This window comes from Caldimonas taiwanensis NBRC 104434 (assembly GCF_001592165.1).
Classification (GTDB): Bacteria; Pseudomonadota; Gammaproteobacteria; order Burkholderiales; family Burkholderiaceae_C; genus Caldimonas; species Caldimonas manganoxidans.
Map to the genome: position 1 here is coordinate 108,304 of NZ_BCWK01000001.1, position 55,329 is coordinate 163,632.

Sequence of the window (55,329 nt, forward strand, 5' to 3'; positions counted from 1 at the left end):
GCGCTTCGACCGCTGCACCCCGAAGGAAAGGCGCTACCTGCGCGCCATGGCCGAACTGGGCGCCGGGCCGCATCGATCCGGCGACATTGCCGATACCCTGGGTGAGAAAGTCACGACGCTCGCGCCCGTGCGCACTTCCCTCATCAAGAAGGGCATGATCTGGAGCCCCAACCATGGCGACACGGCCTTCACCGTGCCGATGTTCGATCAGTTCATGAAGCGCATCATGCCGGAGGACGGCTGGCGCTGAGCGCCCGCCCTGCAAAACGGGGCCGCGAGGCCCCGGGGGCTTGGCGGGGCGCCGCGCTTACTTGCTGCTCAGTTCGCGCAGGGTCACCTGCCGGATCTTGCCGCCTTCGACCACGGCCACGTAGGTGTTGGCCAGCGCGCCGCCTTTGTCGTCCACGCCTTCGATGTCGTTGGGGTTGTACTTCTTCGGCAGCGTTTTGAAGGCTTCGTTCAGCTTGGCGCGGATGGCCTTGGCATCGCTGACCGTGCCGGCCAGGCGCATCGCTTGGGCAAGCGCATGCACCGCCGTGTAGTTCAGCGAAACCTCGGAGCTCGGGTCGCGGCCCGGGTGGAGCTTGCGGAAGCGTTCGACGAAGTCCCGCGCGTGCGCTCGCGTGTCTTCCACCAGGGGCAGCACGCCGATCGAGCCTTCCAGCGGGCCGTAGCCGCCGGTCACTTTCGCGATCTCGTCCATCTTGGCCTGATCGATGATCACGAAGCCGCCCTTGAAGCCCAGCTCGCGCGCTTGCTTGACCACCAGGCCGGTGGGCTCGGAGGCGCCACCGATGAACATCACGTCGGGCTTGGAGGCCAGCACCCGGCTCACGCCGCTGTAGAAATCGGTCGAGCGGTTGTACGACATCGGGTTCTCGGCCACGATCTTGCCGCCGGCGGCTTCCCAGGCCGGTTTGAAGGCCGCCGTCCAGGCCTTGGCGTAGTCATGGTCGGCATTGGCAATGGCCAGGTTCTTGCCGTACTTGCCCATCGCGTAGCGTGTGAAGGGCTCGACGTAACCGGTGAACTCCGGCGGAATGCGCAGGGTGAGGGTGTTGCCGCGTGCGGTGATGGTGGGCACACTGGTGTAGGACAGCAGCAGCACACCCAGGCGCTCGTTGGTGGTCTGCACCGCGAAGCTGCCGCCCGAGTGCGGGATCAAGACCGCCGGTGTTTTGTGCTCTTGCACCAGGCGCTGCGTGTTGATCGCGCTTTCGCTCGGGTTGTACTTGTCGTCCAGGGCCACGAGTTCCAGCTTGACCTTCTTGCCGGCCACCTCCAGGCCATCGGCGTTGATCTCGGCGATGGCCATCTCCATGCCGGACAGCACGTTCTTGCCGTACAGCGCGGCGCCGCCGCTCAAGGGGCCCGAAAAACCGATCTTGACGACCTCCTGGGCGACCGCGGCGCTGCCGATGCCCGCCAGGGCCAAGGCGGCCGCACTGCGCAGCACGAGGCGGCGCGATGAGGATGGGTATGACATGTCTTTGCTCTCCTGAGTGAAGCCGGACCGCGGGGGCCGGCATGGGGTGGGAACGGAAGGAAACCGACATCAAGCGCCGATGTAGGCCCGCCGGATGGCGTCGTGGCCCAGCAGCTCCTCGCGGCGGCCTTCCATCACGATGCGCCCACCTTCCAGCACGTAGGCGCGGTGGGCGATCTGCAGCGCGGCGTACGCGTTTTGCTCGGCCAACAGCACCGTGGTGCCGGCGCGGTTGATGCGCTGGATCACTTCCAGCACCTGCTTGACCACCAGCGGCGCCAGCCCCAGCGACGGCTCGTCCAGCAGCAAGGCTTGGGGTCGGCCCATCAGCGCGCGGCCGATGGCCACCATTTGCTGCTGCCCGCCCGACAGCGAGCCGGCCGCTTGGTCCTTCTTCTCGCGCAGGATGGGGAACAGGTCGAAGACCTCCTCGAGCAGCTTGGCGTTGCCCTTGCGGTCGCGCCGGTGCACATAGGCGCCCAGCATCAGGTTCTTCAGCACCGACATGCCGGGAAAGAGCTTGCGGCCTTCGGGGCACAGCACCAGGCCCTGCTGGACCCAGCGGGCCGGTTTGGCACTCGTCATGTCTTTGCCACGCAGCCGAATGCGCCCGCCAGACGGCTTGAGCAGACCGCTGGCGGTCAGGAAGATCGAACTCTTGCCGGCCCCATTGGCACCGAGCAACACCACCAGCTCGCCCTCGTCGGCATGCAGCGACACGCCGTGCAGCGCGCGGAACGCGCCGTAGTGCAGGCTCACGTTCTCAAGCTGCAGCATCGGCGACCTCCTGGATGCCATGGGTGTCGTCGCGGCCCAAGTAGGCTTCGATCACTTGCGGATGGCGGCGGATCTCGGCCGGGCGGCCCTCGGCGATCTTTTCGCCGTAGTTCAGCACCACGATCTTGTCGGCCAGGCGCATGATCATGTCCATCTTGTGTTCGATCAGGCACACCGTCAGGCCGCTGTCGCGCATCTTGCGGATGAGCGCGGCCAGCCCCGCGGTCTCCTCGGGGTTCACACCGCCGGCGGGTTCGTCCAGCAGCACCAGCTTGGGCTGGGTGGCCAGCGCCAGCGCGAAGGCCACGCGCTTGCGCTCTTCCTGCGAGAGGTCGCCGGCCATGCGGTGGGCCGCATGGCTCAGGCCCACGAAATCCAGCGCCTGCTCTGCCTGGTGCCGGCAGCGCTTCTCCTCTTCGCGCAGGCGGCGTGTGCGCAACAGCGCGTCCCACAGCCCTGAGCGGGTGCGCAAGCGGTGACCCACGATGAGGTTGTCCAGCACCGTGGCGCGGTCGAACAGCGCGGTGGTTTGGAACGTGCGGGCCACGCCCAGCGCCGCCATCTGGTCGGCGCGCAGGCCAGCGACGTCGCGGCCTTCGTAGACGATGCGTCCGCTGGTGGGCCTCAGGGCGCCGCTGATCAGATTGAACAACGTGGTTTTGCCCGCGCCGTTGGGGCCGATGATCGCGTGGATCGAGCCGGGCTCGATCGTGGTGCTCACCTCGCGCACGGCCGCCAGGCCGCCAAAGCGCTTGGTCAGTCGATGGATCTCAAGCATGGCCATCCTCCTGAGGGGACCAGGCTGCGGCAGGGCGCTGTCGGGCCGCGGCGTGGGCCGCCGCGGCCTGCCGCGACTGGCGCCGCGCGCGCCACTGCAGCCCACTGCCCACCACACCGTGCGGCAGGAAGATGATCAGCACGATGAGCAGGGGGCCGAACACCACGAAGCGGTATTCCTGCAGGAACTGCAGGTACTGGGTGAGCCAGGGCATGGCCACAGCGCCCAGCAAAGGACCCAACATCGTGCCGATGCCGCCCACGAGCATGTACATCGTCATGTCGAAGGTGTGCTCCACCCCGGCCACGCCGGGGCCCAGAAAGCGCACGAAGCCCGCGTACAGGCCACCGGCCCACCCGGCATAGACGACCGACAGCACGAAAGCCGTCAGTTTGGTGCGCATCAGGTGGAGGCCCAGCGCCTCGGCCAAATCCTCGCTGTTGCGCACGGCCACGAAGCTGCGCCCGACCAGCGAGTGGACGATGCGGTGCATGGCCCACAGGCCCACGGCCAGGAAGAACAGCACCAGGTAGTACAGCTCGCGCGGCGACTCGAACTGCAGCGGGCCGATGGGCGAGGGCGACGGGATGCCGATGATGCCCACCGTGCCGTGGGTGAGGCTCTCCCACTTTTCGATCACGAGGTACAGGATGTAGCCCACGCACAGCGTGAAGATCGAGAAGTAGTGGCCCTTGAGCCGCAGCGAGACGATGCCGACGAAAAAGCCCAGCACGGCCGCCACCGCGCCCGACAGCGCAAACGCCACCCAGAAGGGCAGGCCATGGTCCACCGTGAGAATGCCCACCGTGTAGGCACCCACGGCCATGAAGCCGGCGTGCGCGAGGTTGAATTGGCCGGTGTAGCCGGTGATGAGGTTCAGCCCCAGGGTGGCCAGCGCATAGATGTAGGCGGTGGACATCACCGTGAGGTGGTAGTCGTTGCCGGCCACGAAGGGAAACGCGATGCCGGCAGCCAGCAGCAGGCTCCAGCCGAGCTTGCCGTGCAAAAGGTCCAAGAGGCGGTCCATGTCAGCGCACTCCCTTGGTGAGCAGCCCCTCGGGGCGCAGCGACAGGATCACCACCAGCAGTGCAAAGGCGATGATGTCCTTGTAGTCGGGCGAGATGTAGAAGGCGCCGAAGCTCTCGGCAAAGCCGATGATCAAGCCACCGACGATCGCGCCGGGCACGCTGCCCATGCCGCCCAGGATGATGATCACGAAGGCCTTGGTGATGACCAGGTGGCCCATGGCGGGGTAGATGAGGTTGATCGGCGCATACAGCGTGGCGGCCACCGCGGCCAGCGCGCCCGAGATCGCAAAGGTCAGCATCGCCACGCGGTTGGGGTCGATGCCCACCAGGGCCGCGCCCTGCCGGTTTTGCGCCATCGCGATGATGGTCGAGCCGATCACCGTCTTTGTCAGGAACAGGTGCAAGGCCACCATCAACGCAAAGGCCGCGCCGACGATCATCAAGCGTTGCACCGGGGCGGTGGCGCCGCCGATGTCGACGATGCCGGTGTAGGGCGTGGGCAGGCGGTGGAAGTCGGCGCCCCACACGGCCTGCGCGCCGGCTTCCAAGAACAGCAGCAGGCCGATGGCCGCGATCATGTGGTGCAGGGCCGGGGCCTCACGCAGCGGGTGGAACACCAGCCGCTCGGCCGCAACGGCGATCAGCGCCACCGCCACTGCGGCACCGGCCATGCCCACCCAGTAGTGGAAGCCTTGCTCGGTGATCAGCCAGAACGCCGCATAAGCACCGGCCATGTAGAACGCCCCGTGCGCGAAATTGGGCACGTGCAAGATGCCGTAGACCAGGGTCAGACCCAGGGCCACCAAGCTGTAAATGCCCCCGAGCGTCAGCCCGTTGAGCACTTGCTGGAAGAACGAGTCCAAGGGGAGAACTCCGTGTGGAAGGGAAGGGCGCAGGCTCAGCGGATCATGTAGCCGCCATCGGCCACGATCGTCTGCCCGGTGATGTAGCGTCCAGCGGCCGAGGCCAGCATCACTGCGATGCCGCCGATGTCATCGGGCTCGCCGAAGCGGCGCAGCGGCAGCTGCGTTTCGATCAGCGCGCGCACCCGCGGGTCGTCGACCAAGGCCTTGGCGAAATCGGTGCGAATCACGCCCGGGGCGATGCAATTGACGCGGATGTTGTCCGGCCCCCATTCCACGGCCAGGTTGCGCGCCAGCTGCATGTCGGCCGCCTTGGAGATGTTGTAGGCGCCGATGGTGGTCGAGCCGTGCAAGCCGCCGATGGACGAAACGATGATGATGGCCCCGTCCTTTTTGGCCGCCATGTCTTCGCGCACCATCTGGCACAGCCAATGGTTGCTCAGCACGTTGTTGCGCATGATCTTGTCGAAGACCTCATCGCTCATCCCGGTGCTGGGGCCGTAGTAGGGATTGCTGGCGGCATTGCACACCAAGATGTCGATCGGCCCCCAGTGCTCGCGGGTTTGCGCCACCAAGGCTTGGAGCTGCTCTTTGGACGAGATGTTGGCGGGGATGGCCATGGCCTGGCCGCCTTCGTCGCGGATGGCCTGGGCCACGGCTTCGCAGGCCTCGGCCTTGCGGCTGGAGATCACCACCCGCGCGCCGCAGCGCGCCAGGTTCTCGGCGATCGAGCGGCCGATGCCCCGGCTGGAGCCGGTCACGATCGCCACCTTGTGGTCCAGGCGAAAAAGCTGCATCCGCTGTCTCCTTCTTTCCTTCTCGATAATGCGTGGGCACAAGGTAGGGGAAGGGTCCCGAGGGCCGCAGTCACCCATGAGACAACCCCAGGGTCTGCCCTAGGTTTGTGGACGGCCGTCCACTTCTTCAGGGCGTATTCAGCAAGGTGAGGCGTCATGCCCAAGGACGATGAACGCATGGAATGGTCCAATCGCAGCGAATGTGTGGACCTGCGGTCGTTGTGCGACCTTTCGCGCCGCCGCGTGCTGCAAGGCGGCACGGCCGTGGCCCTCGCCTCGCTGGGTCTGGCGTCGGCTTCGGCGTCGTCGTCGCGCCTGCTGGGCTTTCGCGGTGTGCCGCCATCGACGGCCGACACCGTGGTCGTGCCCGAGGGCTACGAGGCCCAGGTGATCGCGCGCTGGGGCGAGCCCGTGGGCTTGCCCGGGCACATGCCGCCGTGGCGCGCCGACGCAAGCCACAGCGCGGCCGACCAGGCGGCGCAACTGGGCATGCATCACGACGGGCTGCAGTTCTTTCCGCTGGAGGGCCGCAGCGACCGGGGGCTGCTGGTGATGAACCATGAATACACCGATGAGGGCTTGCTGCATCCCGACGGCATGGCCCACTGGTCGGCCGAGAAAGTGCGCAAGAGCCAGGCCGCGCATGGCATCTCGGTGGTGGAGGTGACCCTGCGCGACGGTCGCTGGGCGCTGGTGCGCCCCTCACGTCATGCGCGCCGCCTCACGGCCTTCACACCGTGTGCGTTGCGCGGCCCTGCCGCCGGCCATCCGCTGATGCGCACCGCGGCCGACCCGGCGGGCCGCACCGTGCTGGGCACCTTGAACAACTGCGCCGCCGGCCTCACCCCTTGGGGCACCTATCTCAGCGGGGAAGAGAACTTCATCGGCTACTTTGCCGCCCCGACACTGCTCGATGCCCACCAGCGCCGCTGGGGGATGGGGGCCGATTGGGGCTACCGCTGGCATGAGTTCGACGAACGTTTCGATGCCGCGCGCCACCCGCATGAGCCGAACCGCTTCGGTTGGATCGTCGAGGTCGATCCTTTCGATCCGCAGTCCATGCCGGTCAAGCGCACCGCCTTGGGCCGTGCGGCCCATGAGGGCGCCACCGTGGCCGTCACCCGCAACGGCCGTGCGGTCGTGTACAGCGGCGAGGATGCCCGCTTCGAGTACCTCTACAAATTCGTCTCGCGCGATGCCATCCGCCCCGGTGGTGCGAAGGCCAATGCCGAGCTGCTGGACCACGGCACGCTCTACGTCGCGCGCTTCGACGCCGATGGCCGTGGCCGCTGGCTGCCCTTGGTGCATGGCCGCGGGCCGTTGACGGCAGCCCATGGCTTTGCCGACCAGGGCCAGGTGCTCATCCAGGCCCGCCAGGCCAGCGATGCGTTGCGGGCCACGCCGATGGACCGTCCCGAATGGGTGGCGGTCAACGCGGTCACGCGCGAGGTGTTTTGCTCACTGACCAACAACAGCCGCCGCGGCACCGAAGGCTTCCCGGGTGTGGACGCGGCCCACCCGCGCGCACGCAACCACATGGGTCACATCATTCGCTGGCGCGAGGAGGGCGACTTCGACGGTGAAACCTTCACCTGGGAGGTGTTCCTTTTGGCTGGCGACCCGATGAATGCGCGTACCGAAGCGCAAGGCAACATCCGCGGCGATGCGTTCGCCAACCCCGATGGCCTGTGGGTCGATCCGCGCGGTGTGTTGTGGATCCAGACCGACATGAGCGCCAGCGTCATGGGCCGCGGCGAGTTCGCGCGGCTGGGCAACAACCAAATGCTGGCTTGTGATCCGGCCACGGGTGAAGTGCGCCGCTTCCTCACCGGCCCCTGCGGCGCCGAGATCACCGGCGCCACCATGACCCCTGACGGCACCACGATGTTCGTCAACATTCAGCACCCGGGCGAGCCGGAGAACGACCGCAGCGACCCGGCGCAGCCCACCCAACACTCCCGCTGGCCTGACGGCGGCCGGCCCCGATCGGCCACGGTGGCCATCCGCAAGCGTGATGGCGGCGTGGTGGGCACGTGAGCGGTGGGCTCGACTTTCGGTCTGGATGGCCCGATACTGCCGCTCTTCGACCCCTGGCATGCCGCCCATGACGCCTCATCCTCTGGACACCTGGCACCGACTGGTGCGCGAGCAAGATGCCGCAGGGCTGCATGCCCTGTTGGCCGAAGACGCCGTCTTCCACTCCCCCGTGGTGCACACACCGCAGCGGGGGCGGGCGCTGGCAGCGGCCTATCTCGGTGCGGCCTTCCAGGTGTTTGGCCACCCGAGTTTCCGCTATGTGCGCGAGATCGTCGGCCCGTCCGATGCGATGCTGGAGTTCGAGCTCGAGCTCGACGGTCTGTACATCAACGGCGTGGACATCCTGCGCTGGAACCAGGCCGGCCAGATCACCGACTTCAAGGTCATGTTGCGGCCTTTGAAGGCGGTGCACCTGATCCACGAGCGCATGGCGGCGATGCTGCAAGCGCGGCGCTGAGTGCTGCGGCCAGGCGCGCCTTCAGCCGTGCACCCCGGCATAGCCGGGCTCGCCGTCGAAGTGGTAGAGGTTTTCGGTCTTGATGACCTCATAGCCGGCTTGGTGCAGCCGGGCCTGCAAATCGAGCACCTCGTCGAAGCGCAGGCCGTCGTTGGCGGCCTTGAAGCGACAGCGCCAATGGTCCACGCAAAAGGTTTGCGGCAGGCCGTGCGGCCACACCTTCACGCCACGGTTGGTGATGAGCTGCAGGCCGAGCAAGCCCGGGGTCAGGCGTCGTAGCGCTTGGGCGAGCGGCTCGGGCGACGAGCCGCTCCAGTGCAGGAACACATCGACACCGACGAGCTGCTTGCGAGCCGGTGCACGACGCGCCGGCGCTGGCAGTTGCAGCGGGCCTTGCGCATCGAAGCGAGCGGGGCGCAGGATTTGCGGCTCGCGCCCCAGGCGTTGCACCACGGCCTGCGCGAAGGCTTGCGTGCCCAGCCGCTGGCGGCTGTGACCCTCGCGAAAGATGTCGGCCGTGTGCAGGCCCTCTTCCAGCGTGCGCAGCCAGGCATTGTGCACCCGCTGCGCCACCTCGGCCTGTCCCAGATGCAGCAGCATCAGCACTGCCGCATTCAGCAATCCGGAGGGATTGGCCACATCGCGGCCGGCCAGCTGCGGTGCCGAGCCGTGGATGGCCTCGAACATCGCGCAGTGCTCGCCGATGTTGGCCGAACCGGCCATGCCCACCGACCCGGCGATCTGCGCAGCCACGTCCGAGACGATGTCGCCGTAGAGATTGGGCGTGACGATGACATCGAAATCCTGCGGCGCATCGGCCAGGCGTGCGGTGCCGATGTCCACGATCAGGCTGTCGCGTTGCAGCTCGGGGTACTGCGCGCCAATCTCCTCGAAGACGCGATGGAAGAGCCCATCGGTCATCTTCATGATGTTGTCCTTGATGAAGCAGGTGACGCGACGCCGCCCGTGGCGGCGTGCGTACTCGAAGGCATAGCGCACGATGCGCTCGCAGCCCGGCCGTGTGATGAGCTTGAGGCATTGGACGACCTCGTCGGTCTGACGGTGCTCGATGCCGGCGTAGAGGTCTTCCTCGTTCTCGCGCACGATCACCACGTCCATGCCGGGGTACCGGGTGGGCACCACCGGGTGGTAGGCCACGCAGGGCCGCACGTTCGCATACAGGCCCAGCGCCTTGCGCAGGCTCACGTTCAGGCTCTTGTAGCCCCCGCCTTGCGGCGTGGTGATGGGGCCCTTGAGCAGCACGTGGCTGTCGCGCAGCACGTCCCAGGACTGCGGGGCGATGCCTGACGCGTGGCCGGCTCGATAGACCGCTTCGCCCAGTTCGATCGTGCGGATGTCCAAGCGCGCACCCGCGGCGTCCAGGATGCGCAAAGTGGCCTCCATCAACGACGGGCCGATTCCGTCGCCAGGCGCGACGGTCACAAGGGGCAGGGATGGGCTCATGGCGTGTTCTCCGTTCATGCGGCCGGGTGGGCCGCGCCGGCATTCTTGAAGAACACGAAGATTTTGAAAAATAGATTATCTATGCCAGTAATATCTATGAATATCGATTGATGGAGCCCGGCCATGAAAACCCGCCTGCACACCCGTCAGACCACCTTTCGGCAGCTCGAAATCTTCAAGGCCGTGGCCGAGCGCCTGAGCGTGACCGAGGCGGCGCACGCGCTGCACTTGGCCCAGCCCACGGTGTCCACGCAATTGGCCAAACTTTCCGAGGCCCTGGGCGTGCAGCCCTTCGAGCAGATTGGCAAGCGGCTGTACCTCACCGACGTCGGCGAAGAGGTGTTGGCCGCCACACGCGAGCTCTTCGAGGTGCTGGACCGGCTGGAGATGCGGCTGGCCCAACGAGCCGGCCTGTCCATCGGCCGCCTGCGGCTGGGCGTGGTCACCACGGCCAAGTACCTGGTGCCGGCGCTGCTGGGCCCGTTCTGCAAGGCGCATCCGCAGGTGGAGGTGGAGCTGCAGGTGGGCAACCGCGCCGACATCCGGCAGCGCTTGCAAGCCAACCTCGACGATCTTTACGTGTTCAGCCATCCGCCGCGCGAACTGGACATCGAGGCCCAGTGGCTGACCGACAACCCGTTGGTGCTGATCGCCCCGCAGGATCACCCACTGGTGCGCCGTCGTCGGCTGCGCTGGCAGGATCTGTCCGGTGAGCGGCTGCTGATGCGCGAGCCCGGCTCGGGCACGCGCCATGCGATCGAAACCTATTTGGCCCAGCAGGGCTGGACGCTGGGCCGCACGCTGACCATCGCCAGCAACGAGGCCATCAAGGAAGCGGTCTTGTCCGGCTTGGGGGTGGCCATCCTCAGTCGCCATGCGCTCACCCACATGGCCCCGGGCAATCTGGTGGAGCTGCCGGTGCAGGGTTTTCCGATTCCGAACAGCTGGTACCTCGTCACCCCGCGCGGCAAGCAGCTGTCGCCGATCGCGCAGGCGTTTCGCCAGCACATGCTGCAGGCGCTGCGCCCTCGCCCGGCGCGGCGCGGCTGAGGGCGCGGTCGATCAGTGCGCGGTCCGTCAGTGCGCGGTTAGTCAGTGCGCGGTGGGCATCACGAACTGGGCTCCTTGGGGCGTGTTTTGCGGCCAGCGCTGCATCACCGACTTCTGCCGGGTGTAGAAGCGCACGCCTTCCTCGCCATAGGCGTGCATGTCGCCAAAGAGCGAGCGTTTCCAGCCCCCGAAGCCATGCCAGGCCATGGGCACGGGAATGGGCACATTGATGCCGACCATGCCCACCTCGATGCGCCGCGCGAATTCACGCGCGACGTGGCCATCGCGGGTAAAGCAGGCCACGCCATTGCCATACTCGTGTGCATTGACCAGCGCCACGGCTTCGGCAAAGTCGCGCACCCGCACGCAGCACAGCACCGGGCCGAAGATTTCCTCGCGGTAAATGCGCATCGAGGGGGTCACATGGTCGAACAGCGTGCCGCCCAGCCAAAAGCCGTGCTCGTGACCGCTCACCGTATGGCCGCGACCATCGACCACGAGGTGCGCGCCTTCGCGCACGCCTTCGGCGATGTAGGCTTCGATGCGCTGCAGCGCCTGCTTCGTGACGATGGGGCCCATTTCGGCATCGGGTTCCATGCCGTTCTTGATCTTGAGCTGCCGGGTCCGTTCGGCCAGCCGCGGCACGATCTGGTCGGCCACCTCGCCCACCAGCACCGCCACGGAAATCGCCATGCAGCGCTCGCCGGCGGAACCATAGGCCGCGCCGATCAACGCGTCCACCGCCTGGTCCAGATCGGCATCGGGCATCACCACCATGTGGTTCTTGGCCCCGCCCAGCGCCTGCACGCGCTTGCCGTGGTGGGCGCCGGTCTCGTAGATGTATTGCGCAATCGGCGTGGAGCCCACGAAGCTCAGCGCCTTGACCTGCGGATGCGCCAGCAGCGCATCGACGGCGACTTTGTCGCCTTGCACCACGTTGAACACGCCATCGGGCAGGCCGGCCTGTTGCAGCAGCTCGGCCATGAAGATCGAGGGCGAGGGATCGCGCTCGCTGGGCTTGAGCACGAAGCTGTTGCCGCAGGCCAGGGCCACCGGGAACATCCAGCACGGCACCATGCACGGGAAGTTGAAGGGCGTGATGCCGGCCACCACGCCCAGCGGCTGGCGCAGCGTCCAGTTGTCGATGCCGGTGGAGACCTGCTCGGTGTAGTCGCCCTTGAGCAACTGCGGAATGCCGCAGGCGAATTCCACGATCTCGATGCCGCGCGTGACCTCGCCCTGCGCATCGGAATACACCTTGCCGTGCTCGGCGGTGATCATTTCCGCCAGCGTGTCACGATGCTGGTGGAGCAGTTCGAGGAACTTGAACAACACGCGGGCGCGGCGGATCGGCGGGGTGTCGGCCCAGGCCGGGAAGGCGGCCTGCGCGGCGGCCACCGCGGCATTGACGTCCTCGACGCCGCCCAGCACCACTTCCCGCGCCACCGCACCGGTGGCCGGCTGATACACCGGCTGGGCGCGGCCGCTCGCACCGGCCGTGTGACGTCCGGCGATCCAGTGGGCCACGGTGGCGTGAAATGCGGCCGTAGAGGTTCCCATCTCGTTGCTCCTGCGAAGACTTGGCGATGCACCCAGTCTAGGCCGCCGCTGCGGCCCTTCCAAGCGCCGGCGGCTGACCATGTCGTTCAGAATGATGAACAATCGTGACCCAGAAATTGGAACCAATCATGGTGGGCGAGCGCATCGAGAGCCTGTGGGGCCATGTCCATGCCTTGGGCGAGTTGGCCGCGCAAGGCAGTTACACCGCGGCCGCACGCCGCTTGGGCATCTCCAAGGCGGCGATGAGCCAGCGCATCGTCGAACTCGAGCGCGCCGCCGGCGTGCCGTTGGTGCAGCGCACCACCCGTTCGGTGCGGCTGACCGAGGCAGGCCAACAGCTGGTGGACGCCACGCGCGAGGCCTATGCGCAGATCGAGCGCGGTTTCGCCCAGGTGCGCGACCTGGCCGCCCAGCCGCGCGGCCTGGTGCGCCTGAGTGCGCCGGTGGCGCTGGGGCGGCAGCAGATCGTGCCGCGGCTGCCGGAGTTCTTGCGCCGTCATCCGCAGGTGCGCATCGAGATGGATCTTTCCGACCGCCTGGTCTCCTTGGCCCAGGAGGGCTTCGACCTGGCGGTGCGCCACACCGCTGCCCCCCCGGACACCCATGTGGCCTGGACCCTGTGCGAGACCCGCTCCTGGCTGGTGGCCAGCCGGGCCTACCTGCGCCGACGTGGTGTGCCCGAGCATCCTCAGGAGCTGGTGGCGCACGACTGCCTGAGCTATCCGCGGCCCGGCGAGAGCGCGACCTGGTCCTTCGAGTCGGCCCAAGGCCAGCGCGTCACCGTGCCCGTGCGTGGGCCCTTTGCGGCCAACAACAGCGAGGTGTTGCGCGAGGCGGTGCTCGGCGGGCTGGGCTTGGCGGTGCTGCCAGACTTCAGCGCCCAGGCCGCGCTGCAAGCCGGCCGCTTGGTGGCGGTGTTGCCGCGCTGGCGGCCGGTGGGCGCTTTCGGTGAGCGCATCTATGCGATCCGCCCGTACAGCCCGGTGGTGCCGCGCGCGGTGCAGGCCCTGGTGGCCTACTTGCGCGAAACCTTGGCCGCAGGCTTTAGTCCCTGAGGGCCGCACGGCTCGTGCGCCGCCACGCTTTGCGGGGCCCTGCGGTGAAAAAAATCGCCCACCGCGAAGGTGGGCGAGAAAGTCCTAAAAAGGACGTCGTTGGGAGACTGTGATCGTGGTGTGATCATGGGCCTATCGCGCGATGCCTGGCGCGGCATCGGTGCGAGGCCGGCGACTGTCGAGTCCGCCCCGTGTGACAGCACGATTCCACTGTAGCCTGCCCGCTGTGCAGAACCCATCCCTCTGAAGGGGGATGCCTGCGAACGTGCGGCATCGCCTGGGGTCCGAGACAGCCTGCGTATGATCTTGACGCACATCAAGCCCGGCCCCTCGCGGTGATGACAAGCTGTGGGCCATACCCCCTTTCAGGAGCGTTTCCATGAAGATCCTCGTCGCCGTCGATGGCAGCGTCTACACCAAGCGCATGTTGGGTTATCTGGCAGCCCATGATGAACTGTTCGGCAGCGCCCATGACTACACCGTGCTGACGGCCGTGCCGGCCGTGCCGCCGCGGGCGGCGGCCGTGATCGACAAGGAAACGCTGGCCGAGTACTACGCCGACGAGGCCGAAAAGGTGCTCAAGCCCGTGCGCACCTTCTTCGACAAGCAAGGGTTGAAGTGCAAGACGGCGCACAAAGTCGGCCACCCCGGGGAGATCATTGCCAAGGCGGCAGCCAGCGGCAAGTTCGACCTGGTGGTCATGGGCTCGCATGGCCACAGCGCCTTGGGCAATCTGGTCATGGGGTCGGTGGCGACCCATGTGATCGCCCATTGCAAGACGCCGGTCTTGCTGGTGCGCTGAACGGGCTCAGCGTGGCGGCCCGCGCAGGCCGTCGAAGCAGGTCGACAGCAAGGTGTCGATGATCTGTGCATCGCTGTACTGACCGCCGGCCTTCAGAAAGCTCAGCACCGGATCGCAGGCCCGGGCGTACAGGGTGTAAAGCACCACTTCCGGCGGCAGGGCCGGGTTGATCTGCCCGCCGGCTTGGGCCGCGACGATCCAGGCGCCCAGCCGCTCACTCAGCGCCATCAGCCGGTCCATGTACTGCCGGTTGGCGATCAGCGCCTGGCGCAGACTGGAGTTCTGCGAGGGCAGGGAAGGCATCTCGCCGGCGAGCTGAACCTCCATCGTCCAGCGTGCGGTGGCGCGCAGCTTGTCGATCGGCGCCAAATGCGCGTCGGCCTCCAGCGTCGCGGTGAAGTCCAGCGCCCGCTGCAGCACGCGGATCATGGCCGCGGCGGCCAGCTCTTCCTTGGACGTGAAGTGCTTGTACAGGCTCGCCTTGGCGATGCCCACATCGGCGGCCACCTCGTCCACGGTCATCATCTCGAAGCCTTTTTCGGCCAGCAGCCGGTTGACCGACGAGACGATGGCGTCTTCGCGGGCGCGAAGCACCTGTTCCTTGAACGACATGCGGGCCATGGGCTGCATTGTAGACCCGCCGTCAGCAAAGCATACGAATCCGTCGAAGCGCAACCATCGGGTCACACAAAATACCAATCGGTTGAAAATGGAACTGATGGGTAATTTTGCTCGGCGGGTCCCGAAGCGGTCCCTGGACGACTTCGGATCCGGCGGGAGAGGCTTTGGGGGACACCGATACAGGGTCAGGCGTATGGCCATGAAGAAATGGTCGACGGCCACCGCGTTGGGCTTTGGACAGCTCGCACCGGCTTGGGACCTGATCGACACGGAGCCGCGGCCCAGCTCAGCGTCTGGATCCCTCAGCGCGGGATCCACCACCGCGCAGCGCGCCACCGCGGCCCGTGGCGCCGTGGGCCGTGAGCCCTTCAAACGTCGTCCTGGCCGAAGCGGTCTTCGTGCGGGGCGTGCGCGTCTTGGGCGCTGCGGTCATGGTGGGTCGGGGCGGGCACCTCGCCGCCCAGGCGGGCTTCCAAGCCGAGCTCGGTGCCCAGATCGGCCGGGTCGGGTTCATAGGCGGGCGCCGCTGGCGCGGGCGCGCGGTTCCAGGGGGGCAATGCAAAGCGGGCCATGGTGCACCTTCCGTGGGGGGCACGGCCTGGGGGGGCGGTGCCTTGTCTCATCTCATGTGTCGGCAGTGTGCGCCCGGCCTGAAGGGGGCGATATCCCGAATTGGAGGGGGATGTGGCGACATTTGCACAGCCCGGCCCCCTCGACTGCGGGGCGGGCGCAGCCTGTGGGGCGCTGCGTTCAGCGACGGGCCAGCGCGGCCGCGTGCTCGGCCTGCACGCCGGCGCGTCCCGCGGCGACGACATAGACCGCCTGCGTGGCCAGCCGGGCGTCGGCGAGCACGGGGTGCGCGGTGGCGCGGAATTCGGCGCGCGCATGGCGGGCGTCCAGGCTCAGCAGCACATAGCCTCGTTCGTCCGAACGCGCATGCTGCAGGTCCGGGTTGCTCGATCGCATCAGCCCCATGGCATAGTCCGGCAGCCCCGCGCTGGTGATCGAGCTGGTGACGAACTCGCTGGCCACCACTGGCGAGCGCGCATCGTTGGGGACCACGCGCAGGTCGGCGGCGACATGGCGGTGTACGTCGCCGCCCAAGACCACCACATCGCGCACCCGGGCTTGCGCGATGCCCCTCAGCAGGCGCTCGCGGGCGGCGGGGTAGCCGTCCCAGCCATCGGTGTAGAGACGGCGTCCCCACGGAGTGTCCACGCCCCACGGGCTCATTTGGGTGGACTGGCCCAGCAGCTTCCACTGTCGGGGGCAGGTGCTCAGGCCGTCGTGCAGCCAGCGTTCCTGATCGCCGCCCAGCATGCTGCGCTGCGCGTCCCCCAGCAGCGCACAGGGCGCGGCCAAGCGTCCGCCCAAGGGGCGCTGTGCACTGGCGCAGGCTTGGGGCGAGCGATACTGCCGAGCATCGAGGGTCCACAGCTCGGCCAGCCGGCCCCAGGGGTAGCGATCGTGGATGCGCATGTGCGGGCCTTGCGGGGCCATCCATGGGGCCAGCGGCAGGTGTTCGAAGTAGGCCTGATAGGCGGCCGCACGCACGGCGAGAAAGGCTTGCGGGTCGGGCAGCAAGGGGCTGCGATCGCCGGCATAGTCGTTTTCGACCTCGTGGTCGTCCCAGGTCAGCACCCAGGGATGGGCAGCATGGGCGGCACGCAGATCGGGGTCGAGCTTGTACCAGGCATGCTGGCGCCGAAAATCGGCCAAGGTGATCGGCCGCGGCCCATGGCGGCGCAGGCGCCGCTGCGGATGGCTGGTTTCGTACAGATAGTCCCCCACGAACAGCACGAAGTCCAGGTCTTGCCGCGCGATCTCGCGGTGCACGGTGAAGTAGCCTTGCTCGTAATGCTGGCAGGACGCCAGCGCCACACGCAGCAGGCCGACTTCGGCGTCCTCGGCCGGCGCCGTGCGGGTGCGGCCCACCGGGCTGCTGGCGCCTGCGCAGTGAAAGCGGTAGTGGTAAGTGCGCCCGCTGGGCAGCCCCTTCACGTCCACATGCACGGCATGGGCCCGTTGCGGGCCGGTCCAGACCTCGCCACGCTGACGCACCTTGCGGAAGTGCTCGTCGTCGGCCACTTCCCACTGCAGCTTCATGGCCACGGGGGGCAGGCCACCGTCAGGCTCCAAAGGGCGTGGTGCCAGCCGGGTCCACAGCACCACGCCATCGGGCCGCGGCATGCCACTGGCCACGCCCAGCGTGAAAGGATCGTCGGTGATGCGAGCGCCGTCGGGCTGGGCTGCCACCGGGGCGGCCAGGCGGGCCAGCGCCACGGCCGCGGCCGTGCGCGAGAGCTGGGTCAGGAAGGCGCGACGGTCGGGCGGGGCAGGCATCGTGCGCAGAATGGTCGCGGAATCGAATGAGTGGAATGAGTGCAGCGGCTCAAGCCACGGGCTCCAAGGCGTGTCGTGCTCCGGCCGCCAAAGCCAGGCCGACGCGATCGAGCAAACTGGCCCGGGCCTGCGGGCCAGAATCATCGCCCAGCTTCCATTGGTGCCAGTGCAAAGCCACCGGCAAACGCACCTCGGGGTGCAAGACTTGCAACTCGCCGCGTTCGACATGGGGGCGCACCTGGAGTTCCGGGGCCACGCCCACGCCCCAGCCCATCACGGCTGCGCGCACATAGGCGTCCGACGAGGGCACGAAGCGTTCGCGCAGGCGGGGTTGTCGCACCCCGAACGCGCGGCTGACCCATTGCGCCTGCATGTCGTCCTTGCGGTTGAAGACGAGGAAGGGCACCTGCGAGAAGTTGCGTCGGTGCAAGCCCTGGGGCAGCTCGCGCGCGACGAAGGCCGGACTGGCCACGGCCACATAAGGCATCACGCCCAGCGGGGTGACGCGGCAGCCCCGCAGGGCTTGGCGCACCGTGCTCACGCAGCCCAACACGGCCCCTTGGCGCAACCAGTCGTGGGTGAAATCCTGGTCGTCCACCACCAGTTCCAGGAAGACGCCGGCTTGCACCAGCGCATCCAAGGCCGGCAGCACCCAAGTGGCCAGGCTGTCGGCATTGACGGCGATCGGCAGCCGATCGTCCGCTCGGCCGGCGGCCTCCAGTTCGCGGGCCACGTCGGCGCGCAGCGCTTGCCACTGACGCGCAAAGCGCAGCAACACCTTGCCGGCCTCGGTCAGTCGCAGCGGACGCGAGCGCACCACCACCGGCTGGCCCAGGCGGGCCTCCAGCGCCCGCAAGCGCTGCGAGACGGCCGACTGCGTGAGGCTCAGCCGCGCCGCGGCGCGCTCGAAGCTGCCTTCGTCCACCAGCGCGGCCAAACATTCCAAGGCGGCAGGGTCCAGATCGTGCATAAGTGGTTCTAATGTAATCGGAACTTTATTCATCTTGCTTCACTGAAGCGCGCCGCCTGCCGACAATGCCCGGATGGTGGCCCCCGATCCGACCCACGCCGTTGTCGTGTCGAACTCGCCTGCCGTGGTGGCAGCCGGGCTGCAAGGCTGGGTCGCGATGGCCGGCTTGATCGTGGCCATCGGCGCGCAAAACGCCTTGGTCTTGCGCCAAGGCTTGGCGCGCCGGCACGTGGGCGCCGTGGTGGCCCTGTGCATCGTGTCGGATTGGATGTTGACCACGCTGGGCGTGATGGGCTTGGGCCGTTGGCTGGCCACCTCGCCGACCTGGTTGGCCGCCATGCGCTATGGCGGGGCCGCTTTCCTGATCGCCTACGGGGCGTTGGCAGCGCGGCGCGCTTGGTCAGGCGCTACGGCCGGCTTGGTGGCCCAAGGGGCCGACCGCGGCCTGGCGCCCACGCTGGCGACGGCGCTGGCGCTGACCTATCTGAACCCCCATGTCTACCTGGACACGGTGGTGCTGATGGGGGCGCTGGGCGCGCAGCATCCGCCGGCGGCGCGCTGGGCCTTCGTGGCCGGCGCGGGGGCGGCCTCGGCCGTGTGGTTTGGCCTGCTGGGCTACGGGGCGCGCCTGGCCTCGGGCTGGCTGCGCCGCCCCGAGGTGTGGCGGGCCTTGGATGCGGCCATCGCCGCGGTGATGTTTTGGATTGCGGCGCAACTGCTGCTGCAACCCCTGGGGGCCTCGGGGGTCTGACCCCCGGGAGGCCCCGTTCCTTCGAAGGAGTCGATCATGCGAGTCATCGTCCTAGGCGCCGGCATCGTCGGCATCAGCACGGCCTGGTACCTGCTGGAGGAAGGTCACGAGGTCACCGTGGTCGACCGTCAGCCCGATGCCGCGCTGGAGACCAGTTTTGCCAATGGCGCCCAGATCTCGGTGAGTTTTTGCGAACCCTGGGCCAGCGCCGGCGCGCCGCTGAAAGTCTTGAAATGGCTGGCCCGCGACGACTCGCCGCTGTTGTTCCGCCCCCGGCTGGACCCGCAGCAGTGGCTGTGGGGTTTGCGCTTCCTCGCCCAGTGCCATGATGCGGCCTTCGAGCGCAATGTGCGCCAGCTCGTGGCCCTGGGCCGCTACAGCCATGAGTCGCTGCAGGAGTTGGTGCAGCGCACCGGCATCGAGTACCAGCGTCTGCAGCGCGGCATCTTGCATTTCTTCTCCACGCCCAAGGACTTCGAGGAAGGCGCCGCCGCCGCCGAGCTGATGCGCAAGTACGGCGTGGACCGCCGCGTGCTCAGCCGGGAAGACGTGCTCAAGGTGGAGCCCGCGCTGGCGGCGTTCGGTTCGCACATTGCGGGCGGCACCTACACGCCCACCGACGAGTCGGGCGATGCCCGCGTCTTCACCCAGCAGTTGGCGCGCCGGTGTGCGCAGCGCGGCGCTCGTTTTCTGTACGAGCATGACATCCTCGGCATCGAGGCCGGTGGGGGCGAGGTGCTCGGCGTGCGCGTGGCCGAGCGCCGCAGCGGTCGGCCGCACACCCTGGTGGCCGATGCCTATGTGGCTGCCTTGGGCTCGTACACCGCGCCATTGCTGCGCCCGCTGGGCGTCGGGCTGGCCATTTACCCGGCCAAGGGCTATTCGGCCACCTTGCGGCTGAAGCATCCCGAACGCGCCAGCGTCGTGAGCCTGCTGGACGACAGCCGCAAGATCGCCATTTCCCGCCTGGGCGAGTTCGTGCGCATTGCGGGCACGGCCGAGCTGGCCGGCTACGACACCGGCCTGGACACGCCCACGGCGCGGGTGCGTTGTCAGGCCTTGCTTGCGCGCTACGAGCAGCTCTTCCCCGGCGTGGCCGACCTGTCCGAGCCCCACTTCTGGGCCGGCCTGCGTCCCAGCACGCCCTCGAACATCCCCTACATCGGCCGCACGCGGGTGGGCCGCCTGTGGGTGAATGCCGGCCACGGCACGCTGGGCTGGACGCACGGCGCCGGCTCGGGGCGCGCCTTGGCCGCGCTGATGAGCGGCCAGCGGCCGGCGCTGGACTTCGGCTTCTACGGGTTCCCGACGGCCGCGGCGTCGGCCCGCCCTTGGCGCCGCGCCGCGGCCTGATCACCCCCGAGACGCCTGGCGGCGCTGGTGCGCCTGACCGGCCGCCACGATGTGCTCGCGCATCCAGACATGGGCCGGATGCCGGTCGTGCCGTTGGTGCCACAGCACCTCCACATGCACGCCTTGCAGGGCCAGTGGGATGGGCTGGATGGCCAGCTCGTCCTCGAAACCGGTGGCCGGTAAAAACTCGTAGGGCAAGACGGTCAACAGGTCCGACCCGGTCACCACGCGCCCGGCGGTGAAAAACTGGTTGACCGTGAGCACCACCCGCCGGCTGCGGCCCAGCGCGGCCAAGGCTTCGTCCACGAAGCCATGCGGGCGCCCGGAAAAGCTCACCAACAAATGGTGGGCCTCACAGAACCGATCGAGCGTGAGTTCGCCTTGCGCCAGGGGGTGGCCTTTGCGCATCACGCACACATAGTGCCCATCGTACAGCCGCTGGTGGTGAATGGTGGCTTGAGCGCCCTCGGCCTCCAGCGCCGCCACGGCCTGCGGGAAGTAGCCAATCGCGAAATCGGCCTCACCGCGCTCCAGCCAGGGACGCGGGTCGCGGGTGGTCAGCGGGACGACCCGCACGTTGGTGAGGGCTTGGGCGGATTCGATGGCCTGCACCAGCGCAGGCAGCAAGGTGGCCGCGGTGGCGTCGGCCATGGCCAGGCGGAAGCTCGCCTCCTGGGTGCGCGGGTCGAAGTGGCGCGGCTCGATGGCCTCGCGCAGACGCTCCAGCGCGGCTCTGACCTCCGGCCACAAGGCCTCGGCCTTGGGCGTGGGCTTCACGCCGAAGGCCGTGCGGGTGAACAGCTCATCGCCCAAGGCCTCACGCAGCCGACGCAAGGCATTGCTGACCGCCGGTTGGGTCATGGCCAGACGCTGCGCGGCCCGCGTCAGGTTTTGTTCGGCCATCACCTGGTCGAACACCCGTAGCAAATTGAGGTCCAGGGTGCGGAAGCTCATGCGGCGATCATGACATAAAGAATGTGAATATCAGTGATTTCAACAATCCATTGGCAACATACCTAGGGTTTACCCTAGACTTCCTTCCGTCACGTCGCAACAGGCGTGTACGGAAAGGAGATCACCATGTCTGCCACGACCATCAAGCTCCCGTCGGCCCCGGTCAAGACCGCTCCTCCGCGCGGTGCGGCTTGGGCAGCTCGTCTCTTCGCGGGCCTGCTGCAGGGCTTGCGCACCGTGGGTCGCCACCTCATCGAGCAGCGTCAGCGCTGGGCACAGGCGCGCGCCATCCAGGAGATGCTGCGTCTGGCCGACAGCTACAGCGTCTCGCAGCCGGGCTTTGCCGCCGAACTGCGCGCCGCGGCCGCGCGTTTGCAGTCCGAAGACGACGAGTCCGCGCGGACATGAGCGCTGCGGCCTTCGCCATCGGCGTGGGCGCATGAAAAAAGCCGCCCTCGGGCGGCTTTTTGCTTGGAAGGCAAGGCTTGCTCAGGCAGCCAGACGCTGCGCCAAGCGCTCCTTGGTGTCGATCAGTTCACGGGGCAGGCCGTGCGCGAGCTGCTGGAACAGCTCTTCATGCAGTTTCAGCTCCTCTTGCCAGGCTTGCAGGTCCAGACTGGTGACCTGGGCATATTGCTCACGGCTGAACTCCAGCCCCGCCCAGTGCAGATCGCCGTAGCGAGGCGTGACCCCGAAGACATGCTCCTGGCCTTGGCCGTGGCCTTCGATGCGGTCGATCATCCACTTCAGCACGCGCATGTTTTCGCCGAAGCCCGGCCACACGAAGCGGCCGGCTTCGTCTTTGCGGAACCAGTTGACGGTGTAGATCTTCGGCAGGCGGGCGCCGCTGCGTTGGAGCTGTTCGCCCAGGTCGAGCCAGTGCCGGAAGTACTCGGCCATGTTGTAGCCGGCAAAGGGCAGCATCGCGAAGGGGTCGCGGCGCACCACGCCTTGTTGGCCGAAGGCCGCGGCGGTGGTTTCCGAGCCCATGGTGGCGGCCATGTAGACGCCTTCGACCCAGTTGCGCGCCTCGGTCACCAGCGGCACGGTCGTGCTGCGGCGGCCGCCGAAGATGAAGGCATCGATGGGCACGCCGGCGGGGTCGTCCCAGGCCGGGTCGAGGGCCGGGTTGTTGGTGGCTGCCACGGTGAAGCGGGCATTGGGGTGGGCGGCTTTGCGGCCGGTCTCCTTGGCGATTTGCGGCGTCCAGTCCTGGCCTTGCCAGTCCAGCGCGTGCTCAGGCGCCGGGCCCATGCCTTCCCACCACACGTCACCGTCGTCGGTGAGCGCCACGTTGGTGAAGATCACGTTCTCGCGCAGCGAGGCCATGCAGTTCGGGTTGGTCTGCTCGTTCGTGCCCGGGGCCACGCCGAAGTAGCCGGCTTCGGGGTTGATCGCATACAGGCGGCCGTCGGGGCCGGGCTTGATCCAGGCGATGTCGTCGCCGATGGTCGTGACCTTCCAACCCTCGAAGCCCTTGGGCGGGATCAGCATCGCGAAATTGGTCTTGCCGCAGGCGCTCGGGAAGGCCGCGGCAATGTGGTACTTCTTGCCCTGCGGGTTGGTCACGCCCAGGATGAGCATGTGCTCGGCCAGCCAGCCTTGCGCACGGCCCATCGTGGAGGCAATACGCAGCGCAAAGCATTTCTTGCCCAGCAAGGCGTTGCCGCCGTAGCCTGAGCCGTAGCTCCAAATCTCGCGGGTTTCCGGATAGTGGACGATGTATTTGGTGGTCGGGTTGCACGGCCAGGCCACGTCCTTCTGGCCGGGCGCCAGCGGCGCGCCCACGCTGTGCACGCAAGGCACGAAGTCGCCATCGGTGCCCAGCACGTCGAAGACGGCCCGACCCATGCGGGTCATCAGGCGCATGTTCACCGCCACATAGGGGCTGTCCGACAGCTCGATGCCGATGTGGGCGATCGGCGAGCCCAACGGGCCCATCGAGAACGGCACCACGTACATCGTGCGTCCGCGCATGCAGCCTTTGAACAAGGCGTTGGGCCCCGTCTGCAAGATGGCACGCATCTCCTCGGGAGCCACCCAGTTGTTCGTCGGACCGGCGTCTTCCTTGCGGCGGCTGCAGATGAAGGTGCGGTCTTCCACCCGTGCCACGTCGCTGGGGTCACTCCAGGCCAGATAGCTGCCCGGCCGTTTGGCCGGATTGAGCCGCCGGAAGGTGCCCGATTGCACCAATTGCTCGCACAGCTGGTCGTATTCGGCCTGGCTGCCATCGCACCAGTGGATGGCCGCCGGCTCGGTCAGCGCAGCCATCTCAGCCACCCAGGCCAAGACCTTGGCGTTTTTGACATAAGCCGGCGCCTGCAAGCGCAGGCCCTGCATGACGGGTTGGTTCATGGTCGCTCCAAACTCAAAAAGCCCACAACGGAATTTGGACAACCTCGAACGGGAACCCGCCGTAAAAACACGGGCACGGGGAAGCAGGCACGGGGGGCCGGCGCTCGGGGTTCGCCAAATGCCGCAGGGCGACGCCTCGATCTCGGGCGCATCGCAGGGCTTGCCGTGGCCCGGTGGGGGGCCGTCCGGCAAGGCGGTTTGCTCAGTGTAATCCGGTGGTAACTCCGGGGCGACCTGGGGTTATGCAATTTCGGTATGGGAACATGCCGGGCGCATCGGTCGGTGTGCGAAAGCAGGCCGGCGGTGGTCCATTCAGCACATTCAGTAAGATGCGGGGGCGTCCCGATCCGTGCCGTGCGCCCATGGTCTGCGCTTCCTGTTCGCGTCGCCGTCTGCTGCATGCCGCCAGTGCGATGTCGCTGGCGGCCTGGTTGGGGCCGACCCAGGCCCAGCAGCGGCGCCCCCAAACGCAGGCCTTGCTGGTGGGGGTGGCCACCGCATTGCATGACAGCGGCTTTGCGCTGCACATTCGCCGTGCCATGGCCCGCGACACCGGCCTGGCCGTGGACACCATCCCCGGCCCCAGCGAGCGCATGCTGGCCTGGCTGGAACAAGGAGAAATCGACGTGGCCATCACCCATGCGCCGCAGGCCGAGGAGGCCTTGCTGAAGCAGGGCCTGGTGCACGATCGGCGTTTCGTGGCATCCAATCGGTTCGTGCTGGCCGGGCCGATGCAGCCCCAGGCTGCACCGGCCCAGGGGCGCAAGGCCCTGCCCTCGCGCGACCCACTGGGCCTGGCCGGCAGCACCGACGTGGCCGCGGCCTTGGCGCGGCTGGCCGAGGCCGGCGCGCAGGGGCAGGCGCTGTTCGTGGCGCCGGCCGAGCGTACCGGTGCGCGGGCCAAGGAGCGCCAGCTGTGGCAGGCCGCCGGCCTGGAGCCCCAGGGGCCCTGGTATCAACAGGCCGTCGGCGGCATGGGCGAGACGCTCGCCCAGGCCAATGAACGGGGAGCCTATGTGCTGGTGGAGCGCGGCGTTTGGCTGGCCTCGCGCCAGCGCGAGCGGCTGGGCGTCGTCATCGACGGTGACGTGCGCCTGATCGACCTGTACCACGCGATGCGCTCGTTTCGCGTGAACCATCCGGCCGGCAAGCTCTTCCTCGACTGGCTGACCGGGCCCATCGGGCGGCGGGCCGTGGCCTCGGCGCCCGGGGGCTATCAGGCCGTGCGGCCAGGCCGCTGAGGTGCGGATGCCGCGGTCTGGTCGAGTGTTGTCGGTCCAGGTGGGGGTGGCGCAGCCGCTGCACATCCAGGGCCGCGAGGTGCTCAGCGCCTACGCCAAACGGCCGGTCCAGGCGCCGGTGGCGGTGCGGCGCCTGGGGCTGCAAGGCGACGAGCAGGCCGACCCCAGTGTGCATGGCGGGTTGTCCAAGGCGGTGTACGCCTATCCTGTCGAACACTATGCGTTCTGGCGCACGGTGCGCGCCCAGGCCCGTGTGGCGGCCTGGGACGCCGAGCTGCCCTTCGGCGCCCTGGGCGAGAACCTCACGCTCAGCGGTCTGACCGAAACCGAGGCCTGGATCGGTGACGTGCTGCGTTTTCCACACTGCGCGCTGGCCATCAGCGAGCCCCGTTACCCGTGTTTCAAGTTCGAGCATGCGATGGGCTTTCGCCAGTCGGCGCGGCTGATGGTCCAGTCGGGTTACTGCGGCTTTTATCTCGCCGTGCGCGAGGAAGGACACGTGAGCCCCGGCGACCCCTTCGAGCTGGTGCCCGGCCCGCGCGAGGTGAGCATCGCCGAACTCTTCGCGGCGCGGATGCGGCGCTGAGCCCTCAGCCCAGCCAGCCACGGCGCCGCAGCCACCCGAACAGCGGGCCGGCCAGCAGCACCACGGCGGCCATGCGCGTGACATGGAAGGCGGTGACGATGGGCACGCCCAGCTGCAACACCTTGGCGGTGATGCACATTTCCGCTATGCCGCCCGGCGAGGTGCCCAGCATCACCGTGGCCGGGTGCAGCCCCATCCAGCGGGCCAGCACCCAGGCGAAGCCTGCGCACGACACGATCATCGCCAGCGTGCCGGCCGCCACCGTGGCCAGCCAACGCGGGGCGGTGTGCAGGAAGGCCGGCGTGAAGCGCGTGCCCAGCGCCACACCGATGAAGACTTGCCCCAGGTGCGTCATCCATGCCGGCAGAGCCGACAGCTCGATGCCACACGCCGTGAGCGTGGCCGCCACGGCCAGGGAGCCCAAGATCCACGGGGTGGGTTTGCCCAGGTGCTGCAACACCAGGGCGCCGGCGCAGGTCAGCGCGATCAGTAACACCAGCCCACCGCCATGCACCTGCGCCGGGCCGGGGATGAAGGGGTCCAGGCCGCGCAGCCCCAGCGCCTGGAAGCCAAACGGGATGAGCAGCACCACCAGCAGGATGCGCACACTGTGGGCCGAGGCGACCAGGTCCACCCGGCCGCCGTGGCGCTCGGCCAGCAGGGCCATCTCCGAGGCGCCGCCGATGGCGCTGGCGAAATAGGTGGTGGCCGCATCCAAGCCCGGCGTGCCGCGGTTCAGGCGCGCCAGCACCAGGCTGAAAACCAGCCCCAAGCTCAACGCCCAGGCGATGCCGGCCAGGATGCCGCCTGCATGGCGAACCACCACGCTGACCACCTGCGGGGTGAAATACAAGCCCAAGGCCGTGCCGATCGCCCAGTGGCCGGCACTGCGCAGCGTGCGGCTGCTTTGCAAGGGCCATCCGGCCATGCTGCCGGCGGCCGTGACGAGCAAGGGCCCAAGCATCCAGGGCAAGGGAGTGTGCAGGCGCTCACAAACAATGCCGGCCAGCAGGGCCAGACCCAGCGTGAAGGCCAAGCGCGCCGGCCGTGGCCAGGAGGACAAATGACGGGCAGGGCTCAAAGGTGCGGAGGGTTCGAGACGACATCCAACGCCGGCGCGGCCGGGGCGGCCAGCCACCATGTTCCAAGGCCGTGGGCAGCGGCCTAGGAGGCAACGACCCTCGTGACGCGCTTTGCTCGTTCCCCGGAGGGGGGTGGTCAGTGCCTTCGGGCGGCCGTGCGAAACCGACATGCTAGACCAACAGCCCGCAGTCCGCTGGGTTTCACCGGCCGGCGTGCGCGTCTGGGTTGACAATGGGTGCGGTGCTCGCGCATGGGGGCCGCAAGCTTGCTGGAAAACCCTATAATGCGAATCGTTCTCATTACAGATGGATGACGTGACTTCTGCCTCTCCTACGGCCGCGCAGACTTGGGCCGACCTGGACGTGCGGCATTTGCCCGGCGCGGGCGAGCCGGGTCTGGGCCGTCGTGAGCGCGTGCTTGCTTTGGCTGCGGTGGTTGCGGCCCATGTGGGGGCTGGTTGGGGCTTGATGCAGATCGAGGCGGTGCGCACCGTCGTGGGCCAGGCCGCGCCGATCTTCGTGGAATTCGTGACCGCCGCGCCGCCGCCACCGGCCCCGGTGCCGCCGCCCCCGCCGCCGCCCCCGCCGCGGCCCGTGGTGCGCAAGCCGCCCCCGCCGGCGCCAGTGATTGCCGCGCCGGCCCCGCCGCAGCCGGCGCCAGCGCCGTTCGTGGTGCCCGAGCCGCCCGCCGAGCCCGCCCCGCCACCGGAGCCGGCCGTGGCCTTGACGCCGCCGGCCCCGCCAGCGCCGCCGGCGCCCCCGGCCCCGCAGCCCAAGACCGTGTCGGCCAGTGCGGTGCAGTACCTCACGCCGCCGCGGGTGCAGTACCCGATGTTGTCGCGGCGTCTGGGAGAAAAGGGCCGCGTCGTGCTGCTGGTGCTGGTGGATGAGCAGGGCCGGCCTGTGCAAGCGCGTGTGCAGACGTCTTCGGGCTACCAGCGGCTGGATGATGCCGCCGTTGCCGCCATGCGCGGCGCGCGCTTCCGTCCCTATACCGAGAACGGCGTGCCCCAGGCGGTTTGGGTGCCCGCTCCCATCGTTTTTGATTTGGAGAGTTGATCGTGAATTCCGAAACCACCTTGGGCTTTGGCCATTTCATCGCCCAGGCCGATGCCGTGGGCAAGACCTTGCTGGTCGTGTTGCTGCTGATGTCGGCGCTGTCGTGGTATCTGATTCTGATGAAGGGCATCACGGCCTACCTGCGCAAGCGCCGCAGCGAGGCTTTCTTGAACTTCTTCTGGAATGCCAGTTCGCTGGAGCAGGTGCAAAACGAAATCGCCACCCATGGCGTGCGTGATCCCTTCTCGCATCTGACGGCCCACGCGATGCATGCGCAGGCTCACCATGCCAAGTACGGCGCGGCCAAACTGGAAGAAGCCGGCAGCGCGCAAGACTTTCTCACCCGCACGATGAAGAAGGTGCTGGACGAGGAAAACACGCGCTTGGAAAACGGCTTGACCGTGCTGGCCACCATTGGATCGACCGCGCCTTTCGTCGGCTTGTTCGGCACGGTCTGGGGCGTGTACCACGCGCTGGTGGCCATCGGCATGAGCGGAGCGGGCACCTTGGACAAAGTCGCAGGCCCGGTGGGCGAGGCTCTGATCATGACGGGCTTGGGGCTGGCCGTGGCCATTCCCGCGGTGATGGGCTACAACTGGCTGACCCGCAGCAACCGGGTGCTGGCCGCCAAGCTCGATTCCTTCGCGTTCGATCTGTTCGCGTTCTTGTCCACCGGGCAGGCGCTCGGCGGTGGCGCGAAGGCCGAGAACGTGCGCTCGCTCAAGCCGGCGGCCAAAGCCTGAGAGCGGCGGTCAGGAGTTTTGCAATGGCGTTCGGCAGTTTTGACAACAAGTCCTCCGGCTCGGTGATGTCGGAGATCAACATGGTGCCGCTCATCGACGTGATGCTGGTGCTGTTGGTGATCTTCATCGTCACCGCCCCGCTGCTCACGCATTCGGTCAAGCTCGACTTGCCGCAAGTGAATGCGCATGAAAACCAGCTCAAGCCCGAGAAGGTCGAGTTCGCGATCGACGCGGCCGGCACGCGATACTGGAACGGCGAGGTGGTCACGCGCGAGCAAGCCATCGAGCGCTTCAAGATCGAAGGCGCGCGGCCGCAGGAGCAGCGACCCGAAGTGCATTTGCGTGCCGATCAGGCCGTGCCCTATCGTTTCGTGGCCGAAACCTTGGCCGATGCCTCGAAGGCCGGGTTGACCAAGATCGGTTTCATCAGCGAACCCGAGGATCGCTGAACATCCCGCCCCACCGGCCGCAAGTCCAGGACCCAGGCCCCCGTGCGTGTCACGTCACGGCCCCAGGCAAGCCCCTCGAATCCGCACCAGCCTTGCTGTGGAGCTTCGCCATGCCTGAGTCTTTTCTCGTCCCCGTGCAGCGACTCTTTCGGGTGCGCGTGGCGTCTTGCGCCAGCTTGCTCGCGCGGGGCGCCAGCGCCGGCCGGCGGCATGCACCCGATGGTGTGGACGACCGGGGCGACGGCTTGCACCTACCCCTGACGGGCGGGTACGGCGTGGTCGGTCCTCAGCGCCAGCCTGCGCTTCTGACCCGTCACCGCCAGCTTTGCAGAAAGAGAGCCAGCCATGCCCCGACATTTCTGGGTACTTGCCCATCGTTACGCCGGCCTGGCGATCGCGGGTTTTCTCGTGATCGCCGGTCTGACCGGCAGCCTGCTTGCCTTCCATGACGAGATCGACACCGCGCTGAACCCCGAGCTGATGCTCGTGCAGGAGCGCACCGACCAGCCGCCGCTGGATCCGCTGGTGCTGCGCGAGCGTGTGGAACAGGCGCTGCCGGGCAACGCCCACCTGGACTACCACCCACTGCACCGCGAGCCGGGCCGCTCGCACAAGCTCTACGCCTGGCGCTTGGTCGGCCCCGAGGGTGCGCAGACCCTGCGCTTTTACGAGGTGTTCGCCGACCCCTACACCGCCGAGGTGCTGGGCGAGCGCGAACGTGGCGCCTGGATCTTCGACCGCGTCCACTTCATGCCGCTGGTCTATCAGTTGCACTACGCGCTGACCATTCCCTACCCCTGGGGCATGTGGCTCTTTGGGGTGATCTCCTTCGTGTGGTTGTTCGACAGCTTCGTGGGCTTCTACCTCACCTTGCCCCGTCGCCGCCAGGGCTTCTGGCGCGGCTGGAAGCCGGCCTGGATGGTGAAGTGGTCTGCCAGCGCCTACCGCATCAACTTCGACCTGCACCGCGCGCTGAGCCTGTGGCTGTGGGGCATGTTGATCGTCTATGCGGTCTCCAGCGTGAGCCTGAACCTCAAAGACGAGCTGTACCTGCCGGTGCTCAAGCGCATCGTGCCGACGGTGGATGCGCATGAACACTTGCCCGATCTGCACCATGCCCCGCTGATGCAGGCCAACATGAGCTGGGAGCAAGCGCGCGAGCGCGGGCGCGAACTGATGGCCGCGCGGGCGGCGCGTCATGGTTTCGTGATCCAGCAAGAAGATGCATTGATGTTTGCCCGCGAACACGGCGCTTGGTACTACTCGGTGATCAGCGATCAGGACTTCGCCGACGACCATGGGCACACCGTCGTCTACTTCTCGGCGCAAGACCCGCATGGCGCCGAACTCGCCTTCGAGCATCCCAAGATCGCGCCGGGCAATACCTTCACGAGCTGGCTGGCCGCCTTGCACATGGGCAAGGTGTTCGGCCTGCCCTACCGCATCCTCGTGGTGGTCATGGGGCTGGTGATCACCGTCTTGAGCATCACTGGCGTGGTGATTTGGTGGCGCAAACGCCGTGGCCGCCGAGCCGTGCCGGCCGAGGCCCCGGTTGCCGCCACGGCGGCGCCGCGCATGCGTGAAGACCCGACCTGAGACGCAAGTCTTCCCTCGACCCTCCCGCAGGATGCCTGTCCGCCCCCCGGCCGCAGCGCCGGTGCGCCCGGCGTTTCCCCTTGAGACGCCGGGGTTCGCAACACCCTTGCTTTAGATCAGGATGTTATTTATGTATGGGTGACTCATAGCCTGAGCGAATGTATGATCCAGCCTCGTTCTGCTGCATTGCAGCAGGACCCGGCCCGCGTCAGCCGCCCGTCTGGCGCTCGCTTGAAGTCTGCGCTGTCTCGCTGTCTTTCCCATCTTCTCGACCATGAGTGCCTTCAACGAAGAACGTGTGCTGAGCGTGCGTCATTGGACCGACCGTCTGTTCAGCTTCAAGACCACTCGCGACCAGGCTTTCCGCTTCCAGAACGGCCATTTCACGATGATCGGTCTGAAAGTCGATGGCAAGCCGCTGCTGCGGGCCTACAGCGTGGCCAGCGCCAATTACGAGGATCACCTCGAGTTTTTCAGCATCAAAGTGCCCAATGGGCCGCTGACCTCACGCTTGCAGCATTTGAAGGAAGGCGACACGATTCTCGTGGGTCGCAAGCCCACCGGCACCTTGCTGCTGGACTATTTGCTGCCCGGCAAGCGCCTGTACCTGTTGGCCACGGGCACGGGGCTGGCGCCGTTCCTCAGCGTGATTCGCGACCCGCACACCTACGAGCGCTTCGAGCAAGTGGTGCTGGTGCATGGCTGCCGTTATGCGGCCGAGCTGGCCTATCAGGATCTCATCACCGAAGAGCTGCCCAAACATGAATTCCTGGGCGAACTGGCTTCCGAGCAGTTGTTGTACTACCCCACGGTCACGCGTGAGCCCTACCGCAACCAGGGCCGCATCACCACGTTGATCGAAACCGGCAAGCTCTTCGAGGACCTCGGCCTGCCCTTGCTCGACCGCGAGCACGACCGCGTGATGATCTGCGGCAGCCCGGCCATGCTGCGGGACCTCAAAGGCATGCTGGATGCGCGCGGCTTCCATGAGGGCAACACCTCGCGGCCCGGCGACTATGTGATCGAGCGAGCCTTCGCCGATCAGTGAGCGGCCCCGCGGCGCACCCGGCCCCTGCGGCCCCTGCCAGAGGCAGGGGCCGCCGTCCATGGGCCCGCCGATCCCGCCGCAAGGGCGGGGCCCTGAGGGCCTTGCCGGGGCGGCTTGAGCCCGCGCGGGTCCACACGGGACGGAAATCCTGGCGAATCGGTCGAGATCGGTAATACGAATAATTCCCAAATACAATGACGGACTCGATCAAGGAGTCCGTGCATGAAGTCCCTGCTGTTGAGCTTGGTGTGGCTCGTGGCCGTGCCGGCGGCGTTCGCCCAGGCGGCGTCGGCCGCATCGGCCTCGGTGAACCCTGCGGCCGTGACGGCTGCGGCGGTCGTTCGTCATCATGCCGCCCTGGTGCACGCGAGCTACGAGGACACCTTGACGGCGGCTCGGGCGATGCAAAAGGCCATCACGGCGTTCCTGGCGGCGCCCTCGCCGCAGACCCTGGCAGCCGCCCGCCGGGCCTGGCTGGATGCTCGCGAGTTCTATGGCCAAACCGAGGCCTATCGCTTCTATGGCGGCCCGATCGACGACGACCATGGCCTCGAGGGGCGGCTCAACGCCTGGCCGATGGATGAGTCCTATGTGGATTATGTCGAGGGGCGCCCCGATGCCGGCTTGATCAATGATCGCAAGCAGCCTTTGACGAAAAAGGCGCTCATCGAGCTCAACGAGCGCGGCGGAGAGGAAAACATCGCCACCGGCTGGCATGCGATCGAGTTCATGCTCTGGGGGCAGGATCTGTCCGAGACCGGACCGGGCGATCGCAGTTTCGAAGATTTCATCGACGGCAAAAGGCCCAACGCCGACCGCCGGCGCACGTATTTGCGCCTCATCACCGAGATCCTGATCGAGGATCTGACCTCCCTGGTGCGGGCCTGGGCGCCTGGTGTGAAGAACAACTACCGCGCCGCGTTCGAGCGCGGGGGCCAAGAATCGCTGCGCAAGATGTTCGTGGGCCTGGGTTCGCTGTCGCGCGGCGAGCTGGCCGGCGAACGGCTGGAGGTGGCTTTGGCCAGCCAGGATCAGGAAGACGAGCATTCTTGCTTTTCCGACAACACGCACCGGGACGCGGTGGCCAATGCCTTGGGCATCGAAAATGTCTGGCTCGGCCGTTACCGGCGGGCCGATGGTCGGGTGTTGCAAGGCCCCGGCCTGCGTGATCTGGTGGCCGCCCACGATGCCGCCCTGGCCGAGCGCACCACGGCGCAGATTCGTCGCTCGGTGCTGGCCACCGAAGCGATCCAAGCGCCCTTCGACCGTGAAATCATCGGTGGGGCCGATGCACCGGGTCGGCGCCGCATCCAGGCGGCCATCGACAGCTTGACGCAGCAGAGCAAAGACTTGGTCGATGCCGCCGCGGCCATTGGCATCACGCAGCTGACCCTCGTGCAGCCGTGAACGCCCGTGCGTGCCTGTGGCTGGGGCTGGCGTTGTGGGTCAGCCCGGCGGTCCGCTCCGATGTCGTGCCGGACCCTGCCGATCCGCTGGGCGAGCGCACCGGGGGGGCGACCACCGTGTGGGCCACCGGCAAGAACGCGTTTTCGTTTCCGGCGGCCAATCTGAGCGATGCCGAGCGCACGCGCTTCGTGATCGGCAACTCGTTTTTCAAGCGCAACTGGGTGATCGCTCCGGCGTCCACCACTGCGCGCGACGGCCTGGGTCCGCATTTCATCGCCCGCTCCTGCGGCGCCTGCCACGCCATGGATGGCCGCGGTGCGCCGCCGCAGCTGCGCCGAGGGCTCAACGATGAGCAGCCGGTGGCGCTGTTGTTGCGCTTGTCGGTGCCGGGTCGGGATGCGCACGGCGGCCCCCTGCCCGAGCCGGTCTACGGCGATCAGTTCACCAATGCCGCGGTGCCGGGCGTCAAGCCCGAAGGGGAGGTGACGATCCGCTGGAAGCCGGTGCATGGGCGCTTCGCCGACGGCACGCCGTACACCTTGCAGCAACCGATCTATGGCTTTCGCAAGCTGGGTTACGGGCCGATGGCGCGCGACGTGATGCTCAGCCCGCGCATCGCGCCGCAGGTCATCGGCATGGGCTTGCTCGAAGCCATCCCCGAAGCCGAGATCGAGCGCAACGCCGCCGAGCAGGCCGCGATGCCCGGGCCCATCAAGGGCCAGCCGAACCGGGTGTGGGACGTGGTGACCGGCCGCGAAATGATCGGCCGCTTCGGCTGGAAGGCCAATGTGGCCACCGTCGCTCACCAAACGGCCGCAGCGTTTCTCGGGGACATGGGCATCACGTCCTCGTACTTCCCGCAAGAGGCGTGCACGCCTGCGCAAGCCGATTGCTTGGCCGCGCCCCGAGGGGCGCGAGGTCAGGCGCCGGAAATCGACGACAAGACGTTGCAGGACGTGATTTTCTACACCGCTACGCTGGCCCCGCCGGCGCGCCGCCACGCGCGCGATCCGCAGGTGCTGCGCGGCCAGCAGTTGTTTGCGCAAGCGCAGTGCGCGGTGTGTCACCGTCCCAGCTATCGCACGGCGCAGGCGCCGTTTCCGCCGCTGAGCAGCCCGGCGCTGCAAGATCAAACCATCTGGCCCTACACGGATTTGCTGCTGCACGACATGGGCGAGGCGCTGGCCGACGGTCGGCCCGACTTTCGAGCCCATGGCCGTCAGTGGCGCACGCCACCGCTGTGGGGCATCGGGCTGCTGCGCGATGTCAACGGCCACCAGCGTTTGCTGCACGATGGCCGGGCGCGTGGGGTGCTGGAAGCGATCTTGTGGCATGGCGGCGAGGCCGAGGACAGCAAACAACAGGTGCTGCGCATGAGCCGCGAGGATCGGGAGGCCTTGGTGAAGTTCGTGGAGTCGCTGTGAACCGTCGACATGTGTTGGGGGCCCTCGCGCTGGGCATGGCCGGCGGTGCGCAAGCCCAAGCCTCTTGGCAGGTGGTGGCCGTGCCGTTCTATACCCCGGCGGATGTGCTGGTGGGGTGGTATCGGTGGTTTGCGGTCCCTCAGGCGCGTGCCGCCCATGAAGCCGCGCTCGTGCTGGCGCAGACCCTGGGGGCCACGTGCCGCGGCGAGCTCGGCATGGAGCAGGCGCGCCGGCGCTGGGGCGAGGCCGTGGCGGCCTGGGAGCGGCTGTCGGCCGTGGCCACTGGGCCCGTGCTGTGGCGACGCAGCCTGCGGCAGATCGATTTTGCGCCGACCCGGCCGAATCTGATCGAGCGGGCCGTGCGTGCGCAACCGCGCGGGGCCGAGGCGCTGGAACGCATCGGCACGCCGGCCAAGGGCTGGCCCGCGCTGGAGTGGCTGCTGTGGCGTCAGCCCATGGCTGCGGCCAGCCCGGCTTGTGCGTATGCGCAGGAACTGGGGCAGGATCTGGCGCGCCACATGCAGGCCCTGCGTGACGACTTCGAGCGCTTGGCGCAGCGCACCCCGCAGGACTGGTCCGAGGCCGAGGTGGCCGCCGGCATGGACGAACTGGTCAATCAATGGGTGGGGGCCGTGGAGCGGCTGCGTTGGGCCGCGATGGAAAAACCCCTGCGTTCCGGCGCCTTGCAGACCCTGCCGCGGCAAACCAGCGGCCGCACGGTCCAGAGCTGGCGCCACCATTGGGAAGCGATCGCGGCCTTGGCGCGTGCCGGCGCGCAGGTGCCGACGCCGGGCGAGGGGCTGGTGTCTTTCGAATCGTATTTGCGCGGTCGCGGGTGGAACGAGCTGGCCGACCGTTGGCGCGCAGCCGTCGAGGGGGCCGAACGTGGTGTGCTGGCGGCCACGCCGCAGCAGCCGGAGACGGTCACCGGGGCTGCGCAGGCGCTGGCGGCCCTCAAACGGCTGGCGGAGTCCGAACTGGCGCCGGCCTTCGATGTGAGGATGGGGTTTTCCGATGCCGATGGCGATTGAGCTCACGCGCCGACGTTTCGGCCTGTGGCTGGGGGCGGCCCTGGGTGGGGCCAGCGCCTGGGCCTGGGCCGAGCCGGGGCCGCGCCTGTTGGCCAGTTGGCGGTTGGCCGACGGGCGCTACCAAGTGGGCTGGCTGCTGGCCGACAGGGCGCAAGGCGCCTGGCGTGTCCACACGGCCGTGGACCTACCCACCCGGGCGCACGGGGTGTGGATCGGCCCGGACGGCAGCGTGTATGCCGCGGCCCGCCGCCCGGGGGATTGGCTGCTGCGCTGGGCGCCGGCCACATCACCGCGATGGGCCTGGTTGGACCCTGGCCGCAGCCTCAATGGCCATGTGTTGCCCCATCCCGAGGGCCGCGTGGTGTTGACCACCGAAACCGACCTGGACAGCGGCATGGGCCTCGTGGCCGTGCGGGATGCAAGGACCTTGGAGGTGATGCAGGAATGGCCCAGCCATGGCCGTGATCCGCATCAGCTGCTGTGGGATCGGCAGCACCCGGACCGCTTGTATGTGGCCAATGGCGGCATCGAGACCCGTCCCGAGACCGGGCGCCGCAAGTGGGGCTTGGACCGCATGGACGCCTCGCTGGTGTGTCTGGACTGGCGTGCCGGGCAGCTGTTGGGGCAATGGCGGTTGCGCGATGAGCGGCTGAGCGTGCGCCACCTGGCATGGAGCGGATCGCGGTTGGGCGTGGCCTTGCAAGCCGAGCACGATGAGGCCACACAGCGCGAGCACGCCCCGGTGCTGGCACTGCTGGAGCCCGAGGGCTTGCGCGCGGTGCCTTTCGATCGGCCGCTGGCCGGCTACGGTGGCGACATCGCCGGCACGGCCGAGGGTTTTGCGGTGGCTTGTCCGCGCGCCGGGGGAGTGGCGCTGTACCACCCCGATGGGCGGGCGCGCGGCTGGGTGCCGCTGAGCGAGGCCTGCGCGTTGGCCGTCGATCCCCAGGGGCGGTTGTGGATGGGCGGGCATCCGGAGGCCGGCTTGGCCACCGAGCGCCTGCGCGTGCCGGCATTGCAGCTGGACAATCACTGGCGGGTCTGAACGACACGCGGCGCCGGAGCCGATGCCGCTTGCCGGTAAGCTTGAGGCTGAGACTCGCCCCCCCCCCCCGGTTCACATGATCACCGTCCATCATCTCAACAACTCGCGCTCGCAGCGCGTGCTGTGGATGCTCGAAGAGCTGCAGCTGCCTTACGAGATCCGTCACTATCAGCGTCATCCCCAGACCATGCTGGCGCCGCCGCAGTTGCGCCAGGTGCATCCGCTGGGCAAGTCGCCGGTGATCACCGATGGCGAGCTGGTGCTGGCCGAATCCGGCGCCATCTTGGAATACCTGGTGGACCGCTACGGCCAAGGCCGCTTCAAGCCCGCGCCAGGCACGCCCGAGGCGCTGCGCTACACCTTTTGGATGCACTTTGCCGAAGGCTCGGCGATGCCGCCACTGGTGATGAAGCTGGTGTTCGACATGGTGGAGCGCAAGTCGCCGTGGCTGGTGCGTCCGGTGGCTGCGGGCATTGCGCGCAAGGTCAAAGACCTGGTCGTCAGGCCCAACATCGAGCGCCATCTCGAGTTCATGGAGTCCGAACTTGCCGATCGCCCTTGGTTTGCGGGCGATGAGTTCACGGCGGCCGATGTCCAGATGAGCTTCGTGCTGGAGGCGTCGGCCGCACGGGGCGGACTGGACGATCGTTACCCGCTGCTGCGCCATCTGTTGCAGCGCATGCAGGCCCGGCCGGCGTATCAGCGCGCGTTGGCCAAGGGGGGGCCCTATCAGCTCGGCTGAGTCGGGCGGGCGACGCCCGCCCGCGCGCGGCCGGGCGTCGCTCAAGACGGCATGAAGCGCTTGCTGCGTGCGATCGACATCAGCATGCCCAGGCCCAGACCGAGCGTGACCATGGCGGTGCCGCCATAGCTGATGAAGGGCAGCGGCACGCCCACCACGGGCAGAATGCCACTGACCATGCCCATGTTGACGAAGGCATAGGTGAAGAAGATCAAGGTCACCGCCCCGGCCATCAGGCGCGCGAACAGGGTGGGCGCCTCGCTGGCGATCATCAAGCCGCGCAAGATGAGAAAGACAAAGCCCAGGATGAGCGCCAGATTGCCCACCAGCCCGAACTCTTCGGAATAAGCGGCGAAGATGAAGTCGGTGGTCCGCTCGGGAATGAATTCCAGATGGGTTTGGGTGCCTTTCATGAAGCCTTTGCCGGTCCATCCCCCCGAGCCGATGGCGATCATGCCTTGAATGGTGTGGAAGCCCTTGCCCAGCGGGTCTTTGGTCGGATCCAGCAAAGTGCAGATGCGCTGGCGCTGGTATTCGTGCAGCACTTTCAGATCCACCCCGGGCGCGCAGATGCGCTCTTCCAGGCTCACCAAGGCCACCACGCCGATCACCGCGGCGGTCACCGCTGGGATCACCAGCTTCCAGGACAGCCCGGCCAGGAAGATCACGGCCAAACCGGCGGCCAGCACCAGCAGCGAGGTGCCCAAATCGGGCTGGCGCAGGATCAGGCCCACCGGCACGGCCAAAATCACCGCAGCCACCAGAAAGTCGGGCACGCGCAGCTGACCCTCGCGGCGCTGGAACCACCAGGCCAGCATCAGCGGCACGGCGATCTTCATGATTTCGCTGGGCTGGATCACGGTCAGGCCGATGTTCAACCAGCGGGTGGCCCCTTTGCGTGTGATGCCGAAGAACTCCACCCCCAGCAGCAGCACCACGCCGACGGTATACAGCGGCACGGCGATGGCCATCAGCCGATGTGGCGGCACCTGCGCCACCAGGAAGACCACGGCGGCGGCAATGAGCATGTTGCGGGCATGGTCGACGAAGCGGGTGCCGTGGTCGTAGCCGGCCGAGTACATGATCAGCAGTCCCGCGCCGCACAGCAGCAGCACCGCGGCCGACAGCGCCGGATCGAAGCCGAACAGCATCGGCTTGAGCCGCTGCCACAGCGAGGGACGTTCGAAGGTCACGTTCATGGCACACGCGCCGCGCGGGGGGCCGGCGACAAGGGGGTGGCCGACGCCGGGTCGTCGGCGGGCAGGGCGATGGCCGGGCCGCTCAAGCGGCTGCCCTCCAGCGCCGAAGAGACCGGCTGCACGGTGACCGTGGCGGCCAGGCGAGGGGTGCCGATGGGGGCGGCGGCCTCGCCGCGCTGCACGGCGGCAATGTCTTGCTCGCTGGGGTACAGGCCCGCGAGCCAGTAGTCGAACACCCGCCGCACAATCGGCGCGGCCGACTGCGCGCCGAAGCCAGCGTTTTCCACGATCACCGCCACGGCGATGCGGGGATCTTCCAGCGGCGCGAAAGCCACGTACAGCGCATGGTCGCGCAGATACTCGGCCAGCTTGGCGGCGTCGTAGCGCTCGTTCTGGCGGATGGAGACAGCCTGCGCCGTGCCGGTCTTGCCGCCGCTGCGGTACGGCGCGCCGACGAAGCTGCGCGTGGAGGTGCCTTCCTGCGTGACCGCGTACATCGCTTCGAGCACCACTTTGACGTGTTCGGGCTTGAGCGCCAACGGGGGCAACGGCTCGTGGTTCACCGCACGGGCTTCATGGGTCACGGGGTCGCGGATCTCGCGCACCACATGCGGCCTGTGGCGCTGGCCGCCGGAGGTCAACGTGGCCATGGCATGCGCCAATTGCAACATCGTGAAGCTGTTGTAGCCCTGGCCGATGCCCAACGAGATGGTCTCCCCGGCATACCAGCGTTGCTGCTCGGGCCGCCGGTAGGTGCGGCGCTTCCAATCGGTGGACGGCAGCACACCGCGCGCCTCGCCGGGCAAGTCGATGCCTGTGAGCTGGCCGAAGCCGAAGGGGGCCATTTGGTCGTGGATGAGGTCCACGCCCATTTCGTTGGCCAGGGTGTAGTAGTACACGTTGCTGGACTTGATGATCGAACGGCGCATATCCACCGGACCCAGCCCGGTATCGCCGTGGCTGCGGAAGCGGTGGTTGCCGAACACGAACACGCCGTTGTCCATGATCGTCTGGCTGGCCGTGCGGGTGCCGGTGTTGAGCGCGGCCAGCGCCATGAAAGGTTTGTAGGTCGAGCCTGGCGGATAGGTGCCACGCAGCGCACGGTTCAGCAGCGGCCGGTCGATCGATTCGTTCAGCGCGCGCCAGTTCTCCACGTCGATGCCTTCGACGAAGAGATTGGGGTCGAAGGTCGGTTTGCTCACCAGGGCCAACACCTCACCGCTGCGAGGGTCGATGGCCACCAGTGCGCCGCGCCGATCCCCGAAGAGCTGCTCGACCAAGGCTTGCAACTTGATGTCGATCGACAGCACCACGGTGTGGCCCGGTGTGGCCGGGCTGGAGCGCAGTCGGCGCACCGCGCGCCCGCCGGCGCTGGTCTCCACTTCCTCGAAGCCGGTGGTGCCGTGCAGCTCGCGCTCGTAGGCTTGCTCCACGCCGAGCTTGCCGATGTACTCGGTGCCGCGGTAGTTGGCCAGCTCCTCCTCGGGCCAGTCTTCCATGGCCTTTTTTTCGGCCTGGTTGATGCGGCCGATGTAGCCCACCACGTGGCTGCCCACGTCGCCCAGCGGATAGTGGCGGAACAGCCGCGCTTTGACCTCCACACCGGGGAAGCGGTAGCGCTGCGCCGCAAAGCGCGCCACTTCTTCATCGCTGAGCCGGGTGCGCACCGGCAGCGAATCCAGGCCCTTGGTTTCTTCCATCAGGCGCCGAAAGCGCCGGCGGTCGGCCGCACTGATGGTCACCAGCTCCGACAAGGCGTCGATCGTGGCGTCCAGGTCGTCCACTTTCGAGGGGGTGATTTCCAGCGTATAGGCGGCGTAATTGCGGGCCAGGACGATGCCATGGCGGTCCAGGATCAACCCGCGGTTGGGCGGGATCGGCAGCACGGCGATGCGGTTGTTCTCGGCCCGCGCGCTGAGCTCGTCGTGTTGGAGCACTTGCAAGTACACCAGCCGCGCCACCACCAGGCCAAAGCATGCCAGCACCATGGCGGCGGCAAACAACAGCCGGGCGCGAAAGCGCGACAGCTCGCGTTCGACGTCCTTCAGCTCGGTCATGTCTGGATCACAGCGGACGGTTCTCGTCCGGATCGGGCGCACGCCGCTGTGGCGCCAACAGCACCCAACTGGCCAGCGGCCATAGCGCGGCCTCCAGCACCGGAGCCAGCAGCAGCTCCCATCCCGGGAAGATGCCACCGGCGGCCAGCCGGATCAAGACGAGCGCCGCATGGGCGGTAAAAAACAGCGGCAGGATCTGCACCGCTTGCTCCAGCAGCGAGAACCACAGCAAGCGGCGGTGGATGGTGATTGCGAAATAGCTCAACAGCGTGTAGGCCAAGGCATGCTGCCCCAGCAGCGCGCCTTCATGCACGTCCATGACCAGGCCGAAGACGAAGGCCGCCCCGATGCCGATGCGCCGCGGCTGATGCACGTTCCAGAACACCAGCGTCAGCGCCAGCCAGTCGGGCATCGCCAGGGAGCGCCCCAAGGGCAGCATGTTCAAGGCCAGGGCCACGGCCAGCGACGCCCAGATGAACACCGGGCTGGCCGGCAGCAAGAGTTGGTCGGATCCGCGCGGCATCATGGCTGAGACCTGCGTTCAGCGGCCGTTGGCGCTGCGGCGCTGCGAGCGCGGCAGGGCTTCGGAGGCGGGCTCCGGCGGTGGCGGCAATGCATGGCCCACGGGTTCGAGCACCAACACATGACGCGCACTGTCCAGTTGTCCGACCGGCTCCAGCAGGATGCGGGCGAAGGCGCTGTCGGCGCGGCGTTCGACGCGGCTGACCACGGCCACCGGCAAGCCCGCGGGATAGACGCCGTCCACGCCCGAGGTGGCCAGGGTGTCGCCCTCGCGCACATCCGCGTTGGTGGGCATGAAGCGCAACTCCAAGCCGGCGCGCTGGGGGTCGCCATAGGCCAGCCCGCGCACCTGGGTGCGGGTGTTGAGCACGGGAATGACGGCATCCTTGTCCACCAGCAGCGTCACCTCCGAGGTGAGCGGATACACCCGGGTCACTTGGCCGATCACCCCGGTGGGATCGATCACGGGCGAGCCCGGCACCACGCCTTGGGTGAGTCCGCGGTCGATCACCACTTTGCGGGTGTAAGGGTCGGGCCGGTCATAGAGCACCTCGGCCGCCAGCGTGCGGGTGGACACCGTGCTGCGCAGCTGCAGCAGCTCGCGCAGCCGGGCGTTTTCTTGTTCGAGCAGGTCCAGGCGGCTCAGACGCACGGCCTGATCGGCCAGCTGACGACGGGCCTGCGCTTCGGCGGCGCGCGCTGCGGCCAGCCCCTGCAGGTACTGGCCGGCGGCGCTGATGGCTTGGACCGGCATCAGCAAGACTTGTTGCACCGGATGCAGCGCCGTGGCGATGACCGCGCGCAAGGGCTCGGTGACGCTCAGCCGGCGGTCGGCCACCATCAGGAACAGGGCCAGCGCCGAAAAGACGATCAGCCGCGTGAAGGCCGACGGGCCTTGGCGGAAGAACGGCGGAGGGGTGCGGTCCAGCGTACCCAGGGGCATGGCGCGTGCGCAGGTCAGACACTCGGGGACGACGGCCGGCCCATCGGCGGCAGGGCCTTCATTCCGAGGTGAAGATCGAGCCCAGGCGCTCCATGCGTTCCAGGGCCGTGCCGCAGCCGCGCACCACGCAGGTCAGCGGGTCCTCGGCCACCAGCACCGGCAGGCCGGTTTCTTCGGCCAGCAGCCGATCCAAGTCGCGCAGCAAGGCGCCGCCGCCGGTGAGCATCATGCCGCGCTCGGCAATGTCGGCACCGAGTTCGGGCGGTGTTTGCTCCAGCGCGTTCTTCACCGAGGAGACGATCTGGTTGAGCGGATCGGTCAAGGCCTCCAGGATTTCGTTGGAGCTGATCGTGAAGCTGCGCGGCACCCCTTCGGAAAGATTGCGGCCCTTGACCTCCATTTCCTTGACCTCGGAGCCGGGAAAGGCCGAGCCGATTTCCTTCTTGATGGCCTCGGCCGTGGGCTCACCGATGAGCATGCCGTAGTTGCGGCGGATGTAGTTGATGATGGCCTCGTCGAACTTGTCGCCGCCCACGCGCACGCTGCCCTTGTAGACCATGCCGCCCAGGCTGATGACCCCCACCTCGGTGGTGCCGCCGCCGATGTCCACCACCATCGAGCCCGAGGCTTCCGACACCGGCAGCCCCGCACCGATGGCCGCGGCCATCGGCTCCTCGATCAGGTAGACCTCGGAAGCGCCGGCCCCCAGGGCCGATTCGCGGATGGCGCGGCGCTCGACCTGGGTGGAGCCGCAGGGCACGCAGATGATGATGCGTGGGCTGGGCTTCATCATCGAGCGCGGATGGACCATCTTGATGAACTGCTTGAGCATCTGCTCGGTGACGGTGAAGTCGGCGATCACCCCGTCCTTCATCGGCCGGATGGCCTCGATGTTGCCAGGCACCTTGCCCAGCATGGCCTTGGCTTCGGCACCCACGGCCTGGATGGTCTTCTTGCCGTTGGGGCCGCCTTCGTGGCGGATGGCCACCACCGAGGGCTCGTCCAGGACGATGCCCTTGCCGCGCACGTAGATCAGGGTGTTGGCCGTGCCCAGGTCGATGGCGAGGTCCGTCGAAAAATAGCGACGAATGGATTCAAACATGTGTCAGGGTTCCCGGGCGGCCGACCAGGCAGCCCTGGGCGGCCGCAGGCGTTGGTTTTGTATCGGGCCGCCCGCTGCGACGGTGGACCCGGCTTCTTGCACGAAACCGGCTCCGGATCCAGCGCTCGTTCGGGGGGAGAGCCCCGACGAAATCGCTGCGTCCAGGCCGGTTGTGGATAACCGAAGATAATACCTGAATGACCCTGCACCGATGCGTGCGGGACGCCCCAAACGCAAACGATTTCCCATGGCTTTGACACTTCAGGACGTGGGCCGCATCGCCCACCTGGCTCGGCTGGCGCTGAGCGAGGACGAGCAGGCCCAGATGCTCGAACAGCTCAACGGCTTTTTCGCCATCGTCGAACGCATGCGCGCGGTGGACACCACTGGCGTCGAACCCCTGTACACCCCGCTGTCGGCCGTGCAAGACGTGGTCTTGCGCTTGCGTGAGGACGTGGTGACCGAGACCGACCAGCGCGAGGCTCATCAGCGCAGCGCCCCGGCCGTCGAAGACGGGCTGTACCTCGTGCCCAAAGTCATCGAGTGAGGGCCCGATGAGCACCGAACTGCACCACTTGGGCGTGGCCGAACTGGCCCGCCGACTCCAGGCCAAGACCCTCTCCAGCGTCGAAATCACGAAACATCTGCTTGCGCGCGTTGCCGCCCACGAACAATTGGGCGCCTTCGTCTGCACCGACGAGGCCGTGGCGATGGCCCAGGCGCAGGCCGCCGACGAGCGTCGCGCCCGAGGCGAGACGGGCCCGCTGCTGGGCGTGCCGCTGGCGCACAAGGACATCTTCGTGACGGTCGACTTCCCCAGCACGGCGGCCTCCAAGATGCTCGAAGGCTACCGCAGCCCCTTCGATGCCACCGTCGTGGCGCGACTCAAACAGGCCGGTGCGGTCACGTTGGGCAAGCTCAATTGCGACGAGTTCGCCATGGGCGGCAGCAACGAGCATTCCGCCTTCGGCCCGGCGCGCAACCCCTGGAATCCTCAGCGCATTGCCGGAGGCTCCTCGGGCGGGTCGGCCGTGGCGGTGGCCGCGCGCTTGATTCCGGCGGCCACCGGCACCGACACCGGGGGCTCGGTGCGCCAGCCCGCGGCCTTGACCGGCATCACCGGCATCAAGCCCACCTATGGCCGCTGCTCGCGCTACGGGATGATCGCCTTTGCCTCCAGCCTGGATCAAGCCGGTGTGTTGGCACGCAGCGCCGAAGACTGCGCCTTGCTGCTGGGGGCCATGAGCGGCTTCGACGAGCGCGACGCCACTTCGGCGCAGCAGCCCGTGGAAGACTATGCCGCGGCCCTGCGCGCCGTGCGCGAAGGGGCCACGGCGGCCCAGCCGCTCAAGGGCTTGCGCATCGGCATGCCGCGCGAGTTCTTCGGCGAGGGCGTGGCCGCTGGCGTGCTTGCGGCGGTGCGCGCGGCGCTGGCCGAGTTCGAAAAGCTCGGTGCCACGCTGGTGGAGGTGAGCCTGCCGCGCACCGAGCTGTCCATCCCGGTCTACTACATCATCGCCCCGGCCGAGGCCAGCTCCAACCTCAGCCGCTATGACGGCGTGCGCTACGGGCACCGCGCCAAGCACTATGCCGACTTGCTCGACATGTACAAGAAAAGCCGCTCCGAAGGCTTCGGGGCCGAGGTCAAGCGCCGCATCATGATCGGCACGTATGTGCTCAGTCATGGTTACTACGATGCCTACTACCTGCAAGCCCAGAAGCTGCGTCGCATGATTGCCGAAGACTTCCAGGCGGCCTTTGCCCACTGCGACCTGATCGCCGGCCCGGTGTCGCCCACCGTGGCGCGCGCCTTGGGCAGCCAGACCGACCCGCTGCAGGAATATCTCGCCGACATCTTCACCTTGCCGGCCAGTCTGGCCGGCCTGCCGGGCATGAGCGTGCCGGCGGGCTTTGGCGAAGAGAGCCTGCCCGTGGGCTTGCAACTGATCGGCAACTACTGGAAGGAAAGCCAGCTGCTGCATGCCGCGCATGCCTTCCAACAAGCCACCGACTTTCACCTCCGTGCGCCGGAGGGCTGCTGAGATGACCCACACCGCATCCGAACTCGTGCGGGGCTACGAGGTGGTGATTGGCCTCGAGACGCACGTGCAACTGTCCACGCAATCGAAGATCTTTTCCGGCGCGAGCACCGCCTTCGGGGCCGCGCCCAACACCCAGGCCTGCGCGGTGGACCTGGCCCTGCCGGGCACGCTGCCGGTGCTCAACCGGGCCGCGGTCGAACGCGCCATCCGTTTCGGCCTGGCCGTCCAGGGCACGGTGGCGCCGCGCTCCATCTTTGCGCGCAAAAACTACTTCTACCCCGACCTGCCCAAGGGCTACCAGATCAGCCAATATGAAATTCCCGTGGTCCAGGGCGGGCAGATCGAGTTCTACGTGGGTGAGGTCAAGCACCGCGTGCGCCTGACCCGCGCCCATCTGGAAGAAGACGCCGGCAAGTCGCTGCACGAGGACTATCACGGCCACACCGGCATCGACCTCAACCGCGCCGGCACGCCGCTGTTGGAGATCGTCTCCGAGCCCGACATGCGTTCTTCGGCGCAGGCCGTGGGCTATGCCAAGGCCCTGCATGCGCTGGTGGTGTGGCTGGGCATTTGCGATGGCAACATGCAAGAAGGCAGCTTCCGTTGCGATGCCAACGTCTCGGTGCGCAAGCCTGGCCAGCCCCTGGGCACGCGCCGCGAGATCAAAAACCTCAACAGTTTTCGCTTCCTGCAGCAAGCCATCGACTACGAAGTCCACTGGCAGATCGACCAGCTCGAAGACGGCCTGCCCATCGAACAGGCCACCGTGCTGTTCAACCCCGACACCGGCCAGACGCGGGCCATGCGCAGCAAGGAAGACGCGCACGACTACCGCTACTTCCCCGACCCCGACCTGCCCCCGCTGGTGATCGCGCCCGAGTGGGTCGAGCAGGTGAAGGCCGACATGCCCGAGCTGCCCAGCGTGATGGCCGAGCGTTTTCAACGCGAAGACGGCCTGCCGGCCTACGACGCGACCATGATGACGCAAAGTCTCGCCCTGGCGCGCTACTACGAGGCCGCGCGCGATGCCTGTCAGCAACCCAAGCTCGTGGCCAATTGGCTGATGGGCGAGCTGTCGCGCCGGCTCAATGCCGAAGGCAAGGACATTGCCCAAGCGCCCGTGCCGCCGGCCACATTGGCGGCGCTCATCCTGCGCATCCAAGACGGCACCGTCTCCAACAACGGCGCCAAGCAAGTCTTCGAAGCACTCTGGAGCGGCGAAGGCAGCGATGTCGATGCCCTGATCGAGGCCAAAGGCCTCAAGCAGATGAACGACACCGGTGCGCTGGAAGCCATCGTCCAAGAGGTGCTGGCAGCCCACCCCAAGTCGGTGGAAGAATTCCGCGCCGGCAAGGAAAAAGCCTTCAATGCCTTGGTCGGGCAGGTCATGAAAGCCACCAAAGGCAAAGCCAATCCGGCCCAAGTCAACGAGTTGCTGCGGCAAAAACTCGGCGCTTGAGGCTCATCGCCGCAGCCAGCGCCGCCACCAGGGACGGCGGCGCAGCGCGGTGCTGGGGCCCACTGGGCCGGGGCGGCCGCCGAACAGGGCCTCGATGTCCAGCGACGAACGCCGCCCCAGGTCGGCGCGATGGGCAGCCAGCCAACGGTCGGCCGCGGCGCGGCCCAGCCCGAACAACTGTTCCAAAAATGCCGGATCGGTGTTGAGCTTGCTCGAGGCATTGAAGGGCGCCAGCCCCTCGTCGTCGGCCACCATGTGCAGGCGCAGGTCCTTGTGGTGCCGCGGGTCGAGCGCGTGCTCTCGCAGCAGCCGCGACACGAAGGCGATGGCGCGCAGCTCGGCGATCAGGCTGGCATTGAAGGTGATTTCGTTCACCCGGTCCATGATCTCCACACTGCGGGTGGGCGTGCCTTCGCGCCTCAGCGGGTTGATTCTCACCAGCAGGATGTCGAGCGCGTCGCTGCGGTCGATCAACGGATACAGCGCCGGGTTGCCGGTGTAGCCGCCGTCCCAGTAGGGCTGGCCGTCGATCTGCACCGCTTGGAACAAAAACGGCAGGCAGGCCGAGGCCAGCAGCGCATCGATGCTGAGGTCTTCGCCCGTGAACACGCGCGCCTGGCCGGTGTGCACCGAGGTGGCCGTCACGAACAGGCTCAGGCCCGGCACCCTGGCATGGGCGTGGCGCAGCGCGGCTTCGTCCACATGCCGGCGCACCACGTCGCGCAGCGGGTTGAGGTTGAGCGGGTTGAACTCGTACGGGCTGAAGCTGCGCCAGAAGCTGGTCACCCACTGGTAGTTGGGCAGCGCGTCGAAGTTGAAGCTGTTGTGCTGCGCCGCGGCCGCCTGCGTCAGCGAAAACGGCGAGAACACCTGGCCGCTGCGCCCCACGTCTTCCCAAAACGCCCGCAAGGCCGCCCGCGCACCCTCAGGCCCGCCGCGCACCAGCCCGGTGACCAGCACCGCACCATTCAAGGCCCCGGCACTGGTGCCGGAGATGCCCTGGACCGCCAGGCCCTCGTCTTCCAGCAGCCGATCGAGCACCCCCCAGGTGAACGCGCCATGGGAGCCGCCGCCTTGCAGCGCGAGGTCGAGGGGGAGGGGGGTGGAGGCCGAAGGCATGGGAGCTCAGGGTTTGCCCGAGTGTAGGACCAGAGGCCGAACCTGGCGTTGCACAGATGCGCTGATCGCGCGCGGTTTTGTCGTCAGGAATCTCCCCCTTACGGGCAGTAACGCACCGGCACACACGGATACAGCGTGTACCGATTCCGTTCCTGAGGCTCTGTTGACGATGTGCGCACGGCCTCACAGCAGGCTTCACAACCACAACGGCAGGGAGAGCAGGTCACTCAAAAAAAGCCCGCCGAGAGGGCCGATTGATCGTCTTCATCGACGAGTCCGGCCTGAGCGAGCGGCCGACCCGGGTGCGCACCTGGGCCAAGAAGGGCCACACGCCGGTCATCCAGTTCCACTTCAACTGGGCCCACATCTCCGTCATCGCCGGCCTGACGCGCACGAACTGCATGTTCCGGCTGCACGAGTGCAGCATCAAGAAGGAACAGCACGTCGAGTTCCTGTGGGCCTGGCTCAAGCGCCACGCCTTGGCGAACTTCTGCCCCAACGACCTGGGCGAGCTCACCGCCACAGCACGCAGCAAGCTCAAGAGCGCTCAACAGCACCCTTCGATCATCGCTGCCTGCTGGGCTCAGGCTGAGCTTTGGTGATGTCGTCATTTACGGAAAGCTCAATAGGTGGGCGAGGTCGAGGCGGGCTAGTTCAATGCGCCTGCGCCCAGCGTGCGATCCACCCGCTCGCGCAGCGCCGTTCGCAAGGCGACTTGCACGCCCTGGCGCATGGTCTCCAGCGCCATGCTGGCTGCCGGTGGACTCTGGCGCGCGGCCTGCTCGGGCAGCAGCGGCACATGCATGAAGCCGCCGCGTGCGTCGGGATGCCGCGTGGCCAGGGCATGCATCAGGCCGTAGAACACATGGTTGCACACGAAGGTGCCGGCCGTCTGTGACACCGAGGCGGGCAGGCCCGCGGCGCGCAGCTCGGCCACGATGGCCTTGATCGGCAGGGTGCTGAAGTAGGCGGCCGGGCCGCCGGGCACCACCGGCGTGTCGATGGGCTGGCGGCCGGCGTTGTCGGGGATGCGGGCGTCATCGATGTTGATCGCCACCCGCTCCAGGCTGAGGTCGGCACGACCGCCGGCCTGACCGAGCGCCAACACGAGGTCCGGCCGGTGCTGCTCGAGTGCGTGGTGCAGCCTGTCCAGCGCCTCACCGAAGACGCAGGGCAGCACCACGCCGGTGATCGGGGCCCCGTCCACGGACTGGCCGTGCAGCGCCTGGGCCAGCGCCTGCGAGGGGTTCAGGGCGTCGCCGTCGAAGGGCTCGAAGCCGGTGAGCAGGATGTTCATGGCGTGCGTCACTCGGTCATACTTGGTAGATTCGATGTTTGGGCAGGCCCCCGTGCGGGGGTGTTGCAGCGGTTGGGGAATCGCTTCGATCCGTCTCCTCTCGGCGGGCCTGCCACCCGTTCAGCCGACCGGTGCCCCCCAGCCGCCGCCGCCAGGGGTTTCGATCACGAAGACATCGCCTGCGCCCATCTCGGTGCTGCCGATGTGGGCCAGCACCTCCACCGTGCCGTCGCTGCGCTCGACCCGGTTGACGCCCAGCGCCCCGGGCTTTCCGCCGGCCAGTCCGAAGGCGGGCACGGTGCGGCCGTTGGACAGGATGGAGGCCGTCATCGGCTCCAAGAAGCGGATGCGGCGCACGCCGCCGTCACCGCCGCGCCAGCGGCCCGCCCCTCCCGAGCCGTGGCGGATCTCGTAGCTGTCCAAGCGCACCGGGTAGCGAAATTCCAGCACTTCCGGATCGGTCAGGCGCGAATTGGTCATATGGGTCTGGACCACGCTGGTGCCATCGAAGCCGCCGATCACGTCGCCATGCTCGTCGGTGTACACACCGGCGCCCGAGCCGCCCGAGATGGTTTCGTAGTACTGGTAGCGTTCGTTGCCGAAGGTGAAGTTGTTCATCGTGCACTGGCTGGCTGCCAGCACGCCCAGTGCGCCGTACAGCGCGTTGGTGATGCAGGTGGAGGTCTCGACGTTGCCGGCCACCACCGCAGCCGGTGGGTGGGGGTTGAGCATCGAGCCTTCCGGGATGATCACTCGCAGCGGCTTGAGGCAACCGGCATTGAGCGGGATGTCGTCATCCACCAGGGTGCGAAAGACATAGAGCACCGCGGCCATGCACACCGCTTTGGGCGCGTTGAAATTGTTGGGCAGTTGCGCAGAGGTGCCGGTGAAGTCGATCACCGCGCTGCGTTGGGCGCGATCGACGCGGATGGCCACTTGGATGCGTGCACCATTGTCCAGCGGCAGTGTGAATTGGCCGTCTTTGAGCGCGGTGATGACGCGGCGCACCGATTCCTCGGCATTGTCTTGCACATGGCCCATGTAGGCCTGCACCACGTCCAGGCCGAATTGCTCGACCATTTTGCGCAGCTCCTGCACGCCTTTTTCATTGGCGGCAATCTGGGCTTGCAGGTCGGCGAGGTTTTGCCGCGGGTTGCGCGCAGGGTAGGGGCCGCTGGACAGCAGGGCGAGGATGTCCTGCTCGCGCAGCACGCCGCCGTCGACGAGCTTGACGTTGTCGATCTGCACCCCTTCTTCTTCGATGCGGGTGGAAAAGGGGGGCATGGAGCCTGGCGTGATGCCGCCGATGTCGGCATGGTGGCCGCGCGAGCCGACGTAAAACAGCGGCCGCGCATGCCCGTCGAGGAACACGGGGGTGACCACGGTCACGTCGGGCAGGTGGGTGCCGCCGTGGTAGGGGTCGTTGAGCACATAGACGTCGCCGGCGCGCATGTCGGGGTTGCGCGCAATGACGGTCTTGATCGACTCGCTCATCGAGCCCAGGTGCACCGGCATGTGCGGCGCATTGGCAATGAGGTTGCCCGCCGCATCGAAGAGGGCGCAGGAAAAGTCCAGCCGCTCTTTGATGTTCACCGAGTAGGCGGTGTTTTGCAGCTGCAGGCCCATTTGCTCGGCGATGTTCATGAACAGGTTGTTGAACACCTCCAGCATCACCGGGTCCACCGTGGTGCCGATGGCTTTGCGCTGGGCGCGCGCCTGCACGCGTTCGAGCACCAGGTGGTCGTGGGCCGTCACGCGCGCCTGCCATCCGGGCTCGACCACGGTGGTGGCATTGCGTTCGGCGATGATGGCCGGGCCGTCGATCACATGGCCGGGCCGGGTCTGCTCGCGCAGCACCAGCGAGGCCGGCCACCAGCGGCCGCCGCTGAACATCCGCACCTGCGCGGCCACCGGAGCCGGCGCTTCGGCGTGGACGCCGTGGCGCGGCTCGGCCGGGGCTGCGCCTGCGCCGACGGCTTCGACCGACACCGCCTCGACCACCAGGCCGCGGCCCTGCATCAGGAAGGCGAAGCGCTGACGATAGGCCGCCTCGAAGGCCGCCCGGATCTGCGCCACCGTGCCCAGCGGCACCGACAGCGCGGTGTCGGTGCCTTCATAGCGCACGCGCACGCGCGGCTCGATGTGCACGTGCCGGGCGCCCACGCCTTGGGCGAGCAGTTCCTCGCGTGCTTGCTGGGCCAGGGCGTCCACCTGGGCGGTCAAGGCGGGGAGTTCGGCCTCGTGCAGCGGGCGCTCCACGGCCGCCTCGCGCAGCACGCGCTGCTCGGCCAGGCCCATGCCGTAGGCCGAGAGCACCCCGGCCAGGGGGTGGATGAACACCCGCGTCATGCCCAGCGCATCGGCCACCAGGCAGGCATGCTGGCCGCCGGCACCACCGAAGCATTGCAGGGTGTAGCCCGTGACGTCGTAGCCACGGGCCACCGAGATCTTCTTGATGGCATTGGCCATGCTGCCCACGGCGATGTCGATGAAACCTTCGGCCACTTCTTCGGGCGAACGCTTCACCCCCGTGGCGGCTTCGATGTCGGCGGCCATGGCGGTGAACTTCTGGACCACCACCTCGCGGTCCAGCGGCTGGTCGCCCGTGGGGCCGAACACCCGGGGAAAGTGCTCGGGCTGGATCTTGCCCAGCATCACGTTGGCGTCGGTCACGGTCAAGGGGCCACCGCGTCGATAGCAGGCAGGCCCCGGGTTGGCGCCGGCGCTGTGCGGCCCGACGCGCAGGCGCGCACCGTCGAAGCCCAGGATGGAGCCGCCGCCGGCGGCCACGGTGTGGATGCTCATCATCGGCGCACGCACGCGCACGCCGGCCACCTGCGTTTCGAAGGCGCGCTCGAACTCGCCGGCATAGTGCGACACGTCGGTGGAGGTGCCGCCCATGTCGAAGCCGATCACCCGATCGAAGCCGGCCCACTCGGCCGTGCGCGCCATGCCCACGATGCCGCCGGCGGGGCCCGACAAGATGGCGTCTTTGCCCTGGAAGCGGTCGGCTTGCGTGAGGCCGCCGCTGGACTGCATGAAATACAGCGGCACGCCGGGCATCTCGGCGGCGATTTGCTCGACATACCGGCGCAGGATGGGCGACAGATAGGCATCCACCACGGTGGTGTCGCCGCGCGAGATGAATTTCATCAGCGGGCTGACCTCGTGCGACACCGACACCTGCGCAAAGCCGATCTGTCGGGCCAGTGCAGCGGCGGCTCGTTCGTGTTGGGTGTGGCGCCAACCGTGCATGAAGACGATCGCGCAGGCGCGCAGCCCGTCGGCATAGGCGGCCTCCATAGCCGCGCGCAAGGCGCCGACGTCCAGCGCTTGGATCACTTGGCCGTCGGCGCTCATGCGCTCCTCGGCTTCGATCACGCGCTCGTACAAGAGTTCGGGCAGCACGATGTGACGGTCGAACAGCCGCGGCCGGTTCTGGTAGGCGATGCGCAAGGCATCGCGAAAGCCGCGCGTGGTCACCAGCAGCGTGCGCTCGCCCTTGCGTTCCAAAAGCGCATTGGTGGCCACCGTGGTGCCCATCTTGACGCATTCGACCCGATCTGGCGTGATCAGTGCATCGGGGGGCAAGTCCAGCAGTCGGCGGATGCCAGCCACGGCCGCATCGCGGTACTGCTCGGGGTTCTCGGACAGCAGCTTGGCCGTGGTGATGGAGCCGTCCGGGCGCCGCGCGACGATGTCGGTGAAGGTGCCGCCGCGGTCGATCCAGAACTGCCAACGCTCGGGGGTCGTGTTCATGCGCAGCTCCTCGAGACTCACAGCGACGCGGCCGCACGCGCAGCCTGATCGTACACGCCCGACAGCACACGCAACAGACGGGCCAGCTCGCCGATCTCATGGTTGAGCGCCTCGTTGGCATTCAAGGCGCTGATCAAGCAGGCCTCGCGAATGTCGCGGTAGCGCTCCACATAGCGCCGGCCGGTCTCGGTGGTGGCGTAGGTGACGTCTTTGCCATTGCGGCTGGATTGCACCACGCCGAGGTTTTGCAGTTTTTTCAAGGAGTAGTTGATGAGGTGCGTGTCCTCGACGTTCATGATGAAGCAGATGTCCGACAGGCGCTTGTCGCGCGCGCGGTGATTGACATGGTGCAGCACCAACACGTCCAGCGGCGTGAGCTCGCGCAGACCGGCCGCGGCCATGCAGTGCACGATCCAGCGCGAGAAGGCGTTGTGAGAGACGATGAGCCCGAACTCGAATTCGCTCAGTTCGCTGCTGCGCGGTGAGACCAGATGGGCCGACGAGACGATGGGGCGCCGCGCCTCGGGCGCGGCACTGGCGGGGGTGAGGGGCGCGGACTTGCGGCGCGGCATGGTGATCCTCCTGGGGCACGGGCGCACCAAGATCGACCACGGGGGCTTCACTGGGCGCAGGCCGATGGGTTGACTGTACGTCAATGTACGACAGTCATCGACGTTTTATCGATAAATTGTCGACATGACGGGAAAACACTGATCCCGAATCGACGGCAACCCACTACATTGGGGGCACGCCCTGGCCCCGTTCTTGCGTGACCAGCCTGCCCGGCGGCCGCCTGCGGCCGCTTTCGACCGGATTGGAGGTTTTCATGCTCAAGCCATCTCTCGTTGCTGCTGCGCTGGTGGGGTTTGCTGCCAGCGTCTTTGCTCAGACCAAGTGGGACCTGCCCACCGCCTACCCCGCCAGCAACTTCCACAGCCAGAACATCGCCCAGTTCGCCAAAGAGGTGGGCGATGCCAGCGGGGGCAAGCTGTCCATCACCGTGCACCCGGGCGCCTCGTTGTTCAAGGCGCCGGAGATCAAGCGGGCGGTGCAGGGCAATCAGGCGCAGGCTGGCGAGATCTTGTTGGTGAACTTCCAGAACGAATGGCAGCCTTTCGGGCTGGATGGCATCCCGTTCTTGGCCGACAGTTATGCGGCGGCTCGCAAGCTGTATGCCGCGCAAAAGCCGGCGTTGGAGAAGAAGCTCGCCGAACAGGGCCTGATGCTGCTCTTTTCGGTGCCCTGGCCGCCGCAAGGCATCTACAGCAAAAAGCCGCTGAATGCCGCGGCCGACCTCAAGGGCAGCAAGTGGCGCGCCTACAGCCCGGCCACCTCGCGCATTGCCGAGCTGGTGGGCGCACAGCCCGTCACGGTGCAAGCCGCCGAGCTCTCGCAGGCCTTGGCCACCGGGGTGGTCGAGTCGATGATGACCTCGGGCGCCACCGGGGTGGACAGCAAACTCTTCGAGCACCTGAAGTATTACTACGACACGCAGGCCTGGTTGCCGAAGAACGCCGTGATTGCGAACAAACGGGCCTTCGAGGCTCTGGACAAGGCCACGCAGGAGGCGGTGCTCAAGGCGGCGGCTGCGGCCGAAGAACGCGGCTGGGCGGCCAGCCAGCGCGTCAATACCGACACGTTGGCCACGCTCAAGGCCCAAGGCATGACGGTGCAGCCGCCGTCGGCGCAATTGAAGGCGGACTTGCAGAAAGTGGGTGAGGTGCTGCTCAAGGAGTGGCTGGACAAGGCGGGCCCAGAGGGCCAGGCGATCGTGGACGCCTACAAGAAAATGTGATGCGTCGCGTCCTCGATGCGCTATATGACGGCGCGGCGGCGCTGGCGGCGCTGTGCATGATCGGCACCTTGGCCATGGTCTTGGGCAGCGTGATCGACCGCTTCCACACGCTGCCGCTGCGTGGCATGGATGCCTATGCCGGGTATTTCATGGCCGCGGCGGCCTTTTTGGCGCTGGCCCACACGCTCAAGCGCGGCGAGCACATCCGTGTGACCCTGGTGCTCCATGCGCTGGGCCCGCAGGGCCGGCGGGCGCTGGAGCTGTGGAGCCTGTCGGTCGCCGTGGGCCTGTCCGGGCTCTTCGCGTTCTACAGCGCGCGCCTGGTGTGGCAGTCGCATGCCTTCCACGACATCTCCACGGGCATCGACGCCACGCCGCTGTGGATTCCGCAACTGGCCATGGCCATCGGCACGCTGCTGCTGTTCGTCGCATTCGTCGATGAATGGTGGCTGGCCGTGCGCGGGCGGGGGTCGCAGCAGCGTGAAGCGGGGTTGTGATGAACGACGTGCTGATCACCACCTTGTTGGTGCTGAGCCTCTTTGCCCTGCTGGGAACGGGCGTGTGGATTGGCCTGACGCTCACTGGGGTGGCCTGGATCGGCATGCAGCTGTTCAGCGCGCGCCCAGCCGGCGATGCGATGGCGCTGACCATCTGGGGCTCGGCCTCGAGCTGGACGCTCACGGCCTTGCCGCTGTTCGTGTGGATGGGCGAAATCCTGTTCCGCACGCGGCTGTCCGAAGACATGTTCAAGGGGCTGGCGCCTTGGATGAACCGCCTGCCCGGCCGCTTGCTGCACACCAACATCCTGGGCTGCACCCTCTTTGCGGCGGTGTCGGGTTCGTCGGCGGCCACCTGCGCCACGGTGGGCAAGATGGCGTTGCCAGAGCTGCAGCGTCGTGGTTATCCGCAGGGCATCGTCGTGGGCTCGCTGGCTGGGGCCGGCACCTTGGGCCTGCTGATTCCGCCGTCGCTGATCATGATCGTCTACGGCGTGACGGCCGACGTGTCGATCGCGCGGCTGTTTGCCGCCGGGGTCTTTCCCGGCCTGCTGGTGGCCGGGTTGTTGATGCTGTACGTGAT

At 67.5% G+C, this 55,329-nt stretch carries 51 protein-coding genes and 1 pseudogene (2 of these 52 cut by a window edge); 28 read left to right on the top strand and 24 right to left on the bottom strand.

The window, feature by feature from the left end; translation table 11 throughout:
* A protein-coding gene (locus CTA01S_RS00585) for an ATP-binding protein (protein WP_019561493.1) crosses the window boundary here: on the top strand, positions 1-250 show its 3' portion. It extends 938 nt beyond the left edge of the window; the window shows 250 of its 1,188 coding nt (coding positions 939-1,188); the start codon falls outside the window, past its left edge; its stop codon occupies positions 248-250.
* Between the two features lie 57 nt (positions 251-307).
* On the opposite strand, the gene CTA01S_RS00590 is transcribed toward CTA01S_RS00585, so the two are convergent.
* From CTA01S_RS00590 to CTA01S_RS00615, 6 genes are all read right to left on the bottom strand, one after another.
* A complete protein-coding gene (locus tag CTA01S_RS00590) occupies positions 308-1,486 on the bottom strand; it encodes an ABC transporter substrate-binding protein (RefSeq protein WP_019561492.1) in 1,179 nt (392 codons plus the stop codon).
* A 69-nt stretch (positions 1,487-1,555) separates the two neighbouring features.
* Positions 1,556-2,263 carry an ABC transporter ATP-binding protein gene (locus tag CTA01S_RS00595; RefSeq protein WP_019561491.1) on the bottom strand — a complete coding sequence of 236 codons (708 nt, stop codon included), beginning with the start codon at positions 2,261-2,263 and terminating at the stop codon, positions 1,556-1,558.
* Positions 2,250-3,041, bottom strand: coding sequence for an ABC transporter ATP-binding protein (locus CTA01S_RS00600; RefSeq protein WP_019561490.1), 792 nt, complete (start codon positions 3,039-3,041; stop codon positions 2,250-2,252). Before CTA01S_RS00600 ends, CTA01S_RS00595 begins: the two co-directional genes overlap by 14 nt.
* Positions 3,034-4,068 (bottom strand): branched-chain amino acid ABC transporter permease, encoded by a 1,035-nt coding sequence (locus CTA01S_RS00605; protein ID WP_062191022.1) that lies wholly within the window; start codon positions 4,066-4,068, stop codon positions 3,034-3,036. The genes CTA01S_RS00600 and CTA01S_RS00605 overlap by 8 nt, the downstream gene beginning before the upstream one ends.
* 1 nt (position 4,069) lies before the next feature.
* Complete coding sequence (locus tag CTA01S_RS00610) at positions 4,070-4,933, bottom strand: branched-chain amino acid ABC transporter permease (protein ID WP_062191025.1); 864 nt, start codon at positions 4,931-4,933, stop codon at positions 4,070-4,072.
* A 35-nt stretch (positions 4,934-4,968) separates the two neighbouring features.
* Positions 4,969-5,730 (bottom strand): SDR family NAD(P)-dependent oxidoreductase, encoded by a 762-nt coding sequence (locus CTA01S_RS00615; protein WP_019561487.1) that lies wholly within the window; start codon positions 5,728-5,730, stop codon positions 4,969-4,971.
* A 156-nt stretch (positions 5,731-5,886) separates the two neighbouring features.
* Between CTA01S_RS00615 and CTA01S_RS00620 the strand changes: the two genes are divergently transcribed.
* Together CTA01S_RS00620 and CTA01S_RS00625 are read left to right on the top strand one after the other, a co-directional pair.
* The gene (locus tag CTA01S_RS00620; protein ID WP_062191028.1) at positions 5,887-7,767 is read left to right on the top strand and encodes a PhoX family protein; all 1,881 of its coding nucleotides are present in this window, start codon (positions 5,887-5,889) and stop codon (positions 7,765-7,767) included.
* Between the two features lie 67 nt (positions 7,768-7,834).
* Positions 7,835-8,224 carry a nuclear transport factor 2 family protein gene (locus CTA01S_RS00625; RefSeq protein WP_062191446.1) on the top strand — a complete coding sequence of 130 codons (390 nt, stop codon included), beginning with the start codon at positions 7,835-7,837 and terminating at the stop codon, positions 8,222-8,224.
* A gap of 21 nt (positions 8,225-8,245) precedes the next feature.
* On the opposite strand, the gene CTA01S_RS00630 is transcribed toward CTA01S_RS00625, so the two are convergent.
* Positions 8,246-9,688, bottom strand: a complete 1,443-nt coding sequence (locus tag CTA01S_RS00630; RefSeq protein WP_062191449.1) for an NADP-dependent isocitrate dehydrogenase — start codon at positions 9,686-9,688, stop codon at positions 8,246-8,248.
* 123 nt (positions 9,689-9,811) lie between these two features.
* Here CTA01S_RS00630 and CTA01S_RS00635 point away from each other — a divergent pair, with 123 nt between their 5' ends.
* On the top strand, positions 9,812-10,738 hold the full coding sequence (locus CTA01S_RS00635; protein ID WP_062191031.1) for a LysR family transcriptional regulator: 927 nt from the start codon (positions 9,812-9,814) through the stop codon (positions 10,736-10,738).
* A 42-nt stretch (positions 10,739-10,780) separates the two neighbouring features.
* On the opposite strand, the gene CTA01S_RS00640 is transcribed toward CTA01S_RS00635, so the two are convergent.
* A complete protein-coding gene (locus tag CTA01S_RS00640) occupies positions 10,781-12,298 on the bottom strand; it encodes a CoA-acylating methylmalonate-semialdehyde dehydrogenase (RefSeq protein WP_062191034.1) in 1,518 nt (505 codons plus the stop codon).
* A gap of 128 nt (positions 12,299-12,426) precedes the next feature.
* Between CTA01S_RS00640 and CTA01S_RS00645 the strand changes: the two genes are divergently transcribed.
* Both CTA01S_RS00645 and CTA01S_RS00650 read left to right on the top strand, forming a co-directional pair.
* Positions 12,427-13,353, top strand: coding sequence for a LysR family transcriptional regulator (locus CTA01S_RS00645; protein WP_062191036.1), 927 nt, complete (start codon positions 12,427-12,429; stop codon positions 13,351-13,353).
* 379 nt (positions 13,354-13,732) lie between these two features.
* A complete protein-coding gene (locus CTA01S_RS00650) occupies positions 13,733-14,155 on the top strand; it encodes a universal stress protein (RefSeq protein ID WP_019561478.1) in 423 nt (140 codons plus the stop codon).
* A 6-nt stretch (positions 14,156-14,161) separates the two neighbouring features.
* Here CTA01S_RS00650 and CTA01S_RS00655 read toward each other — a convergent pair whose 3' ends face one another.
* The 4 genes from CTA01S_RS00655 to CTA01S_RS00670 form a co-directional block, all read right to left on the bottom strand.
* Positions 14,162-14,776, bottom strand: coding sequence for a TetR/AcrR family transcriptional regulator (locus CTA01S_RS00655; RefSeq protein WP_026330278.1), 615 nt, complete (start codon positions 14,774-14,776; stop codon positions 14,162-14,164).
* 368 nt (positions 14,777-15,144) lie between these two features.
* A complete protein-coding gene (locus CTA01S_RS00660; RefSeq protein WP_062191039.1) occupies positions 15,145-15,348 on the bottom strand; it encodes a hypothetical protein in 204 nt (67 codons plus the stop codon).
* Positions 15,349-15,526: 178 nt separating this feature from the next.
* Entirely contained in the window at positions 15,527-17,119 is a 1,593-nt protein-coding gene (locus CTA01S_RS00665; RefSeq protein WP_062191041.1) for an alkaline phosphatase D family protein, read from the bottom strand.
* Between the two features lie 49 nt (positions 17,120-17,168).
* Positions 17,169-18,089, bottom strand: coding sequence for a LysR family transcriptional regulator ArgP (locus CTA01S_RS00670; protein ID WP_062191043.1), 921 nt, complete (start codon positions 18,087-18,089; stop codon positions 17,169-17,171).
* 73 nt (positions 18,090-18,162) lie between these two features.
* Here CTA01S_RS00670 and CTA01S_RS00675 point away from each other — a divergent pair, with 73 nt between their 5' ends.
* Positions 18,163-18,840 (top strand): LysE/ArgO family amino acid transporter, encoded by a 678-nt coding sequence (locus CTA01S_RS00675; protein ID WP_062191045.1) that lies wholly within the window; start codon positions 18,163-18,165, stop codon positions 18,838-18,840.
* A gap of 36 nt (positions 18,841-18,876) precedes the next feature.
* Positions 18,877-20,193, top strand: coding sequence for a D-amino acid dehydrogenase (locus CTA01S_RS00680; protein WP_019561472.1), 1,317 nt, complete (start codon positions 18,877-18,879; stop codon positions 20,191-20,193).
* On the opposite strand, the gene CTA01S_RS00685 is transcribed toward CTA01S_RS00680, so the two are convergent.
* Entirely contained in the window at positions 20,194-21,147 is a 954-nt protein-coding gene (locus CTA01S_RS00685; protein ID WP_062191047.1) for a LysR family transcriptional regulator, read from the bottom strand.
* A gap of 126 nt (positions 21,148-21,273) precedes the next feature.
* Here CTA01S_RS00685 and CTA01S_RS00690 point away from each other — a divergent pair, with 126 nt between their 5' ends.
* The gene (locus CTA01S_RS00690; RefSeq protein WP_157451263.1) at positions 21,274-21,555 is read left to right on the top strand and encodes a hypothetical protein; all 282 of its coding nucleotides are present in this window, start codon (positions 21,274-21,276) and stop codon (positions 21,553-21,555) included.
* 81 nt (positions 21,556-21,636) lie between these two features.
* Here the strand turns inward: CTA01S_RS00690 and CTA01S_RS00695 are convergent, their stop codons facing one another.
* On the bottom strand, positions 21,637-23,502 hold the full coding sequence (locus CTA01S_RS00695; RefSeq protein WP_062191052.1) for a phosphoenolpyruvate carboxykinase (GTP): 1,866 nt from the start codon (positions 23,500-23,502) through the stop codon (positions 21,637-21,639).
* A 362-nt stretch (positions 23,503-23,864) separates the two neighbouring features.
* Here CTA01S_RS00695 and CTA01S_RS00700 point away from each other — a divergent pair, with 362 nt between their 5' ends.
* Positions 23,865-24,743, top strand: coding sequence for a substrate-binding domain-containing protein (locus tag CTA01S_RS00700; RefSeq protein ID WP_019561468.1), 879 nt, complete (start codon positions 23,865-23,867; stop codon positions 24,741-24,743).
* A gap of 7 nt (positions 24,744-24,750) precedes the next feature.
* The gene (locus CTA01S_RS00705) at positions 24,751-25,329 is read left to right on the top strand and encodes an MOSC domain-containing protein (RefSeq protein ID WP_062191055.1); all 579 of its coding nucleotides are present in this window, start codon (positions 24,751-24,753) and stop codon (positions 25,327-25,329) included.
* Between the two features lie 4 nt (positions 25,330-25,333).
* On the opposite strand, the gene CTA01S_RS00710 is transcribed toward CTA01S_RS00705, so the two are convergent.
* Positions 25,334-26,392: an AbrB family transcriptional regulator gene (locus CTA01S_RS00710; RefSeq protein WP_062191453.1), complete on the bottom strand. Its 1,059-nt coding sequence runs from the start codon at positions 26,390-26,392 to the stop codon at positions 25,334-25,336.
* 325 nt (positions 26,393-26,717) lie between these two features.
* Between CTA01S_RS00710 and CTA01S_RS00715 the strand changes: the two genes are divergently transcribed.
* From CTA01S_RS00715 to CTA01S_RS00760, 10 genes are all read left to right on the top strand, one after another.
* The gene (locus CTA01S_RS00715) at positions 26,718-27,470 is read left to right on the top strand and encodes an energy transducer TonB (protein WP_062191058.1); all 753 of its coding nucleotides are present in this window, start codon (positions 26,718-26,720) and stop codon (positions 27,468-27,470) included.
* Between the two features lie 2 nt (positions 27,471-27,472).
* Positions 27,473-28,213 carry a MotA/TolQ/ExbB proton channel family protein gene (locus CTA01S_RS00720; RefSeq protein ID WP_371326073.1) on the top strand — a complete coding sequence of 247 codons (741 nt, stop codon included), beginning with the start codon at positions 27,473-27,475 and terminating at the stop codon, positions 28,211-28,213.
* 23 nt (positions 28,214-28,236) lie between these two features.
* A complete protein-coding gene (locus CTA01S_RS00725) occupies positions 28,237-28,662 on the top strand; it encodes an ExbD/TolR family protein (RefSeq protein WP_062191064.1) in 426 nt (141 codons plus the stop codon).
* A 345-nt stretch (positions 28,663-29,007) separates the two neighbouring features.
* Positions 29,008-30,258 (top strand): PepSY-associated TM helix domain-containing protein, encoded by a 1,251-nt coding sequence (locus CTA01S_RS00730; protein ID WP_062191066.1) that lies wholly within the window; start codon positions 29,008-29,010, stop codon positions 30,256-30,258.
* A gap of 274 nt (positions 30,259-30,532) precedes the next feature.
* Positions 30,533-31,306 (top strand): ferredoxin--NADP reductase, encoded by a 774-nt coding sequence (locus CTA01S_RS00735; protein WP_019561086.1) that lies wholly within the window; start codon positions 30,533-30,535, stop codon positions 31,304-31,306.
* A gap of 222 nt (positions 31,307-31,528) precedes the next feature.
* Entirely contained in the window at positions 31,529-32,713 is a 1,185-nt protein-coding gene (locus CTA01S_RS00740) for an imelysin family protein (RefSeq protein WP_062191069.1), read from the top strand.
* Positions 32,710-34,137, top strand: coding sequence for a di-heme oxidoreductase family protein (locus tag CTA01S_RS00745; protein WP_019561084.1), 1,428 nt, complete (start codon positions 32,710-32,712; stop codon positions 34,135-34,137). The genes CTA01S_RS00740 and CTA01S_RS00745 overlap by 4 nt, the downstream gene beginning before the upstream one ends.
* Complete coding sequence (locus tag CTA01S_RS00750) at positions 34,134-35,168, top strand: imelysin family protein (protein ID WP_062191071.1); 1,035 nt, start codon at positions 34,134-34,136, stop codon at positions 35,166-35,168. The genes CTA01S_RS00745 and CTA01S_RS00750 overlap by 4 nt, the downstream gene beginning before the upstream one ends.
* A complete protein-coding gene (locus CTA01S_RS00755) occupies positions 35,152-36,213 on the top strand; it encodes a DUF1513 domain-containing protein (protein WP_062191074.1) in 1,062 nt (353 codons plus the stop codon). Before CTA01S_RS00750 ends, CTA01S_RS00755 begins: the two co-directional genes overlap by 17 nt.
* A gap of 76 nt (positions 36,214-36,289) precedes the next feature.
* Positions 36,290-36,955, top strand: a complete 666-nt coding sequence (locus CTA01S_RS00760) for a glutathione S-transferase family protein (RefSeq protein ID WP_019561081.1) — start codon at positions 36,290-36,292, stop codon at positions 36,953-36,955.
* A 41-nt stretch (positions 36,956-36,996) separates the two neighbouring features.
* On the opposite strand, the gene rodA is transcribed toward CTA01S_RS00760, so the two are convergent.
* Genes rodA through CTA01S_RS00785 form a run of 5 tightly spaced genes read right to left on the bottom strand, consistent with a single transcriptional unit; the run spans position 36,997 to position 42,778 of the window.
* On the bottom strand, positions 36,997-38,154 hold the full coding sequence (gene rodA / locus CTA01S_RS00765) for a rod shape-determining protein RodA (protein ID WP_019561080.1): 1,158 nt from the start codon (positions 38,152-38,154) through the stop codon (positions 36,997-36,999).
* Positions 38,151-40,211: a penicillin-binding protein 2 gene (gene mrdA, locus CTA01S_RS00770; RefSeq protein ID WP_062191077.1), complete on the bottom strand. Its 2,061-nt coding sequence runs from the start codon at positions 40,209-40,211 to the stop codon at positions 38,151-38,153. Before mrdA ends, rodA begins: the two co-directional genes overlap by 4 nt.
* A gap of 7 nt (positions 40,212-40,218) precedes the next feature.
* Positions 40,219-40,737: a rod shape-determining protein MreD gene (mreD, locus tag CTA01S_RS00775; RefSeq protein ID WP_062191080.1), complete on the bottom strand. Its 519-nt coding sequence runs from the start codon at positions 40,735-40,737 to the stop codon at positions 40,219-40,221.
* Positions 40,738-40,752: 15 nt separating this feature from the next.
* Positions 40,753-41,676: a rod shape-determining protein MreC gene (mreC, locus tag CTA01S_RS00780; protein ID WP_019561077.1), complete on the bottom strand. Its 924-nt coding sequence runs from the start codon at positions 41,674-41,676 to the stop codon at positions 40,753-40,755.
* Positions 41,677-41,734: 58 nt separating this feature from the next.
* Positions 41,735-42,778 carry a rod shape-determining protein gene (locus CTA01S_RS00785; protein ID WP_019561076.1) on the bottom strand — a complete coding sequence of 348 codons (1,044 nt, stop codon included), beginning with the start codon at positions 42,776-42,778 and terminating at the stop codon, positions 41,735-41,737.
* Between the two features lie 247 nt (positions 42,779-43,025).
* On the opposite strand from CTA01S_RS00785, the gene gatC reads away from it, so the two are divergent.
* Genes gatC through gatB form a run of 3 tightly spaced genes read left to right on the top strand, consistent with a single transcriptional unit; the run spans position 43,026 to position 46,279 of the window.
* Positions 43,026-43,325: an Asp-tRNA(Asn)/Glu-tRNA(Gln) amidotransferase subunit GatC gene (gene gatC, locus CTA01S_RS00790; protein ID WP_026330215.1), complete on the top strand. Its 300-nt coding sequence runs from the start codon at positions 43,026-43,028 to the stop codon at positions 43,323-43,325.
* 7 nt (positions 43,326-43,332) lie between these two features.
* Positions 43,333-44,820 carry an Asp-tRNA(Asn)/Glu-tRNA(Gln) amidotransferase subunit GatA gene (gene gatA / locus CTA01S_RS00795; RefSeq protein ID WP_062191083.1) on the top strand — a complete coding sequence of 496 codons (1,488 nt, stop codon included), beginning with the start codon at positions 43,333-43,335 and terminating at the stop codon, positions 44,818-44,820.
* A gap of 1 nt (position 44,821) precedes the next feature.
* Positions 44,822-46,279, top strand: coding sequence for an Asp-tRNA(Asn)/Glu-tRNA(Gln) amidotransferase subunit GatB (gatB, locus tag CTA01S_RS00800; protein WP_019561073.1), 1,458 nt, complete (start codon positions 44,822-44,824; stop codon positions 46,277-46,279).
* Between the two features lie 3 nt (positions 46,280-46,282).
* On the opposite strand, the gene CTA01S_RS00805 is transcribed toward gatB, so the two are convergent.
* On the bottom strand, positions 46,283-47,398 hold the full coding sequence (locus tag CTA01S_RS00805) for a patatin-like phospholipase family protein (RefSeq protein WP_062191086.1): 1,116 nt from the start codon (positions 47,396-47,398) through the stop codon (positions 46,283-46,285).
* Positions 47,399-47,628: 230 nt separating this feature from the next.
* Between CTA01S_RS00805 and CTA01S_RS00810 the strand changes: the two are divergent.
* Positions 47,629-48,000, top strand: a pseudogene (locus CTA01S_RS00810) (transposase); the annotation flags it as partial.
* Positions 48,001-48,047: 47 nt separating this feature from the next.
* On the opposite strand, the gene pcp reads toward CTA01S_RS00810, so the two are convergent.
* From pcp to CTA01S_RS00825, 3 genes are all read right to left on the bottom strand, one after another.
* The gene (gene pcp / locus CTA01S_RS00815) at positions 48,048-48,695 is read right to left on the bottom strand and encodes a pyroglutamyl-peptidase I (RefSeq protein ID WP_062191092.1); all 648 of its coding nucleotides are present in this window, start codon (positions 48,693-48,695) and stop codon (positions 48,048-48,050) included.
* 120 nt (positions 48,696-48,815) lie between these two features.
* Complete coding sequence (locus tag CTA01S_RS00820) at positions 48,816-52,454, bottom strand: hydantoinase B/oxoprolinase family protein (RefSeq protein WP_062191456.1); 3,639 nt, start codon at positions 52,452-52,454, stop codon at positions 48,816-48,818.
* Between the two features lie 17 nt (positions 52,455-52,471).
* Positions 52,472-53,026, bottom strand: coding sequence for a winged helix DNA-binding protein (locus CTA01S_RS00825; protein WP_019561069.1), 555 nt, complete (start codon positions 53,024-53,026; stop codon positions 52,472-52,474).
* A gap of 254 nt (positions 53,027-53,280) precedes the next feature.
* On the opposite strand from CTA01S_RS00825, the gene CTA01S_RS00830 reads away from it, so the two are divergent.
* The 3 genes in view from CTA01S_RS00830 to CTA01S_RS00840 are tightly spaced (each overlapping or abutting the next) and all read left to right on the top strand, a layout consistent with a single transcriptional unit that may run on beyond the window.
* Positions 53,281-54,249, top strand: coding sequence for a TRAP transporter substrate-binding protein (locus CTA01S_RS00830; protein ID WP_019561068.1), 969 nt, complete (start codon positions 53,281-53,283; stop codon positions 54,247-54,249).
* Positions 54,249-54,746: a TRAP transporter small permease gene (locus CTA01S_RS00835; protein WP_062191095.1), complete on the top strand. Its 498-nt coding sequence runs from the start codon at positions 54,249-54,251 to the stop codon at positions 54,744-54,746. Before CTA01S_RS00830 ends, CTA01S_RS00835 begins: the two co-directional genes overlap by 1 nt.
* On the top strand, positions 54,746-55,329 hold the beginning of the coding sequence (locus tag CTA01S_RS00840; protein ID WP_019561066.1) for a TRAP transporter large permease. Its footprint extends 721 nt past the window's final position; 584 of the gene's 1,305 nt are visible here — the first part of the coding sequence; its start codon is at positions 54,746-54,748; the stop codon falls past the right edge of the window. The genes CTA01S_RS00835 and CTA01S_RS00840 overlap by 1 nt, the downstream gene beginning before the upstream one ends.

What these genes read in the sequence shown, in the direction of transcription:
- CTA01S_RS00590 (WP_019561492.1), bottom strand. Translation starts at nt 1,486, where the DNA reads ATGTCATACCCATCCTCATCGCGCCGCCTCGTGCTGCGCAGTGCGGCC.
- CTA01S_RS00595 (WP_019561491.1), bottom strand. Translation starts at nt 2,263, where the DNA reads ATGCTGCAGCTTGAGAACGTGAGCCTGCACTACGGCGCGTTCCGCGCG.
- CTA01S_RS00600 (WP_019561490.1), bottom strand. Translation starts at nt 3,041, where the DNA reads ATGCTTGAGATCCATCGACTGACCAAGCGCTTTGGCGGCCTGGCGGCC.
- CTA01S_RS00605 (WP_062191022.1), bottom strand. Translation starts at nt 4,068, where the DNA reads ATGGACCGCCTCTTGGACCTTTTGCACGGCAAGCTCGGCTGGAGCCTG.
- CTA01S_RS00615 (WP_019561487.1), bottom strand. Translation starts at nt 5,730, where the DNA reads ATGCAGCTTTTTCGCCTGGACCACAAGGTGGCGATCGTGACCGGCTCC.
- CTA01S_RS00620 (WP_062191028.1), top strand. Translation starts at nt 5,887, where the DNA reads ATGCCCAAGGACGATGAACGCATGGAATGGTCCAATCGCAGCGAATGT.
- CTA01S_RS00625 (WP_062191446.1), top strand. Translation starts at nt 7,835, where the DNA reads ATGACGCCTCATCCTCTGGACACCTGGCACCGACTGGTGCGCGAGCAA.
- CTA01S_RS00630 (WP_062191449.1), bottom strand. Translation starts at nt 9,688, where the DNA reads ATGAGCCCATCCCTGCCCCTTGTGACCGTCGCGCCTGGCGACGGAATC.
- CTA01S_RS00635 (WP_062191031.1), top strand. Translation starts at nt 9,812, where the DNA reads ATGAAAACCCGCCTGCACACCCGTCAGACCACCTTTCGGCAGCTCGAA.
- CTA01S_RS00640 (WP_062191034.1), bottom strand. Translation starts at nt 12,298, where the DNA reads ATGGGAACCTCTACGGCCGCATTTCACGCCACCGTGGCCCACTGGATC.
- CTA01S_RS00645 (WP_062191036.1), top strand. Translation starts at nt 12,427, where the DNA reads ATGGTGGGCGAGCGCATCGAGAGCCTGTGGGGCCATGTCCATGCCTTG.
- CTA01S_RS00650 (WP_019561478.1), top strand. Translation starts at nt 13,733, where the DNA reads ATGAAGATCCTCGTCGCCGTCGATGGCAGCGTCTACACCAAGCGCATG.
- CTA01S_RS00655 (WP_026330278.1), bottom strand. Translation starts at nt 14,776, where the DNA reads ATGGCCCGCATGTCGTTCAAGGAACAGGTGCTTCGCGCCCGCGAAGAC.
- CTA01S_RS00660 (WP_062191039.1), bottom strand. Translation starts at nt 15,348, where the DNA reads ATGGCCCGCTTTGCATTGCCCCCCTGGAACCGCGCGCCCGCGCCAGCG.
- CTA01S_RS00665 (WP_062191041.1), bottom strand. Translation starts at nt 17,119, where the DNA reads ATGCCTGCCCCGCCCGACCGTCGCGCCTTCCTGACCCAGCTCTCGCGC.
- CTA01S_RS00670 (WP_062191043.1), bottom strand. Translation starts at nt 18,089, where the DNA reads ATGCACGATCTGGACCCTGCCGCCTTGGAATGTTTGGCCGCGCTGGTG.
- CTA01S_RS00675 (WP_062191045.1), top strand. Translation starts at nt 18,163, where the DNA reads ATGGTGGCCCCCGATCCGACCCACGCCGTTGTCGTGTCGAACTCGCCT.
- CTA01S_RS00680 (WP_019561472.1), top strand. Translation starts at nt 18,877, where the DNA reads ATGCGAGTCATCGTCCTAGGCGCCGGCATCGTCGGCATCAGCACGGCC.
- CTA01S_RS00685 (WP_062191047.1), bottom strand. Translation starts at nt 21,147, where the DNA reads ATGAGCTTCCGCACCCTGGACCTCAATTTGCTACGGGTGTTCGACCAG.
- CTA01S_RS00690 (WP_157451263.1), top strand. Translation starts at nt 21,274, where the DNA reads ATGTCTGCCACGACCATCAAGCTCCCGTCGGCCCCGGTCAAGACCGCT.
- CTA01S_RS00695 (WP_062191052.1), bottom strand. Translation starts at nt 23,502, where the DNA reads ATGAACCAACCCGTCATGCAGGGCCTGCGCTTGCAGGCGCCGGCTTAT.
- CTA01S_RS00700 (WP_019561468.1), top strand. Translation starts at nt 23,865, where the DNA reads ATGGTCTGCGCTTCCTGTTCGCGTCGCCGTCTGCTGCATGCCGCCAGT.
- CTA01S_RS00705 (WP_062191055.1), top strand. Translation starts at nt 24,751, where the DNA reads ATGCCGCGGTCTGGTCGAGTGTTGTCGGTCCAGGTGGGGGTGGCGCAG.
- CTA01S_RS00715 (WP_062191058.1), top strand. Translation starts at nt 26,718, where the DNA reads ATGGATGACGTGACTTCTGCCTCTCCTACGGCCGCGCAGACTTGGGCC.
- CTA01S_RS00725 (WP_062191064.1), top strand. Translation starts at nt 28,237, where the DNA reads ATGGCGTTCGGCAGTTTTGACAACAAGTCCTCCGGCTCGGTGATGTCG.
- CTA01S_RS00730 (WP_062191066.1), top strand. Translation starts at nt 29,008, where the DNA reads ATGCCCCGACATTTCTGGGTACTTGCCCATCGTTACGCCGGCCTGGCG.
- CTA01S_RS00735 (WP_019561086.1), top strand. Translation starts at nt 30,533, where the DNA reads ATGAGTGCCTTCAACGAAGAACGTGTGCTGAGCGTGCGTCATTGGACC.
- CTA01S_RS00740 (WP_062191069.1), top strand. Translation starts at nt 31,529, where the DNA reads ATGAAGTCCCTGCTGTTGAGCTTGGTGTGGCTCGTGGCCGTGCCGGCG.
- CTA01S_RS00755 (WP_062191074.1), top strand. Translation starts at nt 35,152, where the DNA reads ATGCCGATGGCGATTGAGCTCACGCGCCGACGTTTCGGCCTGTGGCTG.
- CTA01S_RS00760 (WP_019561081.1), top strand. Translation starts at nt 36,290, where the DNA reads ATGATCACCGTCCATCATCTCAACAACTCGCGCTCGCAGCGCGTGCTG.
- rodA (WP_019561080.1), bottom strand. Translation starts at nt 38,154, where the DNA reads ATGAACGTGACCTTCGAACGTCCCTCGCTGTGGCAGCGGCTCAAGCCG.
- mrdA (WP_062191077.1), bottom strand. Translation starts at nt 40,211, where the DNA reads ATGACCGAGCTGAAGGACGTCGAACGCGAGCTGTCGCGCTTTCGCGCC.
- mreD (WP_062191080.1), bottom strand. Translation starts at nt 40,737, where the DNA reads ATGATGCCGCGCGGATCCGACCAACTCTTGCTGCCGGCCAGCCCGGTG.
- mreC (WP_019561077.1), bottom strand. Translation starts at nt 41,676, where the DNA reads ATGCCCCTGGGTACGCTGGACCGCACCCCTCCGCCGTTCTTCCGCCAA.
- CTA01S_RS00785 (WP_019561076.1), bottom strand. Translation starts at nt 42,778, where the DNA reads ATGTTTGAATCCATTCGTCGCTATTTTTCGACGGACCTCGCCATCGAC.
- gatC (WP_026330215.1), top strand. Translation starts at nt 43,026, where the DNA reads ATGGCTTTGACACTTCAGGACGTGGGCCGCATCGCCCACCTGGCTCGG.
- gatA (WP_062191083.1), top strand. Translation starts at nt 43,333, where the DNA reads ATGAGCACCGAACTGCACCACTTGGGCGTGGCCGAACTGGCCCGCCGA.
- gatB (WP_019561073.1), top strand. Translation starts at nt 44,822, where the DNA reads ATGACCCACACCGCATCCGAACTCGTGCGGGGCTACGAGGTGGTGATT.
- CTA01S_RS00805 (WP_062191086.1), bottom strand. Translation starts at nt 47,398, where the DNA reads ATGCCTTCGGCCTCCACCCCCCTCCCCCTCGACCTCGCGCTGCAAGGC.
- pcp (WP_062191092.1), bottom strand. Translation starts at nt 48,695, where the DNA reads ATGAACATCCTGCTCACCGGCTTCGAGCCCTTCGACGGCGACGCCCTG.
- CTA01S_RS00820 (WP_062191456.1), bottom strand. Translation starts at nt 52,454, where the DNA reads ATGAACACGACCCCCGAGCGTTGGCAGTTCTGGATCGACCGCGGCGGC.
- CTA01S_RS00825 (WP_019561069.1), bottom strand. Translation starts at nt 53,026, where the DNA reads ATGCCGCGCCGCAAGTCCGCGCCCCTCACCCCCGCCAGTGCCGCGCCC.
- CTA01S_RS00830 (WP_019561068.1), top strand. Translation starts at nt 53,281, where the DNA reads ATGCTCAAGCCATCTCTCGTTGCTGCTGCGCTGGTGGGGTTTGCTGCC.
- CTA01S_RS00835 (WP_062191095.1), top strand. Translation starts at nt 54,249, where the DNA reads ATGCGTCGCGTCCTCGATGCGCTATATGACGGCGCGGCGGCGCTGGCG.